Source organism: Paenibacillus sp. AK121 (genome assembly GCF_019042715.1).
Taxonomy (GTDB): Bacteria; Bacillota; Bacilli; order Paenibacillales; family Paenibacillaceae; genus Paenibacillus; species Paenibacillus polymyxa_C.
This window is the reverse complement of sequence record NZ_JAHPJM010000009.1, coordinates 173,015-230,685: the sequence shown is the minus strand read 5'-3', so window position 1 is coordinate 230,685 and position 57,671 is coordinate 173,015. Positions and strand designations below refer to the sequence as shown.

The window sequence follows — 57,671 nt, the reverse complement described above, 5'->3', positions numbered from 1 at the left end:
GCAGTAGATTCAGGAGCAAGCCCAGCACAAGCGCGTAGGGCACAGGCATTTTCAAAAAATTAATTAAAATTTTTCGTGTATTAGCCTTACCATTTTGTACAACAAAAGTACCGTATGTAAATGTAACAAAGCTTTGAAAAGTCATAATCAGAGCTTGGACGGAAATAGCCAACGGATCACCTTTAAACACCAACTGATTAATTGGTAGACCATAATTTCCTGAATTATCAAGCATTACACTGTTTGTAAAAGCTCCACGCATGCCGGGGCTGTATTTCAGAGATCTGGCAACGGTAGTGCTGATTACGTACAAAATAGCTATGTACAAGGCATAAAAAAGTGAGACCTCACCCATGAGGATTAAAGAAATTTTAGAGTTATAAAGACCGGTAAACACAACTGCAGGGGTGATATAGTAAAAATTAATTTTAGCTAAGGTATACAAATCCAGTCGGAAATAATATTGCATGATACAGCCAAAACCGATAAGGACAAAAATAGGTAAAACAACGTCTAAAAGAATGGTGCCGAACATGTCTGTCTCCTCTTCTTTCTATTATGCGAATGGAAAGGTTAATCTTTAAAATGCATTTGCATTTTCCATTATACTGTGGAAACAGATTCGCGCATAATAAAATTTATTATATTGGATTAGCCATCAGCCCCTAAAAATGCAACACTAGAAAAAAAGAGCTTCATATTTAGCTTATAGTAGCCGTTAATATATGTAGGTTACATTTAAACCTGGTCTTTTACTATAAGGAGGAATCGCATCATGAGAAACACATGGACAGCATTATTAGCGTGTATACTGGTCTTGGGACTGGCAGCGGGAACCGCCGAAGCCAAGCAGGGGCGCGGAAATGGTCAGGAGAACAAACAGGAAGCAAAGGCGTCTGATAAAGACCGGAATGAAAAAAGCAGCAAAAAAGATAAACACGACGAAATCAAAAAGAGTACCCCTGTTGCAGTAACGGATGATACATACGGGGAGTCCAAAGACCAAAAAGGTCGCAAGGGACACAACGGGTACAATGGTCTGCTTCAAGCGGTAGAAAATACAAAAGATAAGCCGGCAGGAGCGGTTATTGCGAATCTGTTGCTTACAAAATACCCGGAACGTTTGACCCCGGAGCAGGTAACTGAACTTGAATTGATCCGAAATTCTGACACAGCACTAACTAAGGCTGCAGAGCTACTAGCTGAAAACGGAAATGTAACAGATGCCGTTTACATGCAGGAGGAGGCAGTATTGGCTGATGTGTCCAATCTGGAAAGCTACAAAAAGCTGGATTTATTCTCGAGGAAGGCTGGACGGTCATCAGGTATGAAGCTGTTCGTGAATGGTGAAAAATACGATGCCGAACCGATTAACCGCAATGGCACCACACTTGTTCCGTTTAGAACAGCTTCCGAAGCTCTGAATGCCAAGGTTTCCTGGGATCCGAAAGAAAAGGCTGTTACTGTCACGCGTAACGGTGTGTCCGTCAAATTATTCGTGAATAGCGCCAAAGCATACATTAACGGCCAGCCATATTCTATCGAGCAGCCAGCATCCATAGTGGATGGAACGACAATGGTACCTGTAAGGGTAATCGGAGAGGCTTTGGGAGCAAATGTTAAATGGGAGCCTGAGAGCCAGTCTGTTGTTGTATATGAGCAGCCAACAACATCTGAAGCATTATAACGTGCTGTCAACAAAAAATGGTGTATACAGAAAGGGCGCCTGGCTGAATGTCAGGCCCTTTTTTGTTTTGCTATTTTGTACCGAGCTATTCGCATTATGTTCTGGTCATGTGTACAATTAAATAGAGAAGTCTCAGAAAAGGGAGTGTCATCATAAATGGATTTAGGATTAACGGGAAAAGCAGCCTTTGTTGCAGGGTCCAGTAAAGGACTTGGCAAAGCAAGTGCACGCGAATTGGCACGTGAAGGTACAAATATAGTTATTTCGGGACGAAATGAAGCAGAGCTTCAGCGGACGCAGGCCGAATTACAGGAAACAGCGAGTGGTCGCGTTGAATATGTAGTTTGTGATGTAACCAAACCTGAACATATCTCCCAGGCCATCCGCCGTACAGTTGATTGGTTTGGCACCGTCGATATTTTGGTTAACAATGCGGGCGGCCCTCCTGCGGGCACCTTTGATGATTTTACAGATGAAGTATGGATGCAGGCCTTTGAGCAAAATTTACTTAGTCATATCCGGTTGATCCGTGAGGTGTTACCCTATATGAAAAAACAACAAAGCGGTAGAATTTTAAATATCGCCTCCTCATCAGTTAAGCAACCGATTCCGGGCCTGATTATTTCCAACACACTACGTACTGGGGTCGCTGGATTAGCGAAAACATTGTCAATGGAATTAGCCCCTTACAATATTCTGGTACATACTGTAGCACCAGGGAGAATTGCAACCGATCGCGTACGCAGCTTGGACGAGCATCGAGCCGAAAAATCCCACCAAACGACGGATCAAGTTCGCAAACAAGCAGAAGAGGGCATTCCGTTGGGACGGTACGGAGAGCCAGAAGAGTTCGGTAAAGTCGTTGCTTTTCTGGCATCATCGGCTTCATCCTATTTGACTGGCAGCACCATTCTTGTGGACGGCGGAATGATTAAATCATTATAAAAAAATAAAGAAGCGTGCCGCATCAGGTGTAATTGGTGCTGGCACGCTTTTTCATAAGTTATTTAGAGAGAGGTTTAATTTATTGACTGATCAGCTCTCACGGCTTGGAAGCTCGCAACCGTCATCGGTACATACACCAGCTGCATCCTGTTTGGACGAGCTGCCGCTAATTATAGTAAAAGGTGAACGTTCATCCCATGCTTTTTGAAGCGCATCGTGAAATACCTCTTCCGGCTGAGCACCAGAAACAGCAAATTTTCGATCAAATACAAAGAATGGCACACCCTGAACGCCTAACTTAGCGCCTTCAGCTTCATCAGCTCTAACTTCGTTGGTAAAGCGGTCACTGGCTAAAATAGCAGCGGCTTCGTTATGATCCAAACCCACCTCGGCTGCCAACGCTGCCAGCACTTCATGTTCCCCGGTATGCTTGCCTTCCATGAAGACAGCCTGAAATAAACGCTCGCTCAATTCCAACATTTTGCCTTGTGTGTGAGCCCAATGCGTTAGGCGGTGAGCATCGAGAGAGTTTGTCGGCACCATGGCATGAATATTGTAGTCCAGACCCGCAGAACGAGCATTTTCGGTCATGCGATCATTCATGGCATGAGCCTCTTGCAGACTGACACCATATTTTGCTGATAGTTCTTCATTAATCGTTTTACCACTATCTTTCACAGCATTAGGGTTCAATTCAAAACTCTTAAATGTCAATTGAACCTCATCGTGGTGTGGGAACTGCTGTAAAACTTGCTCCAAACGGCGTTTGCCGATATAACAGAACGGACACATATAATCAGACCAAACTTCGATATTCATCAGGAAATGCCTCCATGTATACATATTTTATTGAGCAACTGGGAGTGAATCTGCCTACTTTAGTGTAAGTAAAAAAGGTGAAACTTCATCAGTTACAAAATGAATTATACGGCTAATGCTTTCGACGTGCAAATAATTAATGCTTGTCAAAAAATAAATGCTATGATATTTTATATGTGTAACCGGTTACACAATTGGAGTTGAACCTACATTATGACAACAATTAAGCAGGTAGCAAGTTTTGCAGGTGTTTCCGTAGCGACCGTATCCAGAGTTATTAATGAAACCGGATATGTCCACGAGGATACACGGCGGAAGGTTGAAGCTGCAGTGAAGCAGCTAAATTACAAGCCTAATGAAGTTGCACGTTCTCTGTATAAAAAGAAATCCAGATTAATCGGCCTGCTGCTGCCGGATATTACGAACCCTTACTTTCCCTTGTTGGCTCGTGGGGTGGAGGATCGAATGCAGGAAAATGATTTTCGGATTATTTTTGGTAATAGTGATGAAGATCGCCAAAAAGAATTAGATTACATGGATACTTTTGTTCAGAATAATGTTGTTGGGGTTATTTCATCTACCAATGACCCTGCTGCCGACTGTTACACCAAACTGAAAATACCAGTCGTTTTTCTCGACCGGACTTCCAGTGACAGTCTCTCCGTTTATGCGGATGGAGCTCATGGCGGCCGCTTGGCTGCTCAGGCCATGGTTGCCCGTGGCAGCAGACAAATTACAGTTATGCAGGGGCCTGCTCATATTCGTCCAGCACAAGATCGTTTTCGCGGGGCGGTGGAAGAGCTTCAGCATTCCGGTATTGCTTACCATGTCGTCGAGACAACGTCTTTTTCGTTCAAGGAGGCTGAATCGTGGGCCAAAGAGCTGTTCAGCAAGTATCCGGATACGGACGGAGTGATTGCTAGTAACGATATTGTAGCTACAGCGGTGATGCATGAGGCACATAGATTAGGAAAGAAAATCCCGGAAGATGTTCAAATAATCGGGTTTGATGATATACCATTAAGCAGCTTGTTATTTCCGCCATTATCAACGATCCGACAGCCTGCTTATGAAATGGGCTGGGAGGCGGCAGGTTTGCTCATTCAGTTAATTGAGCAGGTGCAAGCAACGAAAACAAGTGTACCTAATCTTCATTCGAAAGTACTTACCTATTCAAGCATACAATTGCCCGTCAAATTTATCGAACGGGAAACGACGAGAAAGGTGGATCATCATGGCTAAAATTTCGGTTATCGGAAGCAGTTCGATGGACCTCGTAGTGACTTCATCCAAGCGTCCCGGTGCTGGTGAAACCGTATTAGGAGAAAGCTTTACAACCGTGCCTGGAGGTAAAGGAGCCAATCAGGCAGTAGCCGCAGCACGACTCGGCGCGGACGTTAAGATGATTGGACGTGTAGGGGATGACCATTTTGGACAACAGATTTTACGCAATTTTGAAGAAAATCATGTTCATATTGATTATGTGAAACCGGTTACACATATGGAAAGTGGTACAGCGCACATTGTACTGGCCGAGGGTGATAACAGTATCGTCGTGGTAAAAGCAGCAAATAATGAAGTTACACCCGCTTACGTGGAAGAAGCGCTTGATGTCATTCGAAATTCGGATATTGTGTTAATTCAACAGGAAATACCGCCAGAGACGATTGTCTATGTAAGCGAAATTTGTGCGAAGTATCAGGTACCATTATTGCTGAATCCAGCCCCAGCTCGTGAGGTGGAAGAAAGCGTAATTGCCAATGCAACCTACATTACGCCAAACGAGCATGAAGCTGCCATCATGTTTAAGGACATGAGTCTTCAAGAAGCGTTGCGCAAATATCCGAATAAGCTGTTTGTAACTGAAGGCAGCAATGGTGTACGGTTTTTCGACGGAGAACAGGAAGTTGTGGTTCCTACTTACAAGGTAGAAGCCGTTGATACAACAGGTGCAGGAGATACTTTCAACGCTGCATTTGCGGTGGCACTGGCTGAAGGAAAATCGCTGGCAGACAGTGTGAAATTTGCTAATCGGGCTGCGTCATTGTCCGTTACCAAATTTGGAGCGCAAGGCGGAATGCCAACCCGTCGTGAAGTGGAGGAGCAATTATAATGAAGAAACATGGAATTCTGAACAGTCATATATCTAAAATACTAGCGGATCTTGGCCACACGGACTTTATTGTCGTGGCTGATGCCGGCTTACCAGTTCCTGAAGGCGTTACCAAAATTGATTTGGCGTTGAAACTGGGGGTTCCCTCCTTTCAGGATGTTGTTGATGTCATTGCGGCAGACATGGTGATTGAAAAAGTAACATTAGCCGAAGAAATCAAACAAGAAAATGAACAAGCATTGCAGTATATTATGCGCACCTTTGCAGGGGAGCAACTAGAGCATTCACAGATTATTGAGCCGACTGCCGTCATTGAGTTTTGCTCACATGAACAATTTAAGGCATTAACCCGACAAGCCAAAGCTGTCATTCGTACAGGAGAAGCTACGCCGTTTGCCAATTGTATTTTACAGGCAGGAGTTCATTTTGGATAAATCAGTGTGAAATGAAAAGGGGGCGACAGCATGCAGATTCAAATGAAAGGAATTCACAAAGCCTTTGGAACCAATCAGGTCCTAAGTGGTGTTGACTTTGATCTCCGTGAAGGAGAAGTACATGCCCTCATGGGTGAAAATGGTGCAGGCAAATCAACGCTGATGAATATTTTAATCGGACTGCATAGACGCGATGAGGGAACGATCATCATTGACGGTCAGGAAACCTATTTTGCCAACCCCAAGGAAGCGGAGCAAAAAGGAATTGCTTTTATTCACCAGGAACTGAATGTGTGGCCGGAGATGACGGTACTGGAAAATCTGTTTATCGGCAAGGAGATGACTTCCAAGTGGGGATTACTAGATAGCTCTAAAATGAAAGCGCTAGCAATTGAGCAATTTAGCAAGCTTTCAGTAAATCTTCCTTTGAACGGTGAAGCAGGCGAGTGTTCAGTGGGTCAACAACAAATGATTGAAATAGCCAAAGCACTCATGACGGATGCTAAAGTGATCGTAATGGATGAGCCGACAGCAGCCTTAACCGAACGGGAAATACAAAAGCTGTTTGAGGTTATTACTTCCTTGAAAAAAGATGGTGTTTCAATCGTGTATATTTCCCATCGGATGGAGGAGATATTCGCAATCTGTGATCGGATTACCATTATGCGTGATGGGAAAACCGTAGATACTCAAGCAATCCCTGATACGAATTTTGACGAGGTTGTACGTAAAATGGTTGGCAGAGAGCTGACTGAACGCTACCCGGTAAGAACGCCTGCTTTGGGAGAAGTGGTGCTAGAGGTCAAAAACGCATCGCATAAAGGTCTATTTGAAAATGTGAATTTTACTGTGCGCTCTGGGGAAATCGTAGGTTTTTCGGGTTTGATGGGTTCGGGACGGACCGAGATCATGCGGTCGTTATTTGGACTGGATGCTTTGGATAGTGGTGAGATACACGTACGTGGGAAAAAGGTGTCTATTCGCAAGCCAGATGATGCAGTGAAACTAGGGATTGGCTTCATTACAGAAGACCGAAAAGATGAGGGCTTAGTGTTGGATTTTTCCATTCGGGAAAACATGGTGCTGACGAATCTGTTCAGTTTTACCTCAAAGGGATTTATTTCAGGCAAAAAAGAGATGGATTTTGTTAATACATTAATTAAGCGCTTACAAATTAAAACCCAATCAGCCGAAGCAACGGTGGGCAGTTTGTCAGGCGGCAATCAGCAAAAGGTGGTTATTGCCAAATGGGTGGGTATTGGTCCCAATGTGCTCATTCTTGATGAACCGACGAGAGGCGTGGATGTGGGAGCCAAACGGGAAATCTACCAGTTGATGAACGAGCTGACCGAACGTGGAGTCGCGATTATCATGGTATCCTCAGAACTTCCCGAGGTACTTGGCATGAGTGATCGTATTGTCGTGGTACACGAGGGAAAGATCAGCGGAGAGCTGAACAGGGAAGAAGCCACACAAGAAAATATTATGACGCTAGCTACAGGAGGACAGTAATATGACAACTAAGAATGAAGCAAAAGGTAGCAAAGGCATTCAAATATCACAAATCACACAGAAGCTTGGCCCATTGTTGGGACTCATTATTTTGGTGATCATTGTATCGGCCTTAAATCCCAGCTTTTTGGAACCGCTTAATATTTTGAATTTGTTGCGCCAGGTATCTATTAATGCATTGATTGCGTTCGGTATGACCTTCGTTATTCTCACAGGTGGAATTGACTTGTCCGTCGGTTCCATATTAGCACTCTCCAGTGCGTTTGTAGCAAATATGATGCTGGCCGGCTTTGATCCGATTTTGGCAATTATTATTGGTTGTGCATTGGGTGGCGTGATGGGGATGGTCAACGGCTTGATGATTACGAAAGGTAAAATGGCTCCGTTTATCGCGACACTCGCAACTATGACGATTTTTAGAGGATTAACCTTAGTTTATACCAACGGTAACCCTATTACGGGGCTCGGAGACAGTCTGGTATTTCAATTATTCGGTCGTGGCTATCAGTTTGGTATTCCGGTTCCAGCGATTACGATGCTCATTACCTTTGCTGTCCTGTGGATCATTTTGCATAAAACACCATTCGGACGCAAAACGTATGCCATCGGCGGTAACGAGAAGGCTTCGATTGTATCTGGTATTAAAGTACCACGTGTAAAAATTTGGATTTATTCTCTTGCTGGAATGCTTTCCGCATTGGCGGGAGCTATCTTGACTTCACGTTTGAACTCGGCGCAGCCGACAGCAGGTACTTCTTATGAATTGGACGCCATTGCGGCTGTCGTATTAGGTGGAACAAGTCTCTCGGGAGGACGCGGGCGAATCGTAGGTACGTTAATTGGTGTCCTTATCATCGGTACTCTAAACAACGGCTTGAATTTGCTGGGGGTTAACTCTTTTTACCAAATGGTTGTAAAAGGGATCGTTATTGCTATTGCTGTATTGATTGACCGTAAAAAATCCGCATAATACACCTAATCTGCATAGAAGGAGACACACAAATATGAAAAAGCTTACATTAATCATGACTGCCTTGCTGCTCCTGCTCATGACAGGGTGTTCCCTGGAGCCGCCCGAATGGGCGAAGCCTAAAGCGGCTGCAGACCTGAAGGACATTAAAATCGGCTTGTCGATCTCAACATTGAATAATCCATTCTTTGTTTCTCTTAAGGACGGAGTTGTTGCAGAGGCCAAAAAACAAGGATTGCAGGTTATTGTGGTCGATGCACAAAATGATTCTGCGAAACAAAGTAATGACGTGGATGATCTGATCCAGCAGGGAGTGAACGCATTACTCATTAACCCGACAGATTCGTCAGCTATCTCAACTGTCGTGCAGTCAGCGAATGCATTGAACATCCCGGTTATTACACTGGACCGATCTGCTGACAAAGGAGATGTGAAAACACTCGTCGCTTCGGACAATGTCGAGGGAGGACGGATGGCTGCCAGATACGTGATTGATCGAGTCGGAAAAGGTGCCAAGGTTATTGAGCTGGAAGGCGTCCCAGGCGCATCGGCTACGCGCGAACGTGGGAAAGGCTTCCATGAAGTAGCAGATAAGGACCTGAAGGTCATCGCCAAGCAGTCAGCTGATTTTGATCGGACCAAAGGTTTGAATGTGATGGAAAATCTGCTGCAAGGCAACCCGGATGTTCAGGCTGTATTTGCCCACAATGATGAAATGGCGTTGGGAGCCATTGAAGCCATTCAAAGCTCTGGTAAGAATATTCCAGTCATTGGCTTTGATGGTAACGAGGATGCGCTCAAATCAATTAAGGAAGGGAAGCTGACCGCCACCGTGGCTCAGCAACCTGAGTTGATTGGACAACTGGCGGTACAGGCAGCCAAGGATGTACTTCAAGGTAAAACCGTGAAAACATCCATTCCCGCTAAGCTGGAGTTAGTGGATCAATCGAAATAAAACGGGCGTTTGAACCCAACATATTAAGCTTTTTCGGACTGATGCTGTAATGCGCATCAGTTCTTTTTTTGGCTATTCTACGATGACGATTTATACACATAAATGGAAGTTTTTTATTTTTGTATTGTAAGAAAGGATGGTAAAAGATAGAATAACAATTGTATGATAATGAGAATCACTATCATTTTATAAAGACATATATCTAGGGAGGACGTATATTGTGCAACAAAAGTACAGCTTAAAATGGGGAATCATGCTTGGTCTTGGCGTTTTTTTGATGGTTGTATTGGCTGCATGCGGAAGCACAGCTAGTAACAACCAAACCAATGAAAAGAGTGGAACGGATACCCTTAACGGGCAATCCCAATCGGTTGCTATGCGTGAATATGTTGATGCCACCGGCAAAAAGATCAGTATTCCTGCAAATCCACAGCGAGTCGTCACGACACAATACTTAGATGCGATGCTGGCTTTAGGTGTTAAGCCAGTAGGGGCTGCTTCTCATGTGTTAGAAGGCGACTATTTGAAAGGAAAGATTGACGGGATTGCTGATATTGGAAACCCGACGAATGTGGAAAAGGTACTGGAGCTACAACCTGACCTGATCATAGCAACAGAAGATACCTCGCCAGAAGTGAAAGAACAGCTGGAGAAAATTGCTCCAACCGTAGCCGTCTCGTTTGGAGATGGGGATGTATTTAAGCAACTGCGGGATGTCGCAGCCGTGTTGGGTAAGGACAAGGAAGCCGAGCATTGGATCGCTAGTTTCGACAAAAAGGCTGAAGAAGGTCGAAAGAAGCTGGCTGGAAAATTCAAAAAGGATGAAACGATTACCATTTATATGACCTACGATAAGGACGTGCTAAGAGTGTACGGGGCGCGAAATGTAGGACATGTCATCTACCGTTCACTGGAATTGAATCCTCCAGAGTACATACGTCAGAAGCTCGCAAAGGACCCGAAGTATAACTTTGTATACGATAGCATTTCGATGGAAAAGCTGCCTGAACTGTCAGGGGATCGTATCATTATGTTGGTTTACGATGAAGCGGCTAAGGACGGAATGTTGAAGGAAATTGAACAAAGTGCGCTGTGGAGAAATCTCCCGGCTGTCAAAAACCACAAAGTGTATTTCATCAAGGCCGATCCTTGGTTTACCTACTCACCACTGGCTATCGATCAATCACTGAATGAGGCTATTAAGATGCTTTCCGTCGATCCTACATAACCAGTTCATTTGAATAGGAAGGGAGAAGTCATATGCTTAAACGATTTTTTGAGTATTACCGTCCTTATCGGACGTTATTTATCATTGATTTTACTTGCGCTATACTAGCTGCACTGCTGGAGTTGGCTTTTCCGCTTGCTGTTAATCGGGTGGTTGATGATTTGCTACCCAGCGGAAACTGGAAATGGATTTTATTTGCCTGTCTGGCTCTACTTGCGATTTATGTTGTAAGTGCCGGATTGAATTACGTTGTTACGTATTGGGGACACAAGCTGGGAATTAACATTGAATCGGACATGCGCAAAAAGCTGTTTGATCGCGTACAAAAGCAATCCTTTCGCTTTTTTGATAATAACAAAACAGGCCATCTGGTCTCCCGTATGACCAACGATCTGATGGATATCGGAGAAATTGCCCACCATGGACCTGAGGATTTGTTCATCGCGCTGATGACTCTGGGCGGGGCTTTCGGTATTATGCTCAGTATTAACTGGAAGCTGGCTGTGCTGACATTTATTATCGTTCCACTAATGATTTACCTGTCATTGTATTTTAGTCGCAAAATGAATGCTGCTTTCCATCGTATGTTTTCTGATATTGCAGATTACAACGCCCGGATTGAAAATAACGTTAGCGGTATTCGCGTTGTTCAAGCGTTCTCCAACGAAGCCCATGAAATGGAACGTTTTGCTGAAAATAATGGACGGTTTCGTAAAACAAAGCTGATCGCTTATCGCATTATGGCGTGGAATTCTTCAATTAGCTTCATTCTGATGAAACTGGTCTCATTGTTTGTGCTTGTATGTGGAACATGGTTTGTTATTGAAGGACAGATGTCCTATGGGGAATTTATCGCATTTGTAATGCTGTCCAATGTATTCCTCGCACCCATCAAACAAATTAATTCTGTCATTGAAACGTATCCCAAAGGAATTGCCGGTTTCCGACGTTACCTGGACTTGTTGGAAAGTGAATCTGACGTAGAGGATCTGCCAGGCGCGAAGACCGTTAAGCATCTCAAGGGAGATATTCAATTTGAAGGTGTAACATTTGGCTATGAAAATAAAGACAAGGTCTTGCATAGAGTGGACCTATCCATACATGCGGGAGAAACCGTAGCCCTTGTAGGCCCTTCAGGAGCAGGTAAAACGACACTTTGCAGCTTGCTGCCTCGCTTCTATGATGTCGAGGAAGGCAGCATTACGATTGATGGTATGGATATCCGCGAAATGAAGCTGAATTCGCTGCGATCCATGATTGGTATCGTACAGCAGGATGTATTTCTCTTTGATGGAACGATTCGTGAGAATATCGCTTACGGTAAACTTGATGCTTCAGAAAATGAAATCTGGGATGCTGCCCGTCGTGCTCAGATTGAAGAACTTGTTCGATCCTACCCAGAGGGTCTGGATACGATGATCGGTGAGCGAGGCGTAAAGCTGTCCGGTGGTCAAAAGCAACGTTTATCAATTGCCCGGATGTTTCTGAAAAATCCGCCAATTCTTATTTTGGATGAAGCGACATCAGCATTGGATACAGAGACAGAAGCTGCAATTCAGCAGGCCTTGACAGAGCTATCACAGGGTCGCACGACACTCGTGATTGCACATCGTCTGGCAACGATCAAAAATGCTGATCGTATTATTGTAGTTGCAGATCAAGGGATTGCCGAGCAAGGAAAACATGAAGAATTAATGGCCGTAAAAGGTGCATATAGCCGCCTGCACCAAGCTCAATATGGAACGTAAGAGTCAACTGCAACATCGTAAATAGAGAGAGGAATGAATGATTTTGACAAAGAAAATGTGGATGGTGACGATGCTTTTTTTGTCAGTCATTGTTATTCTTAGCGCCTGTGGTGAAAGGGGAAATCAGCCAGACGAAAAGCAGAATCAAGCTTCTGGTGAATCAAAGTCAGCTGCAACGAAAACAGTCAAGACAATTCATGGAGATATTCAGATTCCGGTTCACCCTCAGCGGATTGTAGTAGATATGTACCAGAATGATTTATTAGCACTAGGAATTAAACCTGTGGGAAGTGTGAAATATTATCTGGATAATCCGTTTTCGAAGGATCTTGTACAAGGCATTGCAAGCATTGGAGACCGTGGCAGTGTATCCATTGAAAAAGTATTGGCTTTACAGCCGGATATGATTCTGATTGGTTCTAAAGATGCTTCTGAATATGAAAAATATAGTAAAATTGCCCCGACTATAGTCATTCCTTTTGGAACGTACAAGAATGTACATGAAGAACTGACAGCTTTTGGTGAGCTGCTGGGAAAAGAGCAGGAAGCCAAAACGTGGCTTGCCCAATACGATCAGCGATTGCAAGCTGCACGTGACAAATTAAAAGGAATTGTTCAAGCCAGGGATACTTTCACGGTAATGGAAGCCACGGAAAAAGAATACTATGTATACGGTGATAATTTTGGCAGAGGCGGACAGGCGGTTTATAGAGGATTGAATTTGACACCTCCACCACAAGTCCAAAAAGAACTATTAGGCGAGACGCAATGGAAGTCAATTTCCAAGGAAGTTATTAATCAATATGCTGGCTCTTATATTTTCCTGACGGTTAATAAGGATTTGAGCGGTTATGAAGGAGACAGCCATATGGAAATCACTGAGTGCGGTCCGGAATGGGAAGGTTTTTGAGCTTCAGGAGGATCGATACTGGTACATCGATCCTATCGCTATTGCGGGGCAAGCTGAAGAATTGGCAGATATGATCGTCCAGCGGAATAAAGAGAACGTTTCACAGAAGTAGTTGTTTCGGTAATGTTGGCAGCCCTTTGGTATTTTTGCCAGAGGGCTTTATTTTTCACAAACAGCTGAACATAAGAACATCGTCGGAATTTTGCTATTGAAGCTGTTGCCGCATTAATTTACAATAGTAAAGATTGCATGATAATAATTCTCATTATCAAATATTATCTTCACTACAGGTTTTCGTGATAGCCTACATACTATTTAACAGTAAGGGTGAACCATAGTTATGAAATTATCAGAATCTTCGGATAGTTCTGCTCAAAGCAATCGTAATCAGCCGCCGACTCAATTTCAATCGCGGCCATGGGCGGCTTCGCTTATCCTGACAGCCGGATTAGCACTGTTAGCATTCGGTATCGCTCTGTCTTTATCATTTGGTGCAGCCTCAATCAAACTGGAGGAGGTCTGGAACGCCGTCTTTCATTTTAATCCTGAGCTGCAAAACCATCAAATTATATGGGAAATCCGTCTACCTCGGATTCTGGGTGGTGTGTTAATCGGAGTTTGTTTTGCCGTAGCAGGGGCCATTATGCAGGGGATGACCCGCAATCCGCTTGCGGACTCTGGCTTGCTTGGGCTGAATTCGGGCGCCAGCTTGACGATGGCGATTTGCTTTGCTCTTTTTCCGGGTACTTCCTTTTTGCAGTTAATGCTGTATTCTTTTGTGGGTGCAGCCTTGGCGGTTGTGTTGGTCTATGGTACAAGCGCTATATCCAAATCAGGTATTACGCCAGTTCGCCTTGTATTGGCGGGTGCAGCTGTCACGGCATTGCTGTCTGCCTTAGGAGATACGATCAGTTTATACTTTAATGTTGGACAGGATTTGGCCTTTTGGTATGCCGGAGGACTTAGTGGGACCAAATGGGTTCAGCTAGGCATTGTCGTTCCATGGGTTGTGGCAGCTTTTATCGGTGCTCTCATGTTATCACGCTCCATTACGTTACTTAGTCTAGGAGACGAAATTGCGTTGAGTCTTGGTCAGCGAACTGGGATGGTAAAGGTCGCCGGTATGATTCTCGTATTGATCCTGGCGGGTGCTGCGGTATCGTTGGTTGGTTCTATAGGGTTCGTAGGGTTGATTATTCCCCATATCACGCGCAAACTGGTTGGGGTCGATTATCGCTGGATTATTCCTTGTTCGGCTATTATGGGAGCTTTACTTATCGTGTTTGCCGATCTGGCGGCCCGTATGATTAATGCACCTGAGGAAACACCAGTGGGTGTACTTATTGCCTTAATTGGTGTTCCATTCTTCCTTTACCTAGCACGTAAAGAAAGGAGGGCACTGTAAGATGAGTAACGTTACGAATGGGGCTATTGCCAAAGCAAGTCACCGTAAAAAAATCCATGATTGGATGATTGTTATCATTTTGCTTGTATTGCTTATTGCTGCATTCACTGTGAGCGCGAACACGGGAACGATCCGGCTTTCGCCAATGGAGCTTTTTAGAACCTTGTTCGGACAAGGGACTCCACAGCAGGAATTAATTCTCTTTGAATTCCGGCTGCCGCGAATGATTATTGCCATTCTGATCGGTGCAGGTTTGGCTGTTTCCGGTTGTATTATGCAGGGGGTATCACGCAACAGTCTAGCAGACCCTGGTATTCTGGGGATTAATGCAGGTGCCGGGCTGATGGTGATGTTGTTTGTACTACTTTTCCCATCTATGCAAACTATGAATTCATTATTTTTACTACCCGCTCTTGCACTAATTGGATCGGGAGCGGCTGCTATTCTGATCTATGCTCTTTCTTACAAAAAAGGCGAAGGCATTTCACCGACAAGGCTATTGCTGAGCGGAATTGGGGTAGCGGCGGGCATCAGTGCTGCCATGATCATTATGACTCTTAAGTTGACACCTGAAAGCTACACGTTTGTAGCTAATTGGTTAGCAGGAAGCATATGGGGTTCAAACTGGAAATTCGTAATGGCTCTGCTGCCTTGGATAATTGTATTGCTTCCCTTCGCATACTATAAAGCAAACGTAATGAATGTGCTTAATTTGGGGGATCAGACGGCATCCGGGTTAGGTACACCTATTGAAAAGGAACGCATTCTTCTCCTCGCGGCTGCAGTTGGACTAGCCAGTTCAAGTGTGTCGGTTAGTGGCGGGATCGGTTTTGTCGGTTTGGTAGCTCCACATTTGGCAAGAAAGCTAGTGGGTCCGAAGCATAAAATGCTGCTGGTAACCTGTGCTTTAGTCGGAGCACTCCTGGTACTTGTAGCGGATACGATCACACGAGCCTTACCTTTACAGAAAGAAATTCCGACAGGATTAATTGTTGCCATCATAGGTGCGCCATACTTCTTATATCTTTTGAGTCGCTCAAAAGGATAACATAAAAAATAACCTTCAACACCACTAAAGAAGTGGAGCTGAAGGTTATTTTTTGTTTGATGTAGCAGCCTTTCATCTCAACGGGAAGTATTCAAGGCATGAGAGGTTTGATGAAGCTCTCTAATCATTTTATGCAACGTGTAATTTTCCTGCCGTGTCACGCCGTGTTGATTTTCCTGAACCAGCAACTGATGGATGTTTCGTTTTAAAATCTCACTTCGACGTTCCAGCATTTCGGTACTCATAAGTAAATGAACACTCCCTTTGTCATGAATAAATCTACATTTTAGAAATAAGCATAGACTGAATATAAGGTTGCCTTTCGACTTCTTTAAGTATATCGTGCTGGATGATCAAGGGAAAACAGAATGAGATAGCAAAATACTTATCCTCATCATCCATACCGCGTCGACAGCTGCTCACCCCCTGAGTTCTTAGATATACTTCCTTATGCTGGCGATAACAGGAGATTAGGGACATTAGCTTCATGTTTATGCAATCACTTATCAGTTTGCTGGAAGCTATGGAGAGGAGCAACGAGAACAGCAAAGGTTATTCAATGCAATCTTTGGTTTATTCCATATCAGCGATCTCAGGTGACCAAATTTTGCAGCCCTAAATGTCGAAGTCGTTACAACTACCTAATGAAAAGAAAAAAATAAGAGGCTATAACATTTATCATTATTTGTATTGTGGATATACCGGCTGAACGGCTACCTGCTCAGGATCATGACCGAAGAACAATAGGTTCGGCTTAACCTCCTGCACAATCTGCTGAACGCGGGCGATTGACTGGCGTGCCTGTTCACGCTCAAAGCCGTCAAACGGCACGTCGTTTGCGTAATTCTCCTGCATGTAGGCAACATCAATCGTCAGCATGACCGGACCCGATTCCTTTGTTGTGACCAGCGCGGACTGATGACCCGGCGAATGACCCGGAGTATAGAGCAGTTGCAAGCCCGGAACCAGCTCATGGTCCCCTTGGAGCAGTCGGTAATTCAAGTTCGTCTGCACGCATTCCGGCGGCGCATACTCCAGATTACCGATCGCAGCGTCTGCTTCGGTCTGCTGCACATAAATCGGTGTATTCGGAAAATGCGGATTGCCTCCGGCATGATCCATATGCATATGAGAGATTACGATGGCATGGATATCGTCTGGTTGATAGCCAATCCGATCCAGTACAGCTACGATACTATCATCGGCTGACATATGGGGAATGAAGCGCCCTTCAAACGGTGTATTTTTAAAATAATCTGGATTGTTGATAAACGAATCCGGCATACCGGTGTCAATGAGAATCGGACCGTGATCTGTCTCCAGCAGATACGACCAGATTTGCAGGCGCACCAGTTCACCAGGCTGTGCATGATGGTTGAGTGAGGAGCGATCAATATCAAGCTGACCGACCGGTAACCAGTACAATTTGTTAATCATACATTCATCCTCCGCTCTTAGTTTACATAATAATTATTATGTAATAATAAACGGGATTACAGCTGGCAGAAAGTGATGCTTGTATTACATTGTAAGATGGGGTGATGGAGCCTCATGCTTTCGCTGTAATCCCGTACTTTCAAAAATTAATATCTAATAGTTTAAATGATAGGGCATGTAGGCGTCCAGCAGGAATCTGCCGTCACAAAGGCCAGTACGTGCTGATGTATAATCGGATGAGCAAAAAAGGGCAAGTACATAGGCTGGACAAGAGGGACACGCTTTATTTATACTTAAAAAGTGCTCAAAAAAACGGCGTATAATATAAATTATACGCAGTTTAGGTTTAAAACGACTTTTATATGCTCTCCTGCATAAGAATGTCGATTGGATTGTCGATAAAAATCAGACGAAGATGATCGTTTTACAGCATATTTTGGAATTTGAACTGAATGGAGGCAAGCGGGATGAGAAAAGAGCTGCGGCATATGGATCTGGATACTATAGACGAAATTGATGAAGTGTATACTGAAGAGCTGGAAGCTTTTTTGATTTGGATGAAGGATGCGGGATATACGATACATACGCAAAAAAATTACATGGGGGATGTAAAACAGTTTTTACGTACATTGCGTGATAAACCACTTGACCAGGTGAAAAAGATTCATGTGATGTCGTATTTGTCTAAAGCGCGGGAGGGAGGCGCCGGAGATAGTACGCGGAACCGGAAGCATGCAGCGGTGAACAGTTTTTTTAGAGCGCTACATGAATTTGAGTTATGCAGCACGAATCCGGCAGCGGGAATCAAAAAAGCAAAGACTGAAAAGAATCGTATGCCTGTCTATCTGGATGAGAAGGATATCCAGCCGTTTTTGCTTGCGGTGGAAGGGAAGTATGCAAATCGTAATATGGCTATCTTTCTACTTATGGTTTATATGGGATTACGGGTGGGGGAGGTTCATTCTTTGAATGTCTCAGATTACAGCCGAGAAAGACGCACCTTAGATGTGTTCGGTAAAGGACGTAAGTGGCGCACCCTGCCAGTGCCGGCGGCTGTATGTGATTTTGTAGAGCATGCATTGGAGGAAAGATTGACGCCGTGGAGAGGTAAGGAAGACGCGATGTTCATATCCCAAAAAGGCCGCCGTCTGGCGGTGCGTTCTATTCAACAGATTGCTACAGAAACGTTTGAACGATTCCAGCAAGATAAGGGCACAGAACGTCGGGAGGCTTATTCCAGTCATAAGCTGAGACATACATTTGCCACGATGCTTTTACGCAAGGGAGCAGATCTGCGTACAGTGCAAGAGCTGCTGGGGCACTCATCCATTCAGACGACCACGGTATATACACATGTCACTGATCGGGAAAAAGAAAAAGCGATGGATAAACTGGATATTCAGATACCTATAACGGGATTGTAAGTATATTCCACGATTATATTGTATAGTTTATCTAGAGTTAGTTTACATAATTATTTTTACGTAAACAAACTAGAAAATAATTGAACCTGACTTGTAAATTAAATCCATGATACTATGTTCTTAATATTATGAACTTGTAATCTTTATCATAAGCTTTGTCTTGATTTTTACAGCTTTGTTTATTTAATGCCCAGCATACTCTGGTCTTGACAAAGGTAATATTTTGCTACAAAATTAGTGGAACCACTTTATAAATATGGTTTATGAAGTGGTTCCACTAATTTTGTAAAAAGAAGGAGCACGGTATGGAAAAAGCTAATACAAATTTAATTAAAGAAATAAATCTGAATCTGGTTCGTAAAGTATTAAAGCAGATCAGCAAGGCCACAAAGCCCCAACTGGCCGCATTGACTGATTTAAGTGTGGTGACTATCAATACGCTTATGCAGGAATTGCTTAATAATGGAGAGATTTTTGAAGATGAGATTGTGCCTTCCAACGGTGGTAGACATGCATTAACCTATCGTTTTAATTATGAGTATAGTCTGGCACTGATTATACATATTAATGAAAAACAAGGAACTGATGCAGTATCAACCACGGTCGTTAATTTAAACGAGGACGCTCTCATGAAAGAAGAACATCCCTTTCAAATTTTTGATGATGCACAATTTTATTCCACGATTCAAGGCATCATTTCACTTTATCCTTCTATTAAGGTTATTGGTATTGGAATCCCGGGACAATCGGTTGATGGAGAGATTACAGTCAGCAGCCATGAAAGGTTGAATGGAATCCGGTTGGCAGAGGATGTGCAGAGCAAATTTGGTTTGCCCGTTATGGTGGAGAATGATGTAAATGCGGCTGTATGTGGATACGTTTACAGAGAACAGTTAGATGAAGATCAATGTGTGCTAGCTATCTATTTTCCTGAAAATTCTCCACCAGGGATGGGGATTTATTTACGCAATGGAGTTTTAAAGGGCAAACATGGATTGGCTGGTGAAATCAAATTCCTCCCGTCTATAGTGTGGGATGAAAGCAAGGGAAGAGAAGTTTTTTTCAATAGTATATGTGAAATAATTCAAACATTACAATCTATATTTGATCCGGATCAAATTGTCGTCTATAGAGAGAATATAGAAGAAGACTCTTTCTTTCGTTTTTTGGAAACCTACAAAGCTAAGCATGAGATGCCTTTGTATCCAAACATTGTTCTCTCCGATTTATTTTATGAGGATTTTAAAACAGGGTTGAGAGAGTTAACCCTAAAAGAATTAGAGCGTCCTATTATTGTTTTTAGATAATGACATCTATCGTTTGAGCAGAGGAGGAGAAACATGATGGCAATCTGGTTTCTGATTATTATTTATCTAGCGTTTATTAGCTTGGGAATCCCGGATTCTCTGTTTGGGGCAGCATGGCCTGTGATGTGGCCGGAACTCGGGACTGATTTTGGGTCAGCCGGAATAGTATCCATGGTCGTTGCAGGCGGAACCATTGTATCAAGTCTAGCCAGTGGAACTATCATTGAAAAAATAGCTACAGGCAAGATTACTCTAATGAGCTGCTTTTTGACTGCAGGAGCGTTACTCGGGTTTTCTTTTGCACCTTCATTGTTCTGGCTCGTACTCTTAGCAATTCCTCTTGGCCTCGGCGGGGGAGCTGTAGATGCAGCACTCAATCAATATGTGGCTACTCATTATAAGGCACATCATATGAGCTGGCTGCATTGTTTTTGGGGTGTTGGAGCTACGATGGGACCAATCATTATGTCTTTCTACATTTCGAACTACAATTCATGGAGAAGTGGCTATACAGTCGTATCCATGATTCAGTGGGGACTTGTTATTATTTTGCTTATTACACTGCCATTATGGAAACGTGTAAACGCGATACAAGATTCGATTATTTCTGAAGCTCAATCAGACTACTCACAGATGGATCACAATATAGCACAAGTTGAGAACACACCCAAACAAAATCTAATTCGAATGAAAGGAGTTAAGAACACGCTCGTTGCTTTTTTGTTTTATTGTGGTGTAGAGGCAACGGTAGGTTTATGGGGAGCCAGCTTTTTGGTAGGGGCTAGAAACATCCCAGCTGAAACTGCTGCTGGTTGGGTATCTTTGTACTACGGTGGAATCACGGTAGGCAGGCTGATTACGGGGTTTGTAACTTTAAAAATAAATAATCGTATCCTAATCCGGATTGGCCAACTTACTGCTGTTGCAGGCGGACTCATTTTGCTGCTTCCGTTGCCTGTTGCCTTTTTATTGCCCGGTTTTATCCTTATTGGATTAGGGCTTGCACCGATTTATCCTGGACTTCTTCATGAAACGCCAACACGGTTCGGTAAGGAAAACTCCGCCAAACTCATGGGTTATCAGATGGCAGTTGCTTATACAGGCACAACACTACTCCCGCCCATTGTTGGGCTGATAGCATCTCAGGTAAGTATTCATTTTTTTCCGGTTGCAGTCCTTGTTTTCCTTCTTTTTATGCTACTCAGTTCAGAACAAGTGAATCGTATACTGAGAAAGAGAATTTTGAAGGGTTAAGACAAATTAAAACTTGACTTGAAACGCGTTTCATCAGCTAAAGTAAATGTATACCCTAAAAGAGAAAGGAGAGCACTCTATGATCTCACTCATTTTATTATGTTTAGTTATATGGTGTGGTACTTACTGGTGCTTAGCATTATCAAGACAGCCTATGGATGTAAAACCTTACCGCTCCATCGATGATTTTTTTGAGTAGCTTTATAATCACTTAATAAAGGTACTTTTTTTACCATCTTTATTAACGTCTTTAATTAAATCTTTTATGAAGTGGACTGGAACTGTATCGAGCTGTTTAAATGGATTAGATGTTGTATAAAAGTTGCAGATACGACAGAAGGGAGTGCGACAATGTGGGGATTGAAGGAGTCTTATGCGTTACCGTTTTATGCATTACGTATTTCATAATCAGTAGTTTGGCTCATTCTTCTTTTGTTCAAAAGCTTGCAGCACGTAAGTTTGAGAATTTTAATAGAGACTTTGATGTTGATCCCTGGAATGAACATAAAAAAACGTAAGTATGAACTGACAATGAGTGTATCAAACAACTAAGGGAGGCTTATTTATGTTTAAACTGGTAGTAAGTGATTTGGATGGTACTTTTCTGAACAATAGTGGCACGTTTGATATTGAATTATTCAATCAAGTGTATGAAGAAATGCAAGAAAATAATATCTCCTTTGTTGCTTGTACAGGTAAGCAATGTGAAAGAGTAGAAGAATTGTTTGGTGAACATGGAAAAGGGATCTGGATTTTAGGGGACAGCGCGACTCGCATTAAAAAGGATGGAGTCGTTGTAAAAGAGTTTACAATTGAACGTAATTTAGCATTACAAGCGATCAATCAAATTGAAGCTTTTGCTAAGGATTTTATTATCATAGCATGTACAACAGAAGGAGCTTATGTTCACTCTCATATTCAAGAGGAATATTACAAAATTGTGAAGGGCTCCTACAAGGAAGTGCTAAAGATTGATTCATTTGATCAAATAAACAGCAACTTTCTTAAAATAACGGTTTACGATCCATCCGGGAGAAGTTCCTTGTTAAGAAAACATGTTGAAGAAACGCTGCTAGATCAAATTTATATTGTCGATTCTGAAGCAAATTGGCTGGATATAACAGCGCTTCATACTCATAAAGGGGAGACGGTAAGAAAACTCCAAGAGATATTGGGCGTTACTATGGATGAAACCATGTCTTTTGGAGATGGTGAAAATGATGTGGAGCTTATGAGTATTGCCAAATACAGTTTTGCTGTAAAAAATGCTTGTGAGAACACTAAAAATGCAGCAAGTTTTATTACCAAATCCAATGAAGAAAACGGTGTATTGTTAACGATAAAGAAAATGATGGATTTACAAAGGCACTAATATTAATTATCGTTTATGAGAGATAGACCTCCAGATTTCACACTACCGAATGAAGGGACTATACGCAGCATGAAAAATAAAATACTGGTTTTTGATATTGGCGGCTCTTTTATTAAATTCAGTTTATATTCTCAAGGTGAATTTATGACAAAGGGCAAAGTTGCTACACCGTTAGATTCACTAGAGAATCTGCTTATAGCTTTGAAGCAAATTCACAGTCAGTTTATAGATGAATGTGAAGGTATAGCCGTCAGCATGCCAGGTATTGTGGACTCTGTCACTGGTCATATGGTGCATGGTGGTTCATTAAGGTATATAAACGATATCAATATGATTGAAGTTTTTAAGAAAGCGTTCCATTTACCCGTAGCCATTGAAAATGATGGAAAGTGTGCTGCTCTTGGAGAAGTATGGCGCGGCTCACTACAGGGGATCGCTGATGGTGTTGTTTTGGTTGTTGGAACAGGGATGGGCGGTGGAATCATCTCTCAAGGTAAATTGCTGAAAGGCCATCATTTATCGGCTGGGGAATTCTCCTTCATCAGAACTAACAACGAGCATGCAGACAATGTGGATTATCTGCTTGGTATGCAGGGTAGTAGTTCTGTTTTAGCTAAAACGGTTGCCAAGGCTAAAGGACTTCCAGCAGATTCTATTACAGGTGAAAAAGTATTCAAGCTCATTGAAGAAGGTGATCACACGGTACAAAAGATTTTTCGAAAATACTGCAGGAACATCGCAACACAAATTATTAACCTACAAACAATTCTTGACCCTGAAAAGTTTGTGATTGGGGGAGGCATATCTGCCAATCCTTTGCTGGTTGTTACTATTAAGGAAGAGCTAGAGAAGCTTTATTTGCATTCAATCTTAAATTTTGTGCGTGCAGATATTGAGCAAAGTAAATTAGGCAATGAAGCGAATTTGCTAGGTGCTATATACAACTACATGCAATCACACCATCTTGAAGTATGAGATAAAATAAAAGCAAAAGAGCGTGTCTTTAAGCTTAAGACATGCTCTTTTGTATTCACCAAATAAACATAATATATATTATGTTTATTTGGTGTGTATAACATTCCGAAGCAACTTATTTTTCAATGAAGAATATGCACGTACGCTTACTTTTCATTTTCCGGAGGAGATTCAATGATTAGCCCCTGAACATGCTTGCGCGCTAGAAGCTTTCGTTTTTTTCGATTTTCCTTTGTTTCTAAAACGATATCCAAATCATAATCGTCTGGGTACAATTCTGTTGCTGCGATATGAAGAACGAGCCTCTTTTTGTTTATGATCAGCTTTTGTCCTTGAATCAAAACTCCAACATTGCCTCGTTCATCCTCCGTTTGGCAAACAATACCAGTTCGATCTAGGTAGCCGACATAAACACTATCTCCAAGAGCAAACGACCTGGTTATGAGTGGGTTCTCTTGTTTTTCCTGTTTTGCGACTGTATGGTCTGTAGATGCTTTTTTAGAGGCAGGTTTACATACATCATCAGGCCTTTTATCGTCAAAAGAAGGGGGAATAACCAAAGACTTCTGTGTATTCTGAGACGTTCTTCCAGCAGAAATGGCCTCCGAACGTTCGATAATGCGAGTCCACATGCCTAGTTTCAAAGCAATTGCGTATGCATAGCTTTCCCCAGCCTCACCGATGCGAAGTCGGTACAAGGGTTGCAACGTTTCGGTATCAAACTCCATACGAGCATTTTGAAATCCCGGTGTGTTTTCAGCAAAATGCTTGATTTCGCTAAAGTGGGTGGTAGCCACTACTGTCGTCCGTCGACGATGAAATTCTTCCAGCAGTGCGATAGATAGGCCTACGCCTTCTCCCGGATCAGTACCAGAAGCCATTTCATCGATCAGGATCAGAGTAGAGCTGCCTGCCGTTTCCAAAATGCCAATCATGTTGCGAATATGTGCAGAAAAGGTGCTCAAAGCATGTTCAATACTTTGGCCATCCCCGATGTCTACCACAATATCCTCGAATACAGCCATGCGACTGCCTTGCAAAACAGGTACCAGCAGGCCGGATTGTACCATGAGTGTTAACAGACCGACGCTTTTGAGAGCCATTGTTTTTCCGCCTGTATTCGGTCCGGTAATAATAAGTGAGGAATAACCTTCACCAATTGAGAAATCAAGCGGCACCATAGTATTCGCCATCAATGGGTGACGTGCACCATGGATATCTATAATCCCCTCATCGTTAAGCTCGACAGAAACAGCATCCAGGGTCATGGCGTATTTAGCTTTAGCCAATAAAAAATCCAGTATGCCTACCGTCTCTGTATTAATGCTTAGTTCCCGGTTGTATGACTCAGCCATTGCGGTCAGATCTCCCAGCACTTTCATTTCCTCTTTTGATTCCTCTGCCATGTTTGCGCTTTGTTCGAATTGTAGATTTACGATCTCTGCAGGTTCAACATAGACCGTTTGACCGCTTCCCGATTCATCCAGTACATTGCCTTTCACCTGTTTGCGGAATTCCTTTTTGATCGGAAGTACATAACGGCCATTGCGCTGACTGATCATATTTTCTTGCATGATGGATCGATGACGGCTGGTGAGAGAGTCTAATTTCCTCTTGATACGTTCTTCAGTAACTGCAATTTTTTTGCGAATTTTAGCTAGCTCTTTACTGGCGTTATCCGTCACTCGACCCGAATAAATGCATCTCTCGATTTCGGATAGGAGTGACTCCATACCATACATGGAAGAGGCATAAGCACTGACGGTTGGAGCTGCATCCGCCTTGGCTTGCATATATTTCATCAGCTGCATGCAGCTTCTGATGAATTGGGCCAAATGAGAAAAATCACGCTCGCTGAACATATAGCCGGTTCCCAAGAGGTGCAGAATGTGCTCCATTCCTTCCAATGAAGGAACGGGTACGCTAGCTCCGTGGCGAATGAGCTGTAAAGCTTCGCTCGTTTCGTTAAGACGAATTTTGATTGTACGGATATCTGTAATTGGTTGCATGGAAGCGGCATGATGCTTACCCAGGTATGAAAAAGCACATTCAGATACTCTTGTTTTAATCTGATCATATTCCAAACGCAGCATTGTAGTTTCGTTCATGAATAAATCTCTCCTTTAGATGTGTATTGACAGGATTTTTTCAAAACTTTTCTGGAAAACAAAAAAAGGGCGGAGAATGAACAAAACGTTCATTCTCCGCCCTTTAAGGAAGAGGAAATGTATCATCAAATAAGCCTATAATCCAGCATGTGAACTCACCAATTCTGCGTTTTAAACCACAGGCCAACCAACATATCAGTTAATTGGCTTATGAATAGAAAAACGTGTAAAAAGAGTTCACAAAGCTGGAAACAAAAAAACCGTGCTGAACACAGCACGGAATAAGGCCTAAATGAAAATAATCCCTAAGGCGATTTATGATATCCGCATGTTCTTAACTAATACCAGGGTAAAAACTCAGCAACAAACAAACCTGCCCCTGAAGGGTACAAGCGCCTGATGGTTTTCCCTGAATATGCAATTGCTTAGTTAAGAACGTTCACCGACATTAAAATCTCTCCCTTAATTGAAGATATATCCACAATATACAATCAGACAGGTATGGAAGTCAAGGCTGACTTCATCAATTTGATGAAAAAGTGATCATGAGGACAAGAAGTTAACGAAATATATATTATGTTAACTGATTTCAATTAAATGATTTATGAAAATGATCCCACTCCAGCAGGAATACAGCATCCATATGAAACAGAGTACTAACATTAAGAAACCGCCCTAGTAGCAGGCATATCATATCTCCCAGGGCGGTTTCTTGTGCTCTTATTTAGAATCAACGGATGTGACAGCTTGTACAGGCTGTCTGTCACGAAGCAGCGGTAACAACAACATCGATCCGACTAAAAATAAGCCGGCGCTCACGATATATACGGTGTACAGGGAGAATTCGCGTTTGAGTGTACCGCCGATGCTCATACCGACGACCATCATCCCCGAGAACAGGGGAGAGAGGGCACCACCGACTCGGCCGATAAAAGCAGCTTCGGCATTTTTCATCATCATCGTGTTGATACCGATATGAATGCAAGGATAAAATAGACCGCTAAGTACTTGTAATGCCATTGTCAGCACAATATTGTGCGACCATCCGACTCCAAAGGTTGTCAGTGTGCTGACCAGAAGTCCAGTCGCCAGCAGCAATTGCGGCTGAACTTTTTTGGCAATCCCCATAATCAGACCGCCGCCCAACAGCATAGCCGCTCCGTTCGCCATTAACGGCCATTGTAAAAATTCCTTATCTTGTCCGAGGTTCTCGATAGCGACAAAAACCATTAATGGTTGAATAAGTCCGACTGCCAGCCCAATTATGGTAAATGTTCCTCCAAGCGTGCGAAGTGTACGATTATTCCATACATAACGTATTCCTTCTTTAAGCTCTTCAATAAAATGAGTTGGTCGATCTATCTCAATTGCTTGTTCATCTTGTGGGATACGAGTCAGAACAAGCGCAGAGATGAGAAACAACATTCCTGTTATAGACAATGAAGAGAAAATACCAAAGTGTTGATAAATAAATGTACCGACGACAGGACCGATAACCATAAATAATGCCATGAGAGACTGAAAAAGAGCCATCACTCCCTGAAGCTGTTCCGGTGCTACATGCTGCTTTAATATCTTCATCGCAGATGGCTGAGAAAATTGAGATAGAATGGCCGAGAAGAAAGTGGATAGCAAGAGCACCTGCCATGACCCGTACCACAATGCGAGCAACACGATAAAAATGGATGCAGCCGACAGCAGGTCGCAACTAACCATTGTCCGTTTAGGCCGCCAACGATCCGCAAACGTACCTCCAATGATGGCAAACAGAAAGATAGGCGCAAATTCAGCAACCGAAATGAGCGATACGTATACGGGATCATTATGGGTCAGATCTGTTACATACAACAGTATGGCAAAGTTCCGCACCCAGATGCCCAAATTTAGCAACGCATTGGAGGCGATAATGGTCCTTATATATGGATTTTTAAACAACAGCAAACTCTCCCTTCCAGTTTTCAAGGGGTAAAACCCTCAAGGTCTTTATTTTTATTTTTTTATAAACAAAATTAATATTTGTCTATATAACAATAGATAATATAATAAATATACTACTATTTAGTCAAATGTTTTTTGTGATTATGAACGAACTAGAGCAGGAAAAAGGAAGTGATCAATCATGCTAAAGAATGCGGATTAGAATAGAAGGGAATGAGTCACTACATATTTATAAATTGGAAATTATACTCAAATAAAATAGATGAACATAATTAATATTATGTTAACTAATAAGCGCATCTTTATCTATCAGAATCTGAATCCGATGTACCTTTTAAAATCATAGTGATATAATTACGCGTACATGCCTGAAAAGGAGCGTATAGAACGTAAATGAACTTTCAAGTGGACTTTTTATCTTTTTTTGTGATTCAGGTAGACGGAAAAGAAGGACAAGGCGGTAAGTCCTACAAGCATTATGCTACAATGGATGACTATGATTACGACGAGAGTGATGTCAAAAAATTTCTGGACGGGGAATTTGCTCGTATTAGCAAGCGAAAGGTTGAAAAAAATCCCAGCACAGAGCAGGCACCGACCAAAATTGGCCGCTTTATCGTCGAACCGGAACATGAACTGAGCAGTAATCCGAATTTCAATATGTTCGCCCGACTACGTGCAGCAGAGGATAAGGAAGATTTTAAAAATGCATGTGATGATCTGGTGCGGATGTATTTGGATACAAGCGCGGTACGAGGTGGAGCACTGATCATTGTACAGGCTACATTAAATACCCACTCTGACGACCCGTTTATTTTTGTACTCAAATGTGATTTTGAACCTAAAATTGCACGGATTACTGAGAGTAGTCTGGTAAGTGAGGTCGAAATGGCGATTTCAGCCCGTAATATGAAATCCATCATGTATCCTTACATGCTGGAGGAGGGTATGAACGATGAATGGGAGCTTAAAATACATCAGTCTTCGCATGCACGGTATTTTGAAGACTTTTTGAAATTCGTCACTTATGAGCAATCCATGCCGGAAATCGTTAATGAGCATGTCATGGGCTTTGTTCAGAACTATGTAGAAACCAAATGGCCGGATGCATCTAATGAGGAAAGACAGCAGGAAGAGCGCGATCTGGAACTGTGGGCAGCCAGCGAAAAACGGGATTTGCAAGGGAAGTGGGAACCCCTTCAGGTCGTAGAGGCTGCGCAGCATATTGTCGAGCTAAAACCGGAAATTGAAGTTCGTTTCAAACTGGATGATACGGCTGTGCGTGGTTTACTATCCGACTTTGGTGCCAAGCTGCATATCACAAAACTTCATGATAGATATGCACTTATTATTGAAGGTGATGCATTTACGTTTGAAAAGGGATTTTCTCCGATTGAACTACTACAACCTGAATCCTTTGAAACAGTGGCTGAGCGGCTGAAAGAGAAAAGGCAGCATGAAAATGAGGGTGTGGATGGCGATACACCACCTTGGTAATTTGGAACGCATAGCAGGGCGACAAACGAACGAAATTATATTATAAAAAAACGGACCTCACAACGGATGTATCCGCTGTGGAGGTCCGTTTTTGTTTAGCATTTATATTCTTGACTTACTGAATTACATATGCACTTTACTAATTTGATCTTTCAGCTTGTCCGCAGATTGAACGAACCTTGCACGTTCCTCGTCATTGAGCGGAAGATCCAAAATTTCACGTACTCCATTGTGATCCACGATACTTGGAACACCTAAATAAACGTCAGATACACCGTTATAATCTTCCAGCAGGGTGGACACATTAAGTACCGACCCCTCGTCTCCGAGAATAGCGGCTACGATACGGTCAAGAGCCAGCCCGATGGCGTAGGATGTAGCGCCTTTGGCATCTATAATTTCATAGGCAGCATTCTTCGTATTCTCAAAAATTTCATTTTTCGTTCCTTCGTCCAACTCCAGTGGAGTTCCAGCCACGTTGGCTGTGCTCCATACAGGTAACTCAGAGTCACCATGTTCTCCAATAATATGGGCGTGGATGCTTCGTGGATCGATGCCCTTTTGCTTCCCGATCAGATAGCGGAAGCGTGCGCTGTCCAGCAACGTTCCTGATCCAATGACTCTGCTTGAAGGCCAACCACTGCGTTTCCAAGAGATGTAGGAGAGAATGTCCACTGGATTGGTTGCGATCAGCAAAATGCCATGTGTATTGACCTTGACGATATTATCAATAATACTTTCAAAAATTTCGGCATTACGCTTGAGAAGATCAATACGTGTTTCTCCCGGCTTTTGTGAAGCTCCCGCTGCAACAATGATGATATCTGCATTACGGCAGTCTTCATAATCACCCGCCCATACTTTGACACCGCCGAGAAAAGGAAGCCCATGATTCATATCGAGCATTTCCCCCTTCGCCTTTTTGACGTTGACATCAATAAAGACAAGTTCTTGCATGCGTTGGCGCAGCAGCAGGGTGTAGCCGGTTGTTGTGCCAACCGCTCCCATGCCGACAATAGCCACTCTACTTCGTTTGTAAGGTTTTAAGCTCATAAAATCCTCATCTCCTTCTCGGGTTGTATACCTTTTCATTTTGGGATATTACTTAAAAATTTATCTTTCCAACTTAGTGTACCCTATATACTAACCCACCGCAAAGAAATATGACATTTTTCCTTGACTTCAAAGGCGAGCTCGCTAATAATTAATCGAATGATAAGAACACGCACTAAAGCGTTGCAGCACCGATATTGACGCATGAAATTATGGAAAGAGGATTAGGAATATGGACTTATTTCGAAAAAAAACAGGACTGCTCTCGCACGAGGAAAGCGGATCTACAGGTCACTTAAAGAGAACAATGGGGCCTTTTGATCTCACCATGCTAGGAGTAGGATGCATCATCGGGACAGGGATTTTTGTTATTACTGGCAAGGCAGCAGCAGAAAATGCAGGTCCCGGCTTGATGCTTTCTTTTGTTATTGCAGGGATTGCCTGCGTATTGGCAGCCTTGTGCTATGCAGAGCTTTCATCTACAGTTCCCGCGGCTGGGAGCGCTTATGCATATAGTTATATTGTTTTTGGAGAAGTTCTGGCCTGGGTACTGGGTTGGGACTTGATTCTGGAATATGGAGTAGCGGCCGCCTCTGTGAGTAGTGGCTGGTCTGCTTACTTTCAAGGCTTGCTGGCCGGATTTGATATACATCTACCGTTAGCTTTAACCGCAGCCTTTGATTCGACCAAGGGGACCATTATTGATCTGCCAGCGGTGTGCATCATCATGCTCATTACACTGTTGCTAAGTCTCGGAGCCAAGGAAACGGTCCGATTCAATTTCATTATGGTTTGTGTCAAAGTTGCGGTTGTACTGTTATTCATTGCGATTGGAATCTTTTATGTTAAGCCTGCCAACTGGACACCATTTTTGCCTTATGGATTTTCTGGTGTATTAAGTGCTGCGGCAATCGTATTTTTCGCTTATCTGGGTTTCGATGCTATCTCAACTGCAGCCGAAGAGGTACGCAATCCGCAGCGGAACATGCCCATCGGCATTATCTCTTCTCTAGCCATCTGCACGATATTGTATATTGCCGTTTCAGTTGTGCTAACGGGGATGGTACCTTATACGCAGTTGGGCGTTAGTGACCCGGTTGCGTTTGCTCTCCGCTTTATTCATCAGGATTTCGTAGCTGGATTAATTTCAGTCGGTGCGATTGCAGGGATGACGACCGTTTTACTGGTTCTGTTGTACGGCCAGACACGATTAATCTTTTCCATGTCACGTGATGGCCTTTTACCCGTTTTTTTATCTAAAATAAATACCAAAACCCAAACACCAATTCGAAGTACATGGCTGGTGGGTAGCATTATCGCATTGGCTAGCGGCTTGTTCCCGTTGCATGCACTGACCAATCTAACGAGTATTGGAACTCTGTTCGCTTTTGCTGTAGTCTCGGTCGGGGTCATCGTTCTGCGCAAGACACGCCCGGATTTGAAAAGAGGGTTTACCGTACCATGGGTTCCGTTGCTTCCGCTACTGAGTGCTTTGGTTTGCATCGGTCTGATGCTTCAGCTTCATATCAGCACCTGGATCGGATTTATCGTGTGGCTACTGCTTGGATTACTGATTTATTTCTTCTATGGATATCACAAAAGTTTGTTGAACCATAAATCCTGAACAATATTAGTATAAAAAAAGCCGGTATCCTTCACTTTTGTGAAGGAGCCGGTTTTTTTTGTCATTACGCGAAAAGTGTCACATAGGGGTGTTTATGGTATAATTCTGTTTCAGATAAGCTTTTGGCACGTGATTACCGCATGCCATCGAGGGAGGATTTTGATATGAAACTGCGCTGGCGTGCGCTCTTGGGAGGAGTAATGCTGTTGACGGGTATTTTGCTAACTGCCTGTTCTGCTGAAACCCCAAAAACTGTAACTAAACCTTCGATTGAGGAACCAGATGACCAGGGACAGACGATAACTATTAATCCGCCGGTGACCCCGAAGGCGGGTGATCCAAACGCCAAATATGTTGTACAAACACGAATCGCGGATTTTCATTTAATCGATAACAATAAAGGGTTGGTTTGGGGAGTTACCCATAATGAGCTGCGCCTTTATGATACCCATGATGGTGGGAAAACATGGAATAATATTTCTCCCTCCGAAAATGTTCAATTTCAAGACAAGCTTGAATATGGCAAGGATATCAGCTTCACAGATTCCCGTCACGGTTGGGTTGTCCGTCAAAATCTGGACCAAACAGCAACGGTCATTCTAAGAACGTCAGATGGAGGACAGAGCTGGGATGTATCAGCGCTACCAAGCGGAGACCATGTAAGCTCGATTCAATATGTAAATCCAACTACAGGCTGGATCATGGCTTATATAAAACTGAATGAGCAGGATCAACAAAAAATGTTGTATCACACCACCGACGGAGGAGCCACGTGGAATAAAGTTGCCCAAAGTTCTGGTATGACATCCAACAAGTCAGGCTCAGGTTTACCCGATCAGGGCAGTGTGGCGGGAATGAGCTTTTCTTCCAACAATCAGGGTTTTGTGGCGATTAATGTGGACAGCAGGGTGAAGTTGTATAAAACTTCGAATCTAGGGAAAACGTGGACTCCGGTCGCTAACAGCATGCAGGGTTGCCCTCAGGCTAAGGCAGAAGCTCAGCAGTCTCTTGAAGGTAACAGTTCTTCATATTGGATTCCGGTTCTCTGCTACGGGGATAAAGGTACAAAATATAACGGGCTATTTACGAATAATACAGGAACACAATGGAATGATGTGCCATTGGGTCTGAGTAGCAATAATACTTCTATAACTCCTGGGCGTACCTTTCTAAGCGATAAAGAAGGGTGGGTTATAACCGTAAACGGAATGAGCCGTACAATGGATGGAGGGAAGACGTGGACAAGTCTCAGAGGCAACAAGGTGCTGCCTTCGAAGCTAAAAGACTATCCACGATCAGTCAAGCTACGTTTTGCTTCTTCATCGGTAGGTTGGCTGCTTTTGGAACGACTAGACGACAAGAAATCACTGCTGTTAAAAACAACGGACGGTGGTGCAAACTGGAGGATTTTATAATCACGATAAAGGTGATTGCCCTGGGATGTCTTCCCAGGGCGTTTTATTTTTAAAAAATTTAAATTTTATACGACAACATGTGAAAAAAATCACAAACTAACAAATAAGCCACTGTTATACTAAACCTGTAAACAACGATAGGAGTGATAATCATGAGAGCGAATCAGGATCATATGTTAACCCAATACTACCTTCAATTTTGCTACACTTGTCAGGATGCCTACGGTTGCACGACTGAAGAGGACTGCAAGCAATGCGCAGAGCGTTACGCCGAGGAAGAAGATCATGAAGTTCTGGATGAAACACAACGTTATCTCCAGCTTGTACATGTGTAAATCGATGAGCTATTCTGATATCGCCATATCTTGAGCCTCCCGGATTAATCCGTGGAGGCTCTTGGCGTTCTTGAGGGTTACTATCAAATTTGGGCAGCAACATACATATACTGTTATAGAAGGCTTGAGGCAGGTCAGGATGCCCGGTGGTTTCCCTGTGGAATGCCTGGCGGAGAGGAGTGCGGTGCATGGGATTTGAGTCATTATGGATGTTCGATTGGCTGGGTACGGTATTGCCCGTATTTTTCGTAGTTGTGTTGGGTATTGTCGTGTTGTCTGCGGGCAGGGAAGTCATGGAATGGAGCCGGAACAAGCGGCAGCCTGTGTTGACGGTGGGTTCCCGCATTACGGCCAGAAGGACACATCTCCAACAGAGGCGCCAGGAGGAACAAGGCACTCGTACCTATACCTTCTATTATGTAACCTTTGAGGTGGAGAGTGGCGACCGGATGGAGTTCAAAGTATCTGGGGAAGAATATGGTCAATGTGCTGAAGGGGATGAGGGACGGCTTACTTTTCAAGGTACAAGGTATATTGGATTTCAGCGTCTTAATCGCTATAGTTTGGAGCAGGTTAAAATGTAGGATTCAGTCAAAAATATTCATGCTCATTTACAGCCTTCTGCTAGGAGTCAGGGTAGGGGGCTGTGAATGTTTCTTGTACGGCACATTTTGGTACATATATACTAAAACAGAGTAGTTCAGAGGAGGAATAAGTCGTGTCATTTGAAGGACAAGTTGTTATTGTAACAGGAGCAGCGCATGGTATCGGGAAAGAGGTCGCTTTTGCCTACGCTGCTCAGGGTGCCAGAGTCGTGTTTGCTGACTGCAATGAGGAAGAGGGCGCCGCAGCTGCTGCAGCAGTCCGGAACGAGGGTCATCAGGCCATTTTTATCCCTTGTGATGTGCGTAAGGAAGAAGATATTGTAGCGCTGATCCGTGCCACGGAAGAAGAATACGGTACAATTCATACATTGATTAACAATGCAGGCGTGTCCAGATGGAAATCTCCATATGAGTTAACCGTAGCAGAATGGGATGACATTTTGAACACAAACGTACGCAGCTGTTTTATTGCAACAAGAGAAGCGGCTAAGGTAATGAAGCGGAACGCAGAAGGGGGCTCAGTGGTTAATATGACCTCTACACGAGCTTTCATGTCAGAGCCGGATACAGAAGCCTACGCGGCATCCAAAGGAGCCATAGCCGCCCTTACACACGCGATGGCCATATCGCTAGGAAAGGATAGGATTCAGGTCAATTGTATTAGTCCAGGATGGATTGAAACCGGGGATTACGAGCAATTGCGTGCTGAAGACCATCAACAGCACCCGGCTGGACGAGTAGGGACCCCTAAAGACATCGCACGAGCCTGTCTGTATTTGACACAACCGGACAATGATTTTGTAACAGGCACGAATTTGGTGGTCGATGGTGGCATGACGCGTAAGATGGTTTACGAGCCATGATAAAAGCCTAAATAAGTAGTCCCATTTTTGGGGCTATTTTTTTATTTTCTGGACTGTCACTTATTGGGCATTTGTACCATAGGATAGGGTATGTGATTGAGAAGCAAGGAGGGGACGCGATGGCTGTAATCAAGACCAACTCAGGGGATGTGAGGACCCTCGCCCGGCTGATGCGGGCTGAGGCCGAAGGTGAAGGTGAGATGGGAATGCTCATGGTTGGTAATGTCGGTGTGAACCGAATTTTATCCAATTGCCTGGATTTCCAAGGGATACGCCTCATGAATGACATGGTGTTTCAAAGCCCCGGAGGTTTTGAAGCTACTCAGAAGGGGTATTTTTATCAGAAAGCCCGTGATCGGGACATTCGACTTGCCCAGCGTGTAATTAATGGAGAAAAAATACGTCCGGCATCCAATGCATTATGGTTTTTCAGACCGGCTGGTGAATGCCCGGGTACCTGGTATAACCAGACCAATACCGGACGCTTTAAAGCCCACTGCTTTTTTAGCCCGACTGCACAGGACTGTCCTAATGTATATTAGACACCTTTCAGAATGGCTTGAAGAATTAAAGTTAAATTAAAACCATCTTAGGAGGAATTTACATGATTTCACAGCAAGCTTACCGTCCCGTATCTTATGCTTCCGGTAATGGATATCCCGAATGGCCAAGAGGGATGGCTCCAACCGGAACCATGCAACCTATGCAACCTATGCAACCTATGACTGGCTTTCCACCTCAAGTAAGTAGTGGCAGCCCTATGACACCAACGGGTACAGTGGTGCAGGTTCAGACTCCGCAATACGAGCAATCATACATCGAGAATATTTTACGCTTGAACTTGGGCAAAACGGGAACCTTTTATATGACCTATGAAAATAACCGGGAATGGAATGCTAAAATATTCAAAGGCATTCTAGAAGCAGCAGGTCGGGACCACATTATTATTAGTGATCCGGCGACAGGCAAACGGACCATTCTGCTGATGTTAAACCTGGATTATGCAACTTTTGATGAGCCATTGTTGTACCAATATCCCGGCGTCATCGGGAACCCGGGCGGATCTCCGGTTCGCTGATGCCTTCATATATATGAGTTTACATCCTCTGCCAGACGGCAGGGGATGTATTTTGTTTATATTCTTTCTCAAATATAGTTGCTTTCTTGGTGGTAAGAGGCGAAAATGAGAGCTTTCCGACCTAAATGATAGAGGGATTGATTTTTCTGACATTGCTTGTGGTTTGACTGTATAGAGTATAGTTATATAATTAAATATAAGCTGATAAATGATTTAATCATTTTTGCGGAATATGGCTTAGGGAAGCCGGAAGGGGTGAATGTGTTGGGAAGTTGACGCTGCTTATGATGTGTTATCGTTCTGTCTATGATGAAACTATCCGAAGGAGGTGCGCCTGTCTGCCGTAATGACGGCTGATGGGGAGCATATTGAGTGACCCTTTACCGAGTATGTTTAACTTATTTATTGTTTTTGCATTAGTATTATTGAATGGATTTTTTGTATCTGCGGAATTTGCCATGGTGAAGGTTAGGGGCAGCCGTATAGAAACCTTGGTGGAGGCGGGCAATAAAAAGGCCGTATACGCCGCCAATATGATACACAATTTGGACGCTTATTTGTCTGCTTGCCAATTGGGTATTACCCTAGCATCGTTGGGACTGGGATGGATCGGAGAGCCGGCCATCGCACATTTGATTGAACCTATATTTACTGCCGCTGGCTTGGGGGCGGTATACGTGCACGGTACTGCCGTGGTCATTGCATTTATTGTCATTACGATTCTGCATATTGTATTGGGTGAATTGGCACCCAAAACGATAGCTATTCGTAAATCTGAGACTATTACGCTGTATTCGGCCATGCTGATGACTTGGTTTTACAAGTTGATGTATCCATTCATATGGGCGTTGAATGGAATGGCGAACAGCCTGCTGCGTTTATTTCGTCTGGAGCCGGTATCCGAATACGATGATTCCGCGCATACGGGGGATGAAATACGCATTCTGATGAAAGAAAGCAATAAGAGCGGACTAATTGATAATACGGAATTGGCGCTTGTTGATAATATATTTGATTTTGCCGACACGACCGCCAGGGAAATCATGATTCCGCGCACGGAGATGATCTGTTTATACAGTAATGAGTCTACAGAAGAAAATCTCGCGATTGCGACGGAAAGCATGAGAACCCGTTATCCAATCTGCGCCGAAGATAAGGACCATATTATCGGCTTTATCCATATTAAAGATCTTCTACGTGCAAACACGCTGGATACCCGTACGATGATTCGCCCGATTCTTGCTGTTCCTGAATCAACGCAAATTAGTGATCTGCTCAAACGCATGCAGCGTAGCAAGACGCAAATTGCAATTTTGATTGATGAATACGGTGGCACATCGGGTATGGTAACGCTGGAAGATATTATGGAAGAAATCGTCGGTGAAATTCAGGATGAGTTCGACCAAGAACGTCCGAGTTGTGAGCAGATTAATGACGAGGAATTTTCCATTGACGGTATGTTATTAATTGATGAAGTGAACGATCGTTTTGGACTGGATCTTGATCATGAGGATTATGATACAGTAGGAGGCTGGCTGTACTCACATGTAGAGGTTATTCCTCCACAGCCAGGCCAGTCTGTAGTGTTTGAAGGATGTATGTTCATTGTGGAAGAAGTTGAAAACAAGCGGATTTCACGTATTCGGCTAATTAAACAGCCTATCGTCGTGGAGGAAGCAGGAGTCTCATAATGGAATAAATATGGAAAGCGACCTTCAATGATGTGGGGTCGCTTTTTAATTTGCCTTCTTTACATAAAGGATATGAATTGATATGATATTCGTGTTATTGTCAACCTAATCGCATATCAATAGGTTGACAATAGAGCGAATTTCCTTACGCTAAAAATCTCATCTGGTTACATGTTCATTTAAATGAGGGAGGAAGAAATATGAATTTATTCAATAAGGATGTAGATTGGGGCCGATTAGCTGAAAAAGCGATCCATTTCAGCAATCTGACGCTGGAAGAAGGTACGGGGGTACTGGAAGCGGACGATGCAGAAATATTACCGATTATGCAAGCTGCATTTAAGGTGCGGCATCATTTTTACGGAAAAAAAGTAAAGCTCAATATGATCATGAACGCCAAAAGTGGTCTGTGCCCGGAGGATTGTAGTTATTGCTCACAATCCATCGTTTCCACGGCACCTGTCAGCAAGTATAGTATGCTGGACAAGGAATCACTGTTGGCTGGGGCAAGGGAAGCCGTAGCACGAAAAGCAGGGACATATTGCATTGTAGCTTCCGGCAAAGGTCCGACAGATCGGGAGCTGGATCAGGTAATTGATGCTGTACAGGAAATTACTCGTACCATGCCGCTCAAGATTTGCGCTTGCTTGGGGATTCTCAAGGGAGATCAAGCACGGCGATTGGCAGATGCGGGGGTACACCGTTACAATCATAATTTAAATACAAGCAAGGCCAACTATCCCTCGATTACAACCACACATACATATGATCAACGCGTCGAAACTGTGAAAATGGCTCAATCACACGGAATGTCTCCATGCTCTGGCGTTATTATCGGTATGGGGGAGACGAATGAGGAAATCGTTCAAATGGCTTATGCCTTACGAGAGTTGGATGCCGACTCTATTCCGATTAATTTCCTGAACCCAGTCCCCGGAACCCCTTTAGGAGAAGCACAGCGGATCTCGCCGATCCAAGCTTTGAAGGTATTGGCACTGTTCCGGTTCATCTGTCCATCCAAGGAAATACGCGTTGCAGGCGGAAGGGAGTTAAATCTGCGTTCATTACAACCGCTATCCCTTTATGCAGCAAATTCGATTTTTGTAGGAGATTATTTAACGACAGAAGGCCAAGAAGTTACCGCTGATCATCAAATGATAGAAGATCTTGGCTTTGAAATTGAGATGTGTGCTCTTTCAGCCGTATAATAGAGATTGTACAAACATGGAAGGGAGAGTTGAATGATGAGCGAAAAAGTATTTATTAGTCCAGGTAAATATGTGCAAGGGAAAAATGTGATTGATAAAACAGGTGAATATGTTAAGCCTTTAGGTCATACGGCCTTGGTTATTGCGGACAAGCTGGTTTGGGAGATTGCAGCCGATCGGGTGGTCAAAAGTCTAGAACAGGCCGAGATTACGGTGGTAAAGGTTGAGTTTCAAGGAGAAGCATCCAAAAATGAAGTAAACCGTATTGCTGATGAGGGACGAAGCGGCCAGGTCGATATTGTCATTGGTGTAGGTGGCGGTAAAACGTTGGATACCGCCAAAGCCGTTAATGAGCTACTCGATTCCTCAGTTGTGATTGTTCCAACGACCGCCTCTACAGACGCACCCACCAGTGCACTATCTGTTTTGTACACCGATGAGGGTGCATTTGATACGTATTCCTTTTTCAGTAAAAATCCAAGCTTAATCCTGGTTGACACGAAAATCATATCTCAAGCACCGCCTTTGTTCCTCTCCTCAGGTATTGCCGATGCTATGGCAACATGGATTGAAGCCCGCGCAGTCATTGAAGCTCGTGCTACCACTATGGCTGGCGGCTTGCCAACGTTGGCGGCAGAAGCCATTGCGTCCAAGTGCGAGGAAGTTCTTTTCGATTACGGACTGCAAGCTTATGAATCTGTGAAACGCAAAGTTGTTACACCAGCGCTTGAAGCGGTGGTGGAAGCCAATACGTTGCTAAGTGGTTTGGGTTTTGAAAGCGGTGGCTTGGCAGGCGCACATGCCATTCACAACGGTTTTACCGTACTCGAAGGAGACATTCATCACCTGACGCATGGTCAAAAAGTAGCCTTTGGCACCTTAGTACAGCTTGCCTTGGAAAAAAGACCTTTAACTGAGGTGGAGCGGTATATTGATTTTTATCTAAAACTGGACCTGCCTGTTACGCTGGAAGACATTAAGCTGCAAGAAGCCTCACGAGAGGATTTGTACCGGGTAGCTCAGGCTGCTACCAAAGAAGGCGAAACAGCTCACAATTTACCATTTGCTGTTACAGCGGATGATGTGCTTGATGCAATCTTAGCAGCTGACCAGTATTCAGTTGCCTACAAGGCTAAAATTGGATATTGAAACTAATCCCATACTAATAAAGTAGGTTCAGAGGTCGCTAATAAGCGGCCTTTTTCCATTATTTAACTTGCAGCTTATGGTATGATTTTCATGGTACATAATTAGGAAATCCCGGGAGTATATTTACGGCTCCCCTAAATTTTGAGAGGAGTTTAGCGATGGCAAAGTGGAATGTAGAAGATCAAGGTACTCAATATACTATTGAGTATAAGCGTGGCTTTAACGGTGGAAAAGTCATTGTGAATGGTAGCGAGCAGAAGGTGAAAAGCCAGAACGCATTTTTAAACTTGATTGATTTTCCAATAAGATTAAAGGAGAAAGCTCTGAATGTTGTAGTCATTGGCAACAAAGCAGATTTAGCTGTGAACGGTATATATCTTGGGTCCAATCAACCTTATGTTCCAGTAAGTAAGGCTCCGGGCTGGAGTTGGGCTTTTGTCGTGGTCAGCTTGGTTATAGGGTGGTTATTTGCAGGCGTCTTTGGTCTGTGTTTAGGGATATTAGGTAGTATGTTCTATGTGAAATCATCTTTATCCTTACATCAAACCATTAATCGAAGAGTCGTAAGCTGCTTTATTGTCTTTTTCATCATCAGCATAGTACAAATCGTTTTTGGACTTGCAGCGAACTATTGGATTAATACACTGTGAATATAGGTAACATATCCTAACGGACGAAGCAAGAAGGCTCTCCCGCATGAAGCGGTGAGAGCCTTTTTTGCCGTGTTAGATCGCCCAATTTCCTTTACGGAAGATCGGTTCCTCAGTACCGTCTTCGGTAACGCCGTTGATGTCCATTTCACCTGAACCAATCATAAAGTCGACGTGAGTCAGACTGGAGTTCAGACCGTTGGCAGCCAACTGCTCTTGAGTCATATCTTTACCACCTTTAAGGTTGAATGCATAGGCATTACCGATAGCCAGATGGTTCGAGGCATTTTCATCAAACAATGTATTGTAGAATAAAATATTTTTGTCAGAGATCGGTGACTTGTGAGGCACGAGCGCAACCTCGCCCAGGTAGTGTGAACCTTCGTCCATTTCTACGAGATGCTGGAGAGTCTCCAAGCCGGTTTCGGCCTGTACATCGACAATACGTCCATTTTCAAAGGTCAGTGAGAAGTTGTCGATAATGTTGCCACTGTAGCTGAGTGGCTTGGTGCTGCTGACTTTACCGTTTACTCCCGTTTTAAGTGGAGCAGTAAATACCTCTTCAGTAGGCATGTTGGCTACAAAACTATGTCCCTGTTGGTTGATGCTTTCGGCTGCTACCCACAGATGGTCTTTTGCAAGTTCGATGGTGAGGTCTGTACCTGGAGCCAGATAATGCAGCTTTTTATAGCGTTTGGAGTTTAAAATATCAGCTTTGCTGGAAAGAGTTTTCAAATGCTCATTCCACGCCTCCACAGGGTTGTCCAGATCCACACGTACAGTGCTGAAAATGGCTTCCCACAGTTTATCCATTTGCTCGGAAGCTGGCAGATCAGGGAACACTTTGGCTGCCCATTCTGCTGAAGGATAAGCAATCAGAGACCAGCTGAACTTGTCAGCCATTTGGTATTCACGGTATTGCCGTAATTCATGTGATCGCACACGCTGGGCAGCGGTAATTCTGCTGGACGGAATCCCTTGAAGCAAATCAGGATTCTCGGCAATGACATGGAGTACTGCAGCGCCATTTTCCACTTCTTCAGTCATTTCGGCTGCGTACCATTTGGGAGCAATATTAAAAGTTTCATCAGGAGCTAGTTCATACTGTAATCGGGTAACCGTCTCATCACTCCATTTTACTTTTACCAGCTTGGCTCCGACAGTATACGCTGATTTAACGATAAGTCGTACGAGTTCGGCGGACGAGATTGGCGCATGAACGATAAGTGTCTGCCCAGGTTGGACATTCGCGCCCACTCGAACGGCTAATTCCGCATATTTCTGCAATTTTTGTTGAAAATCTGACATGTAACTTTCCTCCATTTCACGAAAAAGCCTCAAATAAGAATAGGGTAATTTGCACAGTTTTTTTGCAAATTCCACACATAGCTTATATATTGTACAATGTAACGAAAAGGTTCACAAATCAGTTTTGGTACTTTTTAGTGAAAATGAAAGGGCGGTTAAATAAATGACAGAGCAAAATTCTTCTCAGGAATTGAAAGAAGTACATATTCAACAGGCACAAATGACAAGAGATGAGAACGGTGCATATTTAGGTCAAGTGGTATTTGGAGTAGACGGACAGAGTTCTATATATGAAATTACCTTCCACAGTAAAAAGGGAAAGGAGTGGGATTATAGTCTCCATTTTGCTGGAGAGCCGCGCTTGGAGGAAGAAATGCTACAGATGGATAGCTGGATTGAAGAGAATGATGATCTTTTCGACTATTTGCTGGATGCGGCATGGAGTAAATTACCTGAGTAATGTAAACATGGTCTATTTTCGTGACAAGCGGATTATATTTAGCAGTGTCCGCATAATCTGCTGACATGGGGGAAGCCTATAGGTCGAGTATAACAAGAAATTCCATGTGAATAGGAGGGTGAAGCTTTGGCAAATCATCTGTTCACCGAAGGAATGACGGCAAATGAAGAGGCTGCTCCCGATCTCCTGAGCTTACGGACGCTGTTTGTAAATGTGTGTTTTATCGGAGAGCCGGGAAGCCGATCCTGGGTGCTGGTGGATACGGGGATGGCAGGATTCACAGACTCGATTATACGCCTGGCTGAGGAACGGTTTACGGGTCCTCCGGTTGCTATTGTGCTTACTCACGGTCATTTTGACCACGTAGGTTCGGTTATTGAGTTGGTACAGCATTGGGGTACGCCTGTCTATGCACACCCTTTGGAACTACCTTATTTGACGGGAATGAAAGATTATCAAAAACCTGACCCTAGTGTGGGGGGAGGTTTGATGTCGGGAATTTCCTTTTTGTACCCCAATGATGCTATAGATCTCGATGATCGCATCACCTCCTTGCCCAAAGATGGCAGTATCCCCGGCGCCCCTGGTTGGAAGTGGCTGCATACACCAGGACATACGCCTGGTCATGTATCGCTTTTTCATGAGCAGAGACGCTTAATGGTGGCTGGTGACGCTTTTATCACGGTAAAGCAGGAATCGGCATTGGCTGTGCTTTTACAGGAAAAAGAAATCCACGGACCGCCTGCATATTTTACAACAGATTGGCAAGCTGCACAGCGATCAGTGAAAATGTTAGCTGGTTTAAAGCCCGCAATTGCAGTTACAGGGCATGGACATTTCATGCAAGGTACCGAGCTGACCGATCAGTTGGAACGGCTGGCTGGGAATTTCGAACACATGGCAGTACCCAAACAGGGACGCTATGTGTAATATGTGTGAAGGACGATGCCTTGCGGGGCATCGTTTTTTTGTGTTGACGTGGAATTTTTTTGCTGGACATGGTATAGTCAAGCCAAAAGCTAAACGCTTTCATTAAACATCGTCATTTCATCAAGGAGGATTTTTGATGACACAACAGCATACTGCAATTGGTGATCTTTATTATGGAATACCGGCGATTCGTCTTAAATTTGGACGATATGAAGCGGTTGCCCTGCCAGGAAACGGCGCAAATCTGATTTCTTTTCGTGACAATGAGGCGGGATATTCTTTTCTACGTGAGCCGGATGCTGAGAGCATAGAGGCTTTTAAGCAAAGCCCATCCGTTTACGGAATTCCTTTTTTGTTCCCTCCGAATCGGTATGAGGATGGAAAATTCCTGTGGAATGGTGTTACATATGAGCTGCCAATTAATGAAGAGGCTACCCATAACCATTTGCACGGCTTTTTACACACCGTTCGGTGGGAGGTTGAGGACTACGGTTCCGGGGAGCAAGGTAGTTATGTAGTAATGAATCAGCATGTAAGGGAAGGGCATCCTATGTTCCGTTATTTACCCTTCACCTTTACAATGAAGCTGACGTACAGCCTGGACGAATTCGGCCTGCATCAGCGTTATGTGATTCATAACGAGGGGGATCAGCCGATTCCCAACTTGTTTGCCTTTCACACAGCCATTCGGGTACCGTTTGTACCTGATAGCTCGCCTGAGGATTACAAGATTAAGGTTACGATCGGTGAGCGGCGTGAGCTGACAGATCGATTGTTGGCCACTGGGCAGTTCCAACCGTTATCCCCGGAAGAGGAATTGATGAAGACAACAGGAGTTAGCCCTTATTTTGCCTCTATGGATAATCATTATACGGCGGCTCCGCAAAATGGACGTAACTACATGGAACTCACACACAGTAAGACAGGTGCTACCCTTGTATACGATGTAGGCACTGCTTATAAGCATTGGATGATCTGGAACAACAAAGCGAACAAGGAATTTATCTGTCCTGAACCGCAAATGAACATGATCAATGCGCCGAATCGACCAGACTTGCCTGCGGAAGACATCGGGTTAATTGCACTGGCTCCGGGGCATATTTTTGAAACAACCAGCCGTCTGTATTGTGTTACTCCGAATAAAACGAAATCTTAATGTGTTCTCTATCCTCATAAGCTTGCATCGTGATGAACGGTGCAAGCTTTTTCGGTTGGTAAGGTCTTATATAAAAGATAATGGGGAAGGAAGGTGAAATAGGTTGCAGAAAAGAATGTGTCATAGTATGATACGAAACAGGAGATGATCAGATGAATTATGAAATGGTGCCTTTTCAAGCCGTCAAACGCAAGCAAATTGCCGATGAAGTGGCTGAGCAGCTGCAACGAAAAATTGCTGCTGGTGAATGGAATGTGGGCACTAGGATTCCAACGGAACCCGAGCTTATGAAGCTATTTGGAGTCGGGCGATCTACAGTTCGTGAGGCGGTTAGCGTACTGGTGCATGCCGGTCTATTAGAGAAAAAGCAAGGACACGGAACCTTTGTCTGCCAACCAACGACTTCTCAAGAACCATTGGATTACCGACTAAGTCGCGCTGAAATTATTGAAGTTTATGAAGTGCGGAGCGTGCTGGAACTGGAGATTGCCAGATTAGCTGCGTTACGTCGTAATGACCAAGATTTACGCTTGATGCGGGAGGCGCTGGACCGTCGAGCTGCGACATTGGCCGCTGGAGATATGAATGGGTACTTGGATGCGGATATCACTTTTCACTTGGCTGTTGCAGCAGCTACAGGCAATAAGGTGCTTACGGACGTCTACCGCAGCTTTGTAGAGGCTATTCGCAAGGCGCTGAGCAATCTGATTACCGATCCAGCAATGCAAAATCATTTTACACTTCAACATGAAAAAATTTATGAAGCGATCTTGGAGCAGGATGGCAAAGCTGCAGAACTGTATAGTATTCAGCATTTGGACGGCACCAAGCTGGAGCTGCAAAAGCATATGGGAAGTTCTTAATTTTTTTAATCTTAAACATCAGATGATCAGATGAATAAAATGATGTTTAAACCTTCTACTTTGAGCATCTCCTAAAATCAAACCAAAGGTGGTATCTGTATGCGAAAAATATGGGTGTTGGACACAACGTTAAGAGATGGAGAACAATCACCAGGAGTTAGCTTAACCAGCACAGAAAAGGTGGAAATAGCTCTTCAGCTTCAAAAATTAGGCGTAGATCGGATTGAGACTGGCTTTCCGGCAACCTCACCTGGTGAGATCGTCAGCATGCAGAAAATTGCCAAACAGGTCACCCAAGCAACACTGGTTGGTTTTGCACGCTCGAAAGAGCAGGATATAGATGCGGTCAGAGAAGCTCTACGGGGGGCGGAGGACGCTTGTCTTCACTTGTTCCTAGCTACCTCACCTATTCATCGCCAGCATAAGCTGCGAATGGATAAAGCGAAGGTATTAGAGACCGCTGCCGCTGCCATTCGTTATGGACGCAAGTATTTTAGCAAGATAGAATTTTCGGCAGAGGATGCCAGTCGTACCGAGTTGGACTTTATTTGTGAAGTTGTAGATATGGCAATTCGCGCTGGGGCGACCGTCGTCAATTTGCCGGATACGGTGGGATATGCCTCGCCAGATCAATTTGGAGAAATGTTTAGAATCGTAAAACAACAAGTACCAGGTATCGAAAAAATACAGCTTAGCACACACTGTCATGATGATCTTGGCATGGCAACAGCCAATACGCTGGCAGCTATCCGTAACGGTGTAGATCAATTTGAAGGTACCATTAATGGCATCGGTGAGCGAGCCGGAAATACACCTATCGAGGAGGTCGCATTGGCCCTTGATACGAGAACCGATCTCTATGGTGCACAAACGAGTCTGATTTTGGAGGAGCTGTATGCCACCAGTCGATTGGTAAGCAAACGTACGGGGATGTCGGTACCAGGAAACAAGGCTATTGTGGGGGCCAATGCATTTGCACATGAGTCCGGTATCCACCAGGACGGAATGCTGAAGGAGCGTACAACGTATGAGATCGTGTCCCCTGAGCGCATTGGTCTGAAGACGAGTAAACTTGTATTAGGCAAGCATTCGGGACGTCATGCGTTTAAGGAAAAGCTGGCGGACATGGGCTTTGATGTTTTGACAGAGGAACAGCTTCAGGATGCGTTCCACAAATTCAAAGCCTTGGCGGATAAGAAAAAACAGGTGCTGGATGAAGATTTACTCGTCCTGATGGATGAAAGCCGCAATGCCTCGCCTCAAATTTACACGCTAAATTCCATTCAGGTGTCTTATGGTAATCAGTCGGTCCCGGTCGCCTCCATACGGCTGAATAAGCAAGATGGTACATCGATTGATGAAGTAGCGATGGGGAATGGTTCTGTAGATGCGATTTTCAATGCGATAGACAAGGCCAGTGGGGAAGTGGTGGAATTGGAGGATTACTCCATCCAGTCTGTAACGTACGGCAAAGATGCGTTGGGGGAAGTCCACGCTATTTTGAGGCAAGGTGAATACACAGCACTGGGAAGAGGTACAAGTACAGATATTTTGGAAGCTAGCGCTAAAGCTTATATCGACGCACTAAACAAGCTACTGGGCAGAAAAGAAGTTCATGCCAAAAGCAACATCACGATTAGCTGAGACTGGTAATCAAGCTCATAGCTGAATTTTTTCTTCTGTCTCTCCTCTGACCCTATTGTAAAAAAAGCGCTTGCAAAATATATGATAACATCTGAAATTTAATGTATAATAGGCAAAGAAGATCACCATATTTTGTCTGAATTACATAGGCCAAGAGGAGGAAATGAGTTGAACTACCGCATTGAAAAGGATACGTTGGGCGAAATCAAAGTACCGGCAGACCGTTTGTGGGGAGCGCAAACACAGCGCAGTAAGGAAAATTTCCCGATTGGCTCGGAGAAAATGCCATTAGAGGTCATTCAGGCGTTCGCGGTGCTCAAAAAGAGTGCGGCGATCAGCAATTATAAGTTGGGTAAGCTATCTCAGGAAAAGCAGGACGCCATTATTTATGCAGCGGACGAAATTTTAGCTGGACGAGTCGATGACCATTTCCCGTTGGTTGTATGGCAGACAGGGAGCGGAACGCAGTCCAATATGAATGTCAATGAAGTGATTGCTCATCTGGGAAGCCAATGGCTTCAAGAACAGGGAAAAGATGCGAAGCTGCATCCGAATGACGATGTGAATATGTCACAAAGCTCAAATGATACGTTTCCTACAGCCCTTCATGTAGCAGGTGTTATTGCCGTCGAGGACCGTTTGTTGCCTGCCATTGATAAGCTGAAAGAGACTTTTCAACAGAAGTCAGAACAATTCAAGGATATCATCAAAATTGGCCGAACCCATTTACAGGATGCGACACCACTAACACTGGGTCAGGAAATCAGCGGCTGGTATGCCATGCTGGATAAAAGCAAACGAATGATCGTCGATACGGTTCAATATATGAAGGAGCTGGCGATTGGCGGAACAGCAGTGGGTACAGGAATTAATGCTCATCCAGAGTTTGGTTCCCGAACCTCTGCGGAAATATCCGGCTTCACTGGTAAAACGTTCACTTCTGCACCTAATAAATTTCATGCACTGACCAGTCACGATGAAGTGGTGGCTGTACATGGAGCAATCAAAGCGTTAGCTGCAGATTTGATGAAAATCGCCAATGATGTTCGCTGGTTGGCTAGTGGTCCACGGAGCGGCTTGGGCGAAATCACGATTCCTGCTAACGAGCCAGGTAGCTCCATTATGCCTGGTAAGGTAAATCCGACCCAGAGTGAAGCACTAACGATGGTCGTTACGCAAGTCATGGGTAATGATGCAGCCATCGGCTTTGCAGCAAGTCAAGGAAATTTCGAACTGAATGTGTTTAAGCCAGTAATCATATACAATTTTTTGCAATCAGTTCATCTGCTGGCTGATTCCATCATTGCTTTTAATGACAACTGTGCCGTCGGCATCGAGCCTGATCTCGCTAAGATTGAGCACAATTTGAATAATTCACTGATGTTGGTGACAGCATTGAATCCACATATCGGCTATGAAAATGCCGCTAAAATCGCCAAACTTGCACATGCGGAAGGACTGTCTCTAAAGGAAGCGGCACTCCGTAGCGGACTGCTGACTGAAGAGCAGTTTGACCAATATGTTGTACCAGCGCATATGATTCATCCTAAAGCCTAAAGCACAACATTTGTCGCAGCTTAACACCTATAAAAATTACAGACCAGCTTATGGAGTGCCGATTTAGCACAGACCATGAGCTGGATTTTTTAATTTTCTCCTATAATTTTTTTTACTTAAGATTAGTATTCTATGTGATTTGAGGGTATATAGTTAGAAGGCGAAAAAATGAACATTTATTTTCAAGATAGGAGAAGCCGTATGGAACAGACAACCGTGATTAATTTGATTGTGCTTTTGCTGTCCGGCTTGCTGCTGGTCGGTGTGCTGACTACCAAATTTTCCAGCCGTTTCGGTATGCCTGCGCTTGTTTTGTTTATTGCCGTAGGCATGGTGCTCAGTCAGTTTATTTATTTTGATAATGCCTTTATCACACAGCTGGTGGGCATTCTTGCGCTCATTGTAATCTTGTTTGAAGGCGGGATGCAGACAAAGTTTGCAGATGTTAAGCCAGTAATTCGACCTGCGTTGTCATTATCAACGTTAGGAGTCATCATTACGACTGTAGTCATTGGCGTCTGCGCCAAGTTTATTTTAGGCGTGAGCTGGATGGAATCCATGCTGTTTGGCGCTATTGTTGGTTCGACGGATGCGGCAGCAGTGTTTTCCGTTTTAGGAGGTAAAAACATCAAAAAGCGAATTACCTCGACGCTTGAAGCGGAATCCGGCAGCAATGACCCGATGGCTGTATTTCTCACAGTAACATTGATTGAGCTGATACATCACCCTGAACAATCCATTTGGATACATATCTTGTTGTTTTTATGGGAAATGGGTTTTGGTTTAGCCGTTGGTTTTGTACTCGGACGCTTAGGTGTATATGCGATTAATAAAATGAATTTTGATTCATCCGGTTTGTATCCTGTGATGGCATTGGCATTTGCGGTATTGACGTATGCGGCGGCATCGTTACTGGAGGCGAGCGGATTGCTGGCGGTTTATGTCATGGCCATTGTATTGGGAAATTCCGACTTAACCTACAAGCGATCCATTATTCATTTTAACAATGGCTTCGCCTGGATGGTGCAGATTATGATGTTTGTCCTGCTCGGCTTGTTGGTCTTTCCCGATCAATTGCTGGGTATCGCGTGGCAAAGCTTGGCGCTTTCCTTCATCCTCATGCTCGTGGCTCGTCCAATAGGCGTGTTCCTAAGCTTGCTTTTTTCCAGGTACTCTGTACGCGAGAAGACACTGTTATCCTGGGCAGGATTGCGGGGGGCGGTACCCATTGTACTAGCAACTTATCCATTACTGGATGAAATGGATGTAGGACCTTTATTTTTTAATGTTGTATTTTTCGTCGTGCTCACTTCTGCGATTATCCAAGGTACTACAATCTCGTGGCTAGCGGTGAAGCTTGGCTTGATGGACCCTAACGAGACATCGTCTCCTTCACTGCTGGAATTAGTTTCTCTGGGAAAAACCACTTCGGAAATCAACCACATTCAGGTACAAAAGGGGATGGCGATAGCGGGCAAGGCGATTCAGGATATACAGCTGCCTGAAGATATCTTATTTACAGCCATTATTCGGGACGAGCAAATTATTGCCCCGAGAGGCACGACCGTGATTGAACCGGGCGATACTTTGTATGTGCTTAGTCCCAAACTCAAGCGACAGCAGATGAAAGAGCTGTTCATGCTGCTCGAACCGGAGGCTGCTCCGTAAATCGGATATCCCCCCTATAGTTACAACCCTTCACATTTATGTGAAGGGCTTTTTGCTGTATTCTTTTTCAGAGTGGATGAATCTGTTAAAAAATTGACACTATCATTCTACAAAATTAGTTTATGATATTGTCGTTAGATGTCGCAGCCTATCGTTACTGATCATTTGATGGGCAATAGTGATGAAATACGATAGAAGTCACCAAACAGGAGAGATGATGAATGAAACCGGAAGTCTTGCCACAGCGTGCAGCAGCTCGCAGGCAGAAAAATAAGAAAAAGAAACGGAAAGGAAAATTTGGTCGCTTTATGCTGCGACTTTTTATTGTATTCCTGTTAGCGGGAATTGGAGGTGGTGCATGGTTGTTTTTAACCCCTTCTGGCAAGGACATGCGCTATTTGGCTGCAGACACGCTGATTACGACTCAGCATCGTCACTGGGCGAAATATTTTATCGGCGAAGCAGAGGCGAAGCAACGAGTGGCTGAATATTCGGCCCGGTTCGAAGAGATGGGTGAAGAGAAGGATAGACATACAATCAACTTGCCTGATCTGATACCTACTAAAGTACAACAAACGCCATTGGTTGAAGTGGAAGAGGTGTCAGGTCGTAACTATCATGGCTATGTTATGACGGTGCATGACCCCACTAAAATTAGGCTCGGGGTTCCTGCTAAAGTCGGCCGGGGAGAACATGTATCTAGCATGGTCGAGCGTTTGGGGGCTGTTGCTGGGGTGAATGGCGGTGGATTCGCTGATCCCAACTGGAACGGGAATGGCTTTAAACCGATTGGTGTTGTCATTTCTCAGGGTCAGATATACTACAACGATATGGGTAAAAATGCCTCTGTTCAAATCGTAGGTATTGATAAACAGGGAAAAATGATAGCCGGCCACTATTCGTTGTCCGAGTTGTCCAAAATGAATGTGCAAGAAGCGGTTACCTTTCAGCCACGCCTAATCGTGAATGGAAAAGGTCTGATTCGCAATGCAAGCGAGGGATGGGGAATTGCTCCCCGAACTGCAATGGGGCAGAGAGCAGACGGGGCAATTATTTTTGTAACCGTCGACGGTCGCCAGCCTGGGTACAGCATCGGTGCCAACTTGTATGATATGCAAAATATTTTACTTAAACATGGAGCGGTTATCGGTGCTAATCTGGATGGAGGTTCGTCAACCGTGCTCGTCAAGGACAACACCATTGTCAACAAGCCTTCCTCTGAATACGGTGAACGGTATTTGCCGACTGCGTTTCTCGTATTTGAGCATCCAGAGACCGTCAGTATCCCGAACATATGGGCAGGGATGAGACCTGGAGACATTGATGCAGCCAAAAAGAAATAGAGCGGGAATGAACAAGTCTATTCAGTAAACGGAGACTAATAATGAAGCTAGATCGAACAGGATTTCAGCGATTGTTTGTCGCCTTGCTGATGCTACCATTACTCTTGACAACAATGCACCAAGGAGACGCCGAAGCGGCTAAACAGGGAACCACAGCACCTCAAGCAACACAGCTAACAGAGATTGTTATAGCCGGTCAGCCCTTAAACAACAAAATCAAACCGCTATTGATCGACGGTAAGCTGATGGTACCTCTCAAACCATACGCTGAAGCTGTGGGTGCAAGCTACCATTGGGACGCTAAACAAAAGCAGATTACGCTGCAAAAGTGGGCAGAACCCTTAATTCTTAAAGAGCAATTACGTAAGAACCAGCAGCAACTGATTTTTAAGGTTGTAGGTAAAGATGTATATGTACCTCTTAGAGATGTGTCGCTTGAATTAGGTTATACGTTGGAGAAGACAAACACACAGATTCAGATCCAGCCACCGATTCACGGTAAACTAAAAGAACAATTGTATGAGGGGGATCTCGTAGCAGCACGCGAAGCGTTAATCCACTTAGAAACACGTTCTGTTCATCCTTATATAGAAGTTCACCGTCCCAACACTGAGCTTTTGTCTAGTGTCTACATGTTTCCTCAAGGTGAAGCATTACGGTATTTTACAGTGGACGGGGATGTGCTGAGTCTGGTTGAAGTGAAGGACGATTTTCCGATGGTCACCTATCAAGGGTATATGGGAGCTCCTTTTGATAATACCTTTACGATGGAATACGATCCGCTGGAGCTGTTTTTGGCCAATAAAGCCAAAGATCAGTGGGGAACCTATCCGAAATTTAATAAGCCGCTGATCTACAAGTATACTACAGGATGGGGAGATAGCAGCACTACTTTTTATGGGCGTGTTACTATAGATAAAAAAGAAGAACTGCTGGGAATGACTGGTGATCCGGTAACCGTACTCTCAGCCAATGCCAAAAAGATCATGAAAACCTTCAAGCTGCCGTGGGAATCGCGTACAGATACCCAGCAGGCGATGGAATAAGTTAAACAGCTACTACAAAAAAGCGTGTATCGTTGAAGTTAATTTAACTTCCAGGTACACGCTTTTTGCGATGATATGGGGAATTGATATTGTGATGTGCTCAAATCTTGATTAGGCATCATTTTCTGCTTCGAGGAACACGGAGATCAGAATACGAGCGTTGTTTTCTCCTACATTTTTGGCATAGTGGGGGATGGCCGCTCTCCAGCTAAAGGAATCTCCTGCTTCCAGAGTAGTTGAATCCTCGCCCTGCTCCACGTACACTGTGCCCTCCAAAATAAAATGAATCTCATCTCCTGCATGAGCATGCTCTTCTTCTGTAGATGAGCCCGGCGGCATTTCAACGAGCATCATTTTGACGTTACCCTGCCCTCCCAAATGATCGACCTGGAGCTTGTTTTTACCATACAACGTTTTACGGCGCTCGTCCTTGCGAATCACTTGCATTCGTTCCTCTTCTTTAAGAAGCAGAAAAGCGAGAGGTACATTAAGCGCATTAGCGATGCTGTCCAATGTAGCGATGGAAGGGGAGGTTTTATTATTTTCTACTTGACTCATAAACCCTTGAGATAGTCCGGTTCGTTCGCATATTTGCTGGATGGATAAATTTTTACGTTTACGAGCGGCACGAATGTTGCATCCTATACCCATTGAGCGTTCCTCCTTTTGGGAAATATAATGTATACTAATTTATTATTTATCATACCAAATAATTTGTTGACAGACTATAGTTTCTTATGCTAAATTCACATTACAAAATAATTATTACTATTACTAATAATTAAGTTTGATTCACACATATATGTTGCCGTATAGATTCGAACGTTATTATTTTTTTAACTAAATTATTAGTAATATAAATTAATTATTCATATACGCTTGTATAAGTGTAATAAAACAAACAGAATGGAGAGATAACATGAGTTCAGCAAGCAGAAACGTTTCTACAATTATGCGGGTGGCGCTCGGAATTTTGTTTTTGGTACACGGAATTGCTAAATTCCAAATGGGGTTGGGTAATGTAGCAGGCTGGTTTTCCAGCATTGGCGTCCCAGGATTTTTAGGTTATGTCGTTGCGGTGATTGAGTTGGTCGGCGGGATTGCATTAATTCTTGGATTGCTTACTCGCTATGTATCCGGACTTTTAGTTATTGTATTGATCGGTGCCATTTTCACGGCCAAATTGTCCGGCGGGTTGATGGGGAATGGTCAAGGAGCTGGCTATGAGCTGGATATTGCTTTTATTCTGGTAGCTCTTCATCTCGTATTTGCACCGACAACTCGCTTGTCTCTGGATTCTTTGTTCAGTCGTCGTGGGTCAACAGAACAATAATTTCGTTTCATCCTTAGTCCTCCAATCCATGTAGAAAGAGGGAAATCTGATGACAGCACATATTCATGACAACACTAAAATCGGGCAGGTTTCATTAAAAGTTAGTAACTTGGAGCGTTCTATTCAATTTTACACTGAGGTCGTTGGTTTACAGCTTCTGCGTCAAACGGCGGATACGGCTGAATTGACTGTCGACGGAAAGCATGCGCTACTGATCCTTAATTATATTGAAAATGCAGTTATTCTTTCGCGCCAGTCCGCAGCTGGATTATATCACTTTGCTATTCTCCTACCGAACCGTGTAGCTCTTGGCCTGTCTTTGCGTAATCTGCTAGCTCATGAGATTGAAATCGGACAGGGAGATCATGATGTAAGTGAAGCACTATACATCCATGATCCTGATAATAACGGGATTGAAATCTATGCGGATCGTCCTCGTGATCAATGGAAAAGAGATGCAGATGGATTTTACATGATGGGAACAGGTCCCGTGGATGCAGAAGACCTGATTGCCATTTCTGAAAATATACCTTGGCAGGGGCTGCCACAGGGAACAGTAATTGGGCACGTTCACTTCCATGTATCTAATTTGCTCACAGCACAGCAATTTTATTGCGATGTGCTTGGCTTTGACATTACGTGCCGATACGGATCTTCAGCCCTGTTCGTTTCCGCGGGTGGCTACCACCACCATATGGGCTTGAATATATGGGCAGGTGAAGGAGCACCACCAGCTCCCGAGCAGGCTGCTGGATTGGATTATTTTGAACTGATTGTTCCAGACCAACAAGAATTGGATGCCATTACTGCTCGTTTGACTGCGGCAGGTTATGAATTACAAAAACGTGATGGGGCCCTGTATGTGGCTGACCCGTTCCGCATTCAAATCAAATTGGTTCATGGTCAGACCATTTAACATAGCAGGAATGTAACAGAAAAAGGTATTCCTACAAGCCGTACTGGCTGGGAATACCCTTTTTTTATACTAAAACAAGCTCCAATCCAAATCCCGTGACATTGTCTCCAGCAAGTGTACCCCCGCTGTACTGTTGCCCATACGATTCAATGAAGGACCCACTAGCCCGATACCGTATCGTCCGGGTACCATCGTCATTATACTGCCAGATACGCCGCTTTTGGCAGGGAGCCCGACTTGAATGGCGAATTCACCAGAGGCGTCATACATACCGCATGTTGTCATAAATGTTTTGGCGATCTGTACATAGCGACGGGGAATCAGAGGTATACCTGTGACCGGATCACGGCCGTTGTAGGCTAGTATGAGTCCCATACGTGCTAAATCTGTACAGTTCAATTTGACAGCACAATGTCTGAAATAGACGTCAAGCACATCCTCCACATGACCTCTTAAAATCCCCTTTTCCATTAGAAAATAAGCAAGGGAACGGTTTAAATGGCCTGTGGCTGATTCTGAATCGTAGACATCCTGATCATATTCCAATGTGTCATTATGAGTAAGCAGACGGAAAAATTGAAGGACACGGGCAAATCTCTCTTCTGGACTGTTTCCGCGAATCAGAGAGGAGACAGCAATTGCTCCAGCGTTAATCAGTGGATTAAACGGTATCCCCGGCTCAACCAGTTCTAGCTTTAGCATGGAATTAAAACGGTCCCCGGTAGGCTCCATCCCCACCTTAGAGAAGACAACGTCCTCTCCATTATCCATCAAGGCCAGAATGAGCGTAAATACCTTTGAGATGCTCTGCATCGTAAATTGTATTTCCGTATCTCCGGCTACCACGGTCTCACCCGCACCGTTCATTACCACAATACCCAGCGCGTCGGCCGGGGCTTTGGACAGTTCGGGAATATATGCTGCTACCTTGCCATGAATATACTCATGGCGGCTTTGTTCTACCCATTCCGGCAGTTTGGTCTGTAATCTCTGCCACTCCGATGTCATTTCTTTTCCTCCAGTCGAGTAACCAATCTGTGGTATTTTATTGTAGAGCAAGAAGTAGCTATATACTTATTTTAAAGAAATTTTCAGTCGAAAAACAAGCTCTGATGTCATTTCTTTTTCTCCAGTTAAATATCCAACCTAATGTAATATCTGGATTATGGCAGACAGGAGAAGGAGATGATCTTAAACATGTTACACGGTATGTTAACGGATTACCCGCGGGAGAAAACGATTCATCAATTGTTTGAGGAGCAGGTTGAGCGTACACCAGACCACGTAGCGGTTGTATTTGGGGACAAGCACTTGACGTATGCCGATCTGAACAAACAGGCCAATCAGCTTGCGCATGTTTTGCGAGCCAAAGGTGTAGATAAAGACGAGTCCGTCGGGATCATGGTTGACTGCTCGTTGGAGAAGATTATCGGGATTTTCGGAATTTTAAAAGCCGGGGGAGCCTATGTGCCGATTGATCCGCAATTTCCCAAGGAACGTATACGCCATATGCTGACGGATTCCGGCGCAACCCTCCTGTTGACCCGGCTTCCAATCCACAACCCATTGGAGCTCGACAGTCTTGTACTGGATTTGATGGACAAGCGGAATTATGGAAAAGAAACAGGGAATCTCACATCTATTCAAGGTTCCGATACGCTAGCATGCATTATGTATACGTCCGGTTCTACGGGCGAACCTAAGGGAACCTTAACGATGCACTACAACATTACACGTGTTGTTAAAAAGCCAAATTACATCCATTTCTCGACAAAAGATCGGATATTGCAAGTGTCCAGTTTTTCGTTTGATGGTGCTACATTTGGTATTTATGGGGCTTTGCTGAATGGGGGCACTCTTGTTTTGAGCACACAGGATCAATCTATGAATGCACGGGAGCTATCAAATATACTACGTACACAACAGATTACAAAATGCTTTGTCACGACGGCTCTTTTTAATGCATTGGTAGATATTGATCCCGGCTGCTTTGCAACCATTGAAACCTTGCTATTCGGTGGTGAGAAGGTGTCGGTCAGCCATGTGCGTAAAGCGTTCGCTGTTCTGGGTCCCGGCCGTTTAATTCATGTCTATGGACCGACGGAGAGCACGGTATTTGCTACGTATTATCCGATTGATCATTTGGACGAAAATGCAAATACTGTGCCGATCGGTAAACCAATTAGCAACACGAAGATTTATGTCTTGGATCAAGAGCAGCGTCCTCTGCCGCAGGGAGTTGCAGGCGAATTGTACATCGCTGGCGATGGATTAGTTAAAGGTTATTTGAATCGTCCAGAGCTGACAGCAGAGCGGTTTATTCAGTCTTCACGAGTACCTGGAGGCAGATTGTATCGTACCGGAGATTGGGTACAAGAGCAAGCGGACGGAAACATCGAATATATTAGCCGGATCGACGGTCAAGTGAAAATACGGGGGTACCGAATTGAGCCAGGAGAAATAGAGTCGCAACTATTAAAAATAAATGATATACAAGAAGCGGCTGTTATTGCCCGCGAAAATGAGGCCGGTCAGAAGCAACTGGAAGCGTACTTTACAGCGATCACAAAACTGACAGCAGATGAAATTAAATTTGCTCTCTCTATAAAACTGCCGAATTACATGATCCCCTCTTTTTTTATTCAATTAGAGCAGATGCCACTGACACTGAATGGTAAGCTGGATCGCAA

The 57,671-nt window shown here is 43.9% G+C and carries 52 protein-coding genes (2 of these 52 running past the window's edge); 42 read left to right on the top strand and 10 right to left on the bottom strand.

The genetic code is table 11. From position 1 onward, the window contains the following. Positions 1 to 535, bottom strand: partial view of an AEC family transporter gene (locus KSP24_RS17415; RefSeq protein WP_216976016.1) — the 5' portion only. It extends 383 nt beyond the left edge of the window; 535 of the gene's 918 nt are visible here — the first part of the coding sequence; the start codon lies at positions 533 to 535; its stop codon lies beyond the left edge, outside the window. A gap of 240 nt (positions 536 to 775) precedes the next feature. Here KSP24_RS17415 and KSP24_RS17410 point away from each other — a divergent pair, with 240 nt between their 5' ends. Both KSP24_RS17410 and KSP24_RS17405 read left to right on the top strand, forming a co-directional pair. After that, positions 776 to 1,687: a copper amine oxidase N-terminal domain-containing protein gene (locus tag KSP24_RS17410; RefSeq protein ID WP_216976014.1), complete on the top strand. Its 912-nt coding sequence runs from the start codon at positions 776 to 778 to the stop codon at positions 1,685 to 1,687. Between the two features lie 156 nt (positions 1,688 to 1,843). Further along, positions 1,844 to 2,632, top strand: a complete 789-nt coding sequence (locus KSP24_RS17405) for an SDR family oxidoreductase (RefSeq protein ID WP_216976012.1) — start codon at positions 1,844 to 1,846, stop codon at positions 2,630 to 2,632. Positions 2,633 to 2,722: 90 nt separating this feature from the next. Here KSP24_RS17405 and KSP24_RS17400 read toward each other — a convergent pair whose 3' ends face one another. Next, on the bottom strand, positions 2,723 to 3,451 hold the full coding sequence (locus KSP24_RS17400) for a DsbA family oxidoreductase (RefSeq protein WP_216976010.1): 729 nt from the start codon (positions 3,449 to 3,451) through the stop codon (positions 2,723 to 2,725). Positions 3,452 to 3,664: 213 nt separating this feature from the next. On the opposite strand from KSP24_RS17400, the gene KSP24_RS17395 reads away from it, so the two are divergent. From KSP24_RS17395 to KSP24_RS17345, 11 genes are all read left to right on the top strand, one after another. Further along, entirely contained in the window at positions 3,665 to 4,693 is a 1,029-nt protein-coding gene (locus KSP24_RS17395; RefSeq protein ID WP_058711196.1) for a LacI family DNA-binding transcriptional regulator, read from the top strand. Beyond that, positions 4,686 to 5,564, top strand: a complete 879-nt coding sequence (gene rbsK, locus KSP24_RS17390) for a ribokinase (RefSeq protein WP_025674545.1) — start codon at positions 4,686 to 4,688, stop codon at positions 5,562 to 5,564. The genes KSP24_RS17395 and rbsK overlap by 8 nt, the downstream gene beginning before the upstream one ends. Next, on the top strand, positions 5,564 to 5,998 hold the full coding sequence (gene rbsD / locus KSP24_RS17385) for a D-ribose pyranase (RefSeq protein ID WP_025674544.1): 435 nt from the start codon (positions 5,564 to 5,566) through the stop codon (positions 5,996 to 5,998). The genes rbsK and rbsD overlap by 1 nt, the downstream gene beginning before the upstream one ends. Positions 5,999 to 6,028: 30 nt before the next feature. Continuing rightward, positions 6,029 to 7,510: a sugar ABC transporter ATP-binding protein gene (locus KSP24_RS17380; RefSeq protein WP_216976008.1), complete on the top strand. Its 1,482-nt coding sequence runs from the start codon at positions 6,029 to 6,031 to the stop codon at positions 7,508 to 7,510. A 1-nt stretch (position 7,511) separates the two neighbouring features. Further along, entirely contained in the window at positions 7,512 to 8,480 is a 969-nt protein-coding gene (locus KSP24_RS17375) for an ABC transporter permease subunit (protein ID WP_040103629.1), read from the top strand. 34 nt (positions 8,481 to 8,514) lie between these two features. Continuing rightward, positions 8,515 to 9,435 carry a ribose ABC transporter substrate-binding protein RbsB gene (rbsB, locus tag KSP24_RS17370; RefSeq protein WP_064964164.1) on the top strand — a complete coding sequence of 307 codons (921 nt, stop codon included), beginning with the start codon at positions 8,515 to 8,517 and terminating at the stop codon, positions 9,433 to 9,435. 220 nt (positions 9,436 to 9,655) lie between these two features. Further along, positions 9,656 to 10,663: an ABC transporter substrate-binding protein gene (locus tag KSP24_RS17365; protein ID WP_216976006.1), complete on the top strand. Its 1,008-nt coding sequence runs from the start codon at positions 9,656 to 9,658 to the stop codon at positions 10,661 to 10,663. Positions 10,664 to 10,695: 32 nt separating this feature from the next. Beyond that, positions 10,696 to 12,411, top strand: coding sequence for an ABC transporter ATP-binding protein (locus KSP24_RS17360; RefSeq protein WP_216976004.1), 1,716 nt, complete (start codon positions 10,696 to 10,698; stop codon positions 12,409 to 12,411). Positions 12,412 to 12,454: 43 nt separating this feature from the next. Beyond that, a complete protein-coding gene (locus KSP24_RS17355) occupies positions 12,455 to 13,321 on the top strand; it encodes an ABC transporter substrate-binding protein (RefSeq protein ID WP_254207859.1) in 867 nt (288 codons plus the stop codon). Positions 13,322 to 13,661: 340 nt separating this feature from the next. Beyond that, complete coding sequence (locus KSP24_RS17350; protein ID WP_216976002.1) at positions 13,662 to 14,726, top strand: FecCD family ABC transporter permease; 1,065 nt, start codon at positions 13,662 to 13,664, stop codon at positions 14,724 to 14,726. A gap of 1 nt (position 14,727) precedes the next feature. Continuing rightward, positions 14,728 to 15,774 carry a FecCD family ABC transporter permease gene (locus tag KSP24_RS17345; protein WP_216976000.1) on the top strand — a complete coding sequence of 349 codons (1,047 nt, stop codon included), beginning with the start codon at positions 14,728 to 14,730 and terminating at the stop codon, positions 15,772 to 15,774. A 77-nt stretch (positions 15,775 to 15,851) separates the two neighbouring features. Here the strand turns inward: KSP24_RS17345 and KSP24_RS17340 are convergent, their stop codons facing one another. Further along, on the bottom strand, positions 15,852 to 16,019 hold the full coding sequence (locus KSP24_RS17340; protein WP_007432475.1) for a hypothetical protein: 168 nt from the start codon (positions 16,017 to 16,019) through the stop codon (positions 15,852 to 15,854). A 436-nt stretch (positions 16,020 to 16,455) separates the two neighbouring features. Continuing rightward, a complete protein-coding gene (aiiA, locus tag KSP24_RS17335; protein ID WP_216975998.1) occupies positions 16,456 to 17,211 on the bottom strand; it encodes a quorum-quenching N-acyl homoserine lactonase AiiA in 756 nt (251 codons plus the stop codon). Between the two features lie 467 nt (positions 17,212 to 17,678). Here aiiA and KSP24_RS17330 point away from each other — a divergent pair, with 467 nt between their 5' ends. The 5 genes from KSP24_RS17330 (at position 17,679) to KSP24_RS17310 (ending at position 23,543) form a co-directional block, all read left to right on the top strand. Then, positions 17,679 to 18,635, top strand: coding sequence for a tyrosine-type recombinase/integrase (locus tag KSP24_RS17330; RefSeq protein ID WP_040103635.1), 957 nt, complete (start codon positions 17,679 to 17,681; stop codon positions 18,633 to 18,635). 305 nt (positions 18,636 to 18,940) lie between these two features. After that, positions 18,941 to 19,942, top strand: a complete 1,002-nt coding sequence (locus tag KSP24_RS17325; protein ID WP_216975996.1) for an ROK family protein — start codon at positions 18,941 to 18,943, stop codon at positions 19,940 to 19,942. Between the two features lie 33 nt (positions 19,943 to 19,975). Beyond that, a complete protein-coding gene (locus KSP24_RS17320) occupies positions 19,976 to 21,196 on the top strand; it encodes an MFS transporter (protein ID WP_216975995.1) in 1,221 nt (406 codons plus the stop codon). A gap of 565 nt (positions 21,197 to 21,761) precedes the next feature. After that, positions 21,762 to 22,568 (top strand): HAD-IIB family hydrolase, encoded by an 807-nt coding sequence (locus KSP24_RS17315; RefSeq protein WP_216975993.1) that lies wholly within the window; start codon positions 21,762 to 21,764, stop codon positions 22,566 to 22,568. Positions 22,569 to 22,637: 69 nt separating this feature from the next. Beyond that, a complete protein-coding gene (locus KSP24_RS17310) occupies positions 22,638 to 23,543 on the top strand; it encodes an ROK family protein (RefSeq protein ID WP_064964155.1) in 906 nt (301 codons plus the stop codon). A 146-nt stretch (positions 23,544 to 23,689) separates the two neighbouring features. Here the strand turns inward: KSP24_RS17310 and KSP24_RS17305 are convergent, their stop codons facing one another. Both KSP24_RS17305 and KSP24_RS17300 read right to left on the bottom strand, forming a co-directional pair. Beyond that, the gene (locus KSP24_RS17305) at positions 23,690 to 25,651 is read right to left on the bottom strand and encodes an endonuclease MutS2 (RefSeq protein WP_216975991.1); all 1,962 of its coding nucleotides are present in this window, start codon (positions 25,649 to 25,651) and stop codon (positions 23,690 to 23,692) included. Positions 25,652 to 26,371: 720 nt separating this feature from the next. Further along, positions 26,372 to 27,586 (bottom strand): MFS transporter, encoded by a 1,215-nt coding sequence (locus KSP24_RS17300; RefSeq protein WP_216975989.1) that lies wholly within the window; start codon positions 27,584 to 27,586, stop codon positions 26,372 to 26,374. A 396-nt stretch (positions 27,587 to 27,982) separates the two neighbouring features. Between KSP24_RS17300 and KSP24_RS17295 the strand changes: the two genes are divergently transcribed. After that, the gene (locus KSP24_RS17295) at positions 27,983 to 29,086 is read left to right on the top strand and encodes a DUF3900 domain-containing protein (RefSeq protein WP_013371391.1); all 1,104 of its coding nucleotides are present in this window, start codon (positions 27,983 to 27,985) and stop codon (positions 29,084 to 29,086) included. Positions 29,087 to 29,209: 123 nt separating this feature from the next. Here KSP24_RS17295 and KSP24_RS17290 read toward each other — a convergent pair whose 3' ends face one another. Continuing rightward, a complete protein-coding gene (locus KSP24_RS17290) occupies positions 29,210 to 30,139 on the bottom strand; it encodes an L-lactate dehydrogenase (protein ID WP_013371390.1) in 930 nt (309 codons plus the stop codon). Positions 30,140 to 30,371: 232 nt separating this feature from the next. Here KSP24_RS17290 and bcaP point away from each other — a divergent pair, with 232 nt between their 5' ends. The 11 genes from bcaP (at position 30,372) to KSP24_RS17235 (ending at position 40,757) form a co-directional block, all read left to right on the top strand. Next, entirely contained in the window at positions 30,372 to 31,763 is a 1,392-nt protein-coding gene (bcaP, locus tag KSP24_RS17285) for a branched-chain amino acid transporter BcaP (RefSeq protein ID WP_216975981.1), read from the top strand. Between the two features lie 164 nt (positions 31,764 to 31,927). Beyond that, positions 31,928 to 33,178, top strand: coding sequence for a WD40/YVTN/BNR-like repeat-containing protein (locus KSP24_RS17280; protein WP_129549407.1), 1,251 nt, complete (start codon positions 31,928 to 31,930; stop codon positions 33,176 to 33,178). A gap of 152 nt (positions 33,179 to 33,330) precedes the next feature. Then, positions 33,331 to 33,513 carry a hypothetical protein gene (locus tag KSP24_RS17275; RefSeq protein WP_013371387.1) on the top strand — a complete coding sequence of 61 codons (183 nt, stop codon included), beginning with the start codon at positions 33,331 to 33,333 and terminating at the stop codon, positions 33,511 to 33,513. Positions 33,514 to 33,701: 188 nt separating this feature from the next. Continuing rightward, entirely contained in the window at positions 33,702 to 34,097 is a 396-nt protein-coding gene (locus KSP24_RS17270; RefSeq protein ID WP_013371386.1) for a DUF2500 domain-containing protein, read from the top strand. Between the two features lie 134 nt (positions 34,098 to 34,231). Beyond that, positions 34,232 to 34,981 carry an SDR family NAD(P)-dependent oxidoreductase gene (locus tag KSP24_RS17265; RefSeq protein ID WP_216975979.1) on the top strand — a complete coding sequence of 250 codons (750 nt, stop codon included), beginning with the start codon at positions 34,232 to 34,234 and terminating at the stop codon, positions 34,979 to 34,981. Positions 34,982 to 35,100: 119 nt separating this feature from the next. Next, complete coding sequence (locus tag KSP24_RS17260) at positions 35,101 to 35,523, top strand: cell wall hydrolase (RefSeq protein ID WP_013371384.1); 423 nt, start codon at positions 35,101 to 35,103, stop codon at positions 35,521 to 35,523. Positions 35,524 to 35,585: 62 nt separating this feature from the next. Beyond that, a complete protein-coding gene (gene gerQ, locus KSP24_RS17255; protein WP_058830855.1) occupies positions 35,586 to 36,059 on the top strand; it encodes a spore coat protein GerQ in 474 nt (157 codons plus the stop codon). A gap of 389 nt (positions 36,060 to 36,448) precedes the next feature. Then, positions 36,449 to 37,750 (top strand): hemolysin family protein, encoded by a 1,302-nt coding sequence (locus KSP24_RS17250; RefSeq protein WP_013371381.1) that lies wholly within the window; start codon positions 36,449 to 36,451, stop codon positions 37,748 to 37,750. A gap of 200 nt (positions 37,751 to 37,950) precedes the next feature. Further along, positions 37,951 to 38,958 (top strand): biotin synthase BioB, encoded by a 1,008-nt coding sequence (gene bioB / locus KSP24_RS17245; RefSeq protein ID WP_216975977.1) that lies wholly within the window; start codon positions 37,951 to 37,953, stop codon positions 38,956 to 38,958. 36 nt (positions 38,959 to 38,994) lie between these two features. Further along, positions 38,995 to 40,107 (top strand): glycerol dehydrogenase, encoded by a 1,113-nt coding sequence (locus tag KSP24_RS17240; RefSeq protein ID WP_064964151.1) that lies wholly within the window; start codon positions 38,995 to 38,997, stop codon positions 40,105 to 40,107. A gap of 158 nt (positions 40,108 to 40,265) precedes the next feature. After that, positions 40,266 to 40,757, top strand: coding sequence for a hypothetical protein (locus KSP24_RS17235; RefSeq protein ID WP_025678931.1), 492 nt, complete (start codon positions 40,266 to 40,268; stop codon positions 40,755 to 40,757). Between the two features lie 75 nt (positions 40,758 to 40,832). Here the strand turns inward: KSP24_RS17235 and KSP24_RS17230 are convergent, their stop codons facing one another. Beyond that, complete coding sequence (locus KSP24_RS17230; protein WP_040103648.1) at positions 40,833 to 42,065, bottom strand: aminopeptidase; 1,233 nt, start codon at positions 42,063 to 42,065, stop codon at positions 40,833 to 40,835. 163 nt (positions 42,066 to 42,228) lie between these two features. Here KSP24_RS17230 and KSP24_RS17225 point away from each other — a divergent pair, with 163 nt between their 5' ends. The 9 genes from KSP24_RS17225 (at position 42,229) to KSP24_RS17185 (ending at position 52,732) form a co-directional block, all read left to right on the top strand. Then, entirely contained in the window at positions 42,229 to 42,525 is a 297-nt protein-coding gene (locus KSP24_RS17225) for a hypothetical protein (RefSeq protein WP_013371376.1), read from the top strand. Between the two features lie 126 nt (positions 42,526 to 42,651). Next, on the top strand, positions 42,652 to 43,455 hold the full coding sequence (locus KSP24_RS17220; RefSeq protein ID WP_064964149.1) for an MBL fold metallo-hydrolase: 804 nt from the start codon (positions 42,652 to 42,654) through the stop codon (positions 43,453 to 43,455). Positions 43,456 to 43,591: 136 nt separating this feature from the next. Next, positions 43,592 to 44,611 carry an aldose 1-epimerase gene (locus KSP24_RS17215; RefSeq protein WP_058712008.1) on the top strand — a complete coding sequence of 340 codons (1,020 nt, stop codon included), beginning with the start codon at positions 43,592 to 43,594 and terminating at the stop codon, positions 44,609 to 44,611. A 152-nt stretch (positions 44,612 to 44,763) separates the two neighbouring features. Beyond that, positions 44,764 to 45,474 carry a FadR/GntR family transcriptional regulator gene (locus KSP24_RS17210; protein WP_013371373.1) on the top strand — a complete coding sequence of 237 codons (711 nt, stop codon included), beginning with the start codon at positions 44,764 to 44,766 and terminating at the stop codon, positions 45,472 to 45,474. A 99-nt stretch (positions 45,475 to 45,573) separates the two neighbouring features. After that, a complete protein-coding gene (locus KSP24_RS17205) occupies positions 45,574 to 47,118 on the top strand; it encodes a 2-isopropylmalate synthase (RefSeq protein ID WP_216975975.1) in 1,545 nt (514 codons plus the stop codon). A 168-nt stretch (positions 47,119 to 47,286) separates the two neighbouring features. Continuing rightward, complete coding sequence (gene fumC / locus KSP24_RS17200; protein ID WP_025678927.1) at positions 47,287 to 48,675, top strand: class II fumarate hydratase; 1,389 nt, start codon at positions 47,287 to 47,289, stop codon at positions 48,673 to 48,675. A gap of 201 nt (positions 48,676 to 48,876) precedes the next feature. Next, complete coding sequence (locus tag KSP24_RS17195; RefSeq protein ID WP_216975973.1) at positions 48,877 to 50,343, top strand: potassium/proton antiporter; 1,467 nt, start codon at positions 48,877 to 48,879, stop codon at positions 50,341 to 50,343. Between the two features lie 221 nt (positions 50,344 to 50,564). Next, positions 50,565 to 51,686, top strand: a complete 1,122-nt coding sequence (locus tag KSP24_RS17190) for a phosphodiester glycosidase family protein (protein ID WP_216975972.1) — start codon at positions 50,565 to 50,567, stop codon at positions 51,684 to 51,686. 41 nt (positions 51,687 to 51,727) lie between these two features. Continuing rightward, on the top strand, positions 51,728 to 52,732 hold the full coding sequence (locus KSP24_RS17185; RefSeq protein WP_216975970.1) for a stalk domain-containing protein: 1,005 nt from the start codon (positions 51,728 to 51,730) through the stop codon (positions 52,730 to 52,732). Between the two features lie 111 nt (positions 52,733 to 52,843). Here the strand turns inward: KSP24_RS17185 and KSP24_RS17180 are convergent, their stop codons facing one another. Next, on the bottom strand, positions 52,844 to 53,383 hold the full coding sequence (locus tag KSP24_RS17180) for a helix-turn-helix domain-containing protein (RefSeq protein ID WP_216975968.1): 540 nt from the start codon (positions 53,381 to 53,383) through the stop codon (positions 52,844 to 52,846). A 268-nt stretch (positions 53,384 to 53,651) separates the two neighbouring features. On the opposite strand from KSP24_RS17180, the gene KSP24_RS17175 reads away from it, so the two are divergent. Together KSP24_RS17175 and KSP24_RS17170 are read left to right on the top strand one after the other, a co-directional pair. After that, on the top strand, positions 53,652 to 54,065 hold the full coding sequence (locus KSP24_RS17175) for a DoxX family protein (RefSeq protein WP_058830848.1): 414 nt from the start codon (positions 53,652 to 53,654) through the stop codon (positions 54,063 to 54,065). Positions 54,066 to 54,114: 49 nt separating this feature from the next. After that, positions 54,115 to 54,981 carry a VOC family protein gene (locus KSP24_RS17170; RefSeq protein ID WP_216975966.1) on the top strand — a complete coding sequence of 289 codons (867 nt, stop codon included), beginning with the start codon at positions 54,115 to 54,117 and terminating at the stop codon, positions 54,979 to 54,981. Between the two features lie 69 nt (positions 54,982 to 55,050). Here the strand turns inward: KSP24_RS17170 and glsA are convergent, their stop codons facing one another. Then, positions 55,051 to 55,989 carry a glutaminase A gene (glsA, locus tag KSP24_RS17165; RefSeq protein ID WP_013371363.1) on the bottom strand — a complete coding sequence of 313 codons (939 nt, stop codon included), beginning with the start codon at positions 55,987 to 55,989 and terminating at the stop codon, positions 55,051 to 55,053. Positions 55,990 to 56,178: 189 nt separating this feature from the next. Here glsA and KSP24_RS17160 point away from each other — a divergent pair, with 189 nt between their 5' ends. Then, a protein-coding gene (locus KSP24_RS17160) for a non-ribosomal peptide synthetase (RefSeq protein WP_216975964.1) crosses the window boundary here: on the top strand, positions 56,179 to 57,671 show its beginning. Its footprint extends 1,939 nt past the window's final position; only the first 1,493 of its 3,432 coding nucleotides appear in the window; the start codon lies at positions 56,179 to 56,181; its stop codon lies off the right edge, out of view.

Excerpts from the sequence above, each read along its gene's own strand:
- KSP24_RS17410 (WP_216976014.1), top strand. The coding sequence starts at position 776 with ATGAGAAACACATGGACAGCATTATTAGCGTGTATACTGGTCTTGGGA.
- KSP24_RS17405 (WP_216976012.1), top strand. The coding sequence starts at position 1,844 with ATGGATTTAGGATTAACGGGAAAAGCAGCCTTTGTTGCAGGGTCCAGT.
- KSP24_RS17400 (WP_216976010.1), bottom strand. The coding sequence starts at position 3,451 with ATGAATATCGAAGTTTGGTCTGATTATATGTGTCCGTTCTGTTATATC.
- KSP24_RS17395 (WP_058711196.1), top strand. The coding sequence starts at position 3,665 with ATGACAACAATTAAGCAGGTAGCAAGTTTTGCAGGTGTTTCCGTAGCG.
- rbsK (WP_025674545.1), top strand. The coding sequence starts at position 4,686 with ATGGCTAAAATTTCGGTTATCGGAAGCAGTTCGATGGACCTCGTAGTG.
- rbsD (WP_025674544.1), top strand. The coding sequence starts at position 5,564 with ATGAAGAAACATGGAATTCTGAACAGTCATATATCTAAAATACTAGCG.
- KSP24_RS17380 (WP_216976008.1), top strand. The coding sequence starts at position 6,029 with ATGCAGATTCAAATGAAAGGAATTCACAAAGCCTTTGGAACCAATCAG.
- KSP24_RS17375 (WP_040103629.1), top strand. The coding sequence starts at position 7,512 with ATGACAACTAAGAATGAAGCAAAAGGTAGCAAAGGCATTCAAATATCA.
- rbsB (WP_064964164.1), top strand. The coding sequence starts at position 8,515 with ATGAAAAAGCTTACATTAATCATGACTGCCTTGCTGCTCCTGCTCATG.
- KSP24_RS17360 (WP_216976004.1), top strand. The coding sequence starts at position 10,696 with ATGCTTAAACGATTTTTTGAGTATTACCGTCCTTATCGGACGTTATTT.
- KSP24_RS17350 (WP_216976002.1), top strand. The coding sequence starts at position 13,662 with ATGAAATTATCAGAATCTTCGGATAGTTCTGCTCAAAGCAATCGTAAT.
- KSP24_RS17345 (WP_216976000.1), top strand. The coding sequence starts at position 14,728 with ATGAGTAACGTTACGAATGGGGCTATTGCCAAAGCAAGTCACCGTAAA.
- KSP24_RS17340 (WP_007432475.1), bottom strand. The coding sequence starts at position 16,019 with ATGAGTACCGAAATGCTGGAACGTCGAAGTGAGATTTTAAAACGAAAC.
- aiiA (WP_216975998.1), bottom strand. The coding sequence starts at position 17,211 with ATGATTAACAAATTGTACTGGTTACCGGTCGGTCAGCTTGATATTGAT.
- KSP24_RS17330 (WP_040103635.1), top strand. The coding sequence starts at position 17,679 with ATGAGAAAAGAGCTGCGGCATATGGATCTGGATACTATAGACGAAATT.
- KSP24_RS17325 (WP_216975996.1), top strand. The coding sequence starts at position 18,941 with ATGGAAAAAGCTAATACAAATTTAATTAAAGAAATAAATCTGAATCTG.
- KSP24_RS17320 (WP_216975995.1), top strand. The coding sequence starts at position 19,976 with ATGATGGCAATCTGGTTTCTGATTATTATTTATCTAGCGTTTATTAGC.
- KSP24_RS17315 (WP_216975993.1), top strand. The coding sequence starts at position 21,762 with ATGTTTAAACTGGTAGTAAGTGATTTGGATGGTACTTTTCTGAACAAT.
- KSP24_RS17310 (WP_064964155.1), top strand. The coding sequence starts at position 22,638 with ATGAAAAATAAAATACTGGTTTTTGATATTGGCGGCTCTTTTATTAAA.
- KSP24_RS17305 (WP_216975991.1), bottom strand. The coding sequence starts at position 25,651 with ATGAACGAAACTACAATGCTGCGTTTGGAATATGATCAGATTAAAACA.
- KSP24_RS17295 (WP_013371391.1), top strand. The coding sequence starts at position 27,983 with ATGAACTTTCAAGTGGACTTTTTATCTTTTTTTGTGATTCAGGTAGAC.
- KSP24_RS17290 (WP_013371390.1), bottom strand. The coding sequence starts at position 30,139 with ATGAGCTTAAAACCTTACAAACGAAGTAGAGTGGCTATTGTCGGCATG.
- bcaP (WP_216975981.1), top strand. The coding sequence starts at position 30,372 with ATGGACTTATTTCGAAAAAAAACAGGACTGCTCTCGCACGAGGAAAGC.
- KSP24_RS17280 (WP_129549407.1), top strand. The coding sequence starts at position 31,928 with ATGAAACTGCGCTGGCGTGCGCTCTTGGGAGGAGTAATGCTGTTGACG.
- KSP24_RS17275 (WP_013371387.1), top strand. The coding sequence starts at position 33,331 with ATGAGAGCGAATCAGGATCATATGTTAACCCAATACTACCTTCAATTT.
- KSP24_RS17270 (WP_013371386.1), top strand. The coding sequence starts at position 33,702 with ATGGGATTTGAGTCATTATGGATGTTCGATTGGCTGGGTACGGTATTG.
- KSP24_RS17260 (WP_013371384.1), top strand. The coding sequence starts at position 35,101 with ATGGCTGTAATCAAGACCAACTCAGGGGATGTGAGGACCCTCGCCCGG.
- gerQ (WP_058830855.1), top strand. The coding sequence starts at position 35,586 with ATGATTTCACAGCAAGCTTACCGTCCCGTATCTTATGCTTCCGGTAAT.
- KSP24_RS17250 (WP_013371381.1), top strand. The coding sequence starts at position 36,449 with ATGTTTAACTTATTTATTGTTTTTGCATTAGTATTATTGAATGGATTT.
- bioB (WP_216975977.1), top strand. The coding sequence starts at position 37,951 with ATGAATTTATTCAATAAGGATGTAGATTGGGGCCGATTAGCTGAAAAA.
- KSP24_RS17240 (WP_064964151.1), top strand. The coding sequence starts at position 38,995 with ATGAGCGAAAAAGTATTTATTAGTCCAGGTAAATATGTGCAAGGGAAA.
- KSP24_RS17235 (WP_025678931.1), top strand. The coding sequence starts at position 40,266 with ATGGCAAAGTGGAATGTAGAAGATCAAGGTACTCAATATACTATTGAG.
- KSP24_RS17230 (WP_040103648.1), bottom strand. The coding sequence starts at position 42,065 with ATGTCAGATTTTCAACAAAAATTGCAGAAATATGCGGAATTAGCCGTT.
- KSP24_RS17225 (WP_013371376.1), top strand. The coding sequence starts at position 42,229 with ATGACAGAGCAAAATTCTTCTCAGGAATTGAAAGAAGTACATATTCAA.
- KSP24_RS17215 (WP_058712008.1), top strand. The coding sequence starts at position 43,592 with ATGACACAACAGCATACTGCAATTGGTGATCTTTATTATGGAATACCG.
- KSP24_RS17210 (WP_013371373.1), top strand. The coding sequence starts at position 44,764 with ATGAATTATGAAATGGTGCCTTTTCAAGCCGTCAAACGCAAGCAAATT.
- KSP24_RS17205 (WP_216975975.1), top strand. The coding sequence starts at position 45,574 with ATGCGAAAAATATGGGTGTTGGACACAACGTTAAGAGATGGAGAACAA.
- KSP24_RS17195 (WP_216975973.1), top strand. The coding sequence starts at position 48,877 with ATGGAACAGACAACCGTGATTAATTTGATTGTGCTTTTGCTGTCCGGC.
- KSP24_RS17190 (WP_216975972.1), top strand. The coding sequence starts at position 50,565 with ATGAAACCGGAAGTCTTGCCACAGCGTGCAGCAGCTCGCAGGCAGAAA.
- KSP24_RS17185 (WP_216975970.1), top strand. The coding sequence starts at position 51,728 with ATGAAGCTAGATCGAACAGGATTTCAGCGATTGTTTGTCGCCTTGCTG.
- KSP24_RS17180 (WP_216975968.1), bottom strand. The coding sequence starts at position 53,383 with ATGGGTATAGGATGCAACATTCGTGCCGCTCGTAAACGTAAAAATTTA.
- KSP24_RS17175 (WP_058830848.1), top strand. The coding sequence starts at position 53,652 with ATGAGTTCAGCAAGCAGAAACGTTTCTACAATTATGCGGGTGGCGCTC.
- KSP24_RS17170 (WP_216975966.1), top strand. The coding sequence starts at position 54,115 with ATGACAGCACATATTCATGACAACACTAAAATCGGGCAGGTTTCATTA.
- glsA (WP_013371363.1), bottom strand. The coding sequence starts at position 55,989 with ATGACATCGGAGTGGCAGAGATTACAGACCAAACTGCCGGAATGGGTA.